The following is a 56,981-nucleotide window of genomic DNA, read 5'->3' on the forward strand; positions in this document are numbered from 1 at the left end:
CACCAGGCTGTACACGGCCAGCGGGATCATCACGGTCAGCTCGGACAGGCCCGTGTAGTCGATGAGGATCACGAAGAAGGCCAGCGACGGGATCGCGTACAGCACCGTCGTCACCCAGAGCACCGGCGCGTACAACCAGCGCAGCCGTATGCACAGTTGGGCGATGGGCAGGGCGATCAGCAGTCCGGCCAGCACCGGCAGCAGGGCCTCGCGGAGGTGGAGGACGACCAGGCCGAGGTAGCTGTTCTGCAGGTCGCTCGGCATGTCGAAGAACTCGCTCATCGCGCGACCTTCTCCGTCGCCGTCGCGCTCTTGGCGTGGGCGCCCCGGATCGCCTCGCCGATGGTCTGCTGCGAGACCACTCCGGTCGCCCGGCCCTCCGCGTCCACGGCGACGGCCCAGCCGGTCGGCGAGAGCACCGCGCCGTCGAGGGCGGCCCGCAGGGAGTCGGTGCGGGGTACGAACGGGCGGCCGTACGGCAGGAGTCGGTCCCTGTCGATCCGTCCGGCGGTCACGTCCCGGGGTTCGGCCCAGCCGAGCGGCTTGCCGTTCAGGTCCGTGACGAGGAGATAGGGGGCGTCGGCAGTGTCGCGGGCGGCGATCTGCTCGGCGGTGGCGTCGATCGCGACGATCGGGTCCGTGCGCAGCTCCAGGCCCGCGGAGGGGAAGAAGGACAGCCGCCTGATGCCCCGGTCGGTGCCGAGGAAGTCCTCGACGAAGGAGTCGGCGGGGCTCGTCAGCAGGTCGGCGGGCGGGGCGAACTGGGCGAGCCGGCCGCCGGTGCGCATCACGGCGACCATCGTGCCGAGCTTGACGGCCTCGTCGATGTCGTGGGTGACGAAGACGATCGTCTTGCCCAACTCGGCCTGGATGCGCAGCAGTTCGTCCTGAAGGCCCTTGCGGACGACCGGGTCGACCGCGGAGAACGGCTCGTCCATCAGCAGCACCGGCGGATCGGCGGCGAGCGCCCGGGCCACGCCGACGCGCTGCTGCTGTCCGCCGGAGAGCTGGTAGGGGTAGCGCTTGGCGAGGGCGGTGTCGAGGCCGACCCGCTCCATCAGCTCGCGGGCCCTGGCCCGGGACTTCTCCTTGCCCCAGCCGAGCATGCGGGGCACGGTCGCGATGTTGTCCAGGATCGTGCGGTGCTGGAAGAGGCCGGCGTTCTGGATGACGTAACCCATCGAGCGGCGCAGGGTGTTGACCGGCTGCTGCTGGATGTCCTTGCCGTCGAGGAGGATGGTGCCCTCGGTCGGCTCGACCATCCGGTTGATCATGCGCAGGGTGGTCGTCTTCCCGCAGCCCGACGGGCCGACGAGGACGGTGACCGAGCGGTCGGGTATCTCCAGCGAGAGCCGGTCGACCGCCACCGTGCCGTCCGGGTATCGCTTGGTGACTGAATCTATCCGTATCAAAACGCCGAATACCCTTCGGGTCTGGCAGAAGTCGCCCGCTTCCGGCCGGGGTTGAGCATGCCGTTGCGCTGAGAGTCTAGACCGCTCACCAGATCAGGACGCCGCCTCCCATCTCCCGTGCGCGCAGGGCGGTCTCCTCGATGATTCCCAGCCGCGACCCGATGTGGTCGGCGTGTTGGGCGACCGTCCGGTCCGGTCGGCAGGTGAGCTCCGCGAGCCGCTCCAGATGCTCGCGCACGAGGGCGCATTCGGCCAGGAAGGCGGGTGTCTCGTCGGGCGCGACGAGGCCGCCCCCGGCCAAGTCGGGGAAGAACCGGGCGCCGAGGGAGCGGATGGCCCGGGAGCCCCACACCAGGGTGCGCCAGCTCTCGGGGCCCGCGAGGTCCGGCACCCCCTCGGGCGTTGCCTGGACCTCGACCTCCCCGTCCGCCCGGACCAGGAAGATCTCCACCGTCAGACTCATGGCCGCAGTTCACCATGGTGGGCGCCGCCGCAACGACCCGTTTTCCGCGGGGTGCCCCGGATGTCGGCCGAAGCCGTCCGCGTCCCTCAAGGTGGAGTCATGAGCGAGCAGCAGCGGTTCGACGTGTGGCAGGCCGGACCCGCCTACGAGCGGTTCATGGGCCGGTGGAGCCGGAAGGTCGCCGAGCGCTTCACCGCCCTGGCCGGCCACCCGGACGGGCTGCGCTGGCTGGACGTGGGGTGCGGGACCGGGGCGTTGTCGGCGGTGCTGGCGGCGCGGTGCCGGCCGGCGCTGGTGCTGGGCTGCGACCGGTCCGCGGAGCTGGTGGCGACGGCCCGGGACGCGGCGTACGGTCCGGTGCGGTTCGTGGTGGCCGACGCGGGGGCGCTGCCCGTGCGGGACGGTGCGTGCGACGCCGCGGTCAGCGGGCTGGCGCTGAACTTCCTGCCCGAACCCGCCGAGGGCGTCGCCGAGATGGCCCGGGCGGTCCGGGCCGGGGGCCGGGTCGCCGCGTACGTCTGGGACTACGCGGAGGGCATGGTCCTGCTGCGCCGGTTCTGGGACGCGGCCACGGCGCTGGATCCGGCGGCGGCCGAGCTGGACGAGGGGCGCCGGTTCCCGGTGTGCGGCCCCGATCCCCTGCACGCGCTGTGGACGGGCGCCGGGCTGGCGGACGTGTGGGTCACCCCGATCGTCATCCGGACCGTCTTCACCGACCTCGCCGATCTGTGGTCCCCGTTCCTCGCGGGCCAGGGCCCGGCCGGCGCCTACGTGGCCGACCTCTCTCCGGACGACCGGGACCGCCTCCGTGACACCCTCGCCGAATCCCTCCCGCGCGATCCGGACGGCTCCATCGAACTGTCGGCCCGGGCGTGGTCGGTGAGCGGTATCAAGCGGTAACTGCATGGTCGGTGTCAGGCTCGTCCCGGGCATCGGCAGCGCGGGGAACTGCTCACCGGTTGGGCCGGGAGGGTGTGGCCGGTGTCGTCACTGTCCGGCGCTGCCGACCGGGGCTGCCCAGAGCCGGAGTCGCCGCTGATCGACCACCACCAGCGACCCTCCAGCCGAACGGACGACCGGCATCAAACCCCCGTCCTCACCACCACCGGCGCCCCCTCCGTCCGCACCGCCCGGCGCTCCGCGTCCACCGCGAACACCTCGCAGCCAGGTCGGGAGGACGCCCACGCGATGCCCTCCGGGCCCATCGCGAAGGCCGCCGTGGCTGTGCTGTCCGCTTCCGTGAGGGTGTCCGCGATGACCGTGACGGAGAGCAGGCCCGTCGCCGGACGGCCGGTACGGCCGTCGAGGATGTGTGCCCCCCGCTCGTACAACGCCGAGGTCGCGACCGCCCGGTCGGTGATCTCCAGCACCGTGCAGAGCCGGTCGGCCCGTTCCGGATGCCGTACGCCCACCCGCCAGGGCCCGCCCGCGGCGACCACGTCACCCCCGGCGTTCAGACAGAACCGCCGCACGCCGGCCGCCCGCAACAGCTCCGCGCCCCGCTGCACCGACCAGCCCTTGACCACCGCGCACGGGTCGAGGCCACGGCCGGGCAGCCGGGCGTCGAAGGCACCGCCGGTGGCGGTCCGGTACGCCTCGCACAGGCCGAGGACCTCGGCGAGGTCGGCGCTGACCTCACCGGGGCCGATCTCGCCCCGGTCGAGCCGGGACACCTCGCTGCCGTCCCGGAACGGGCTGAACCGCTCGTCGACCTCCCGCAGCCAGGCGAAGACGGCGTCCACGGCCGCACCGGGCACGTGCGCGTCGTCCACCCGGAGCGAGACCGGAAACCCCATCACATGCTCGACGCGCCGCACCTCAGGCACCCTTCGCGTCGAGGGCGGCCTGCAAGGACTCCCGGTAGCCCTCGCTCGTGATCGTCGCCCCCGACACCGTGTCCACGTCCGCGCTCTGCGCCTCCAGCGTCCCCTCGATCAGCTTCGGCACCGCCGCCGTCGTCTGCGGATGATCCGGCTGCTGCAGCATCCGCACCGACGCGATCGTGTCCCCGTCGAAGGTCACCTCCACCTGCACGGGACCCTTCTCGGTGGTCACGGTGGAACCGGCCACCACCTCGGAGGTGGGGGAAGGCGAGGCCGAGGCCGCCGCCTCCTGCTCGTCGAGGGCGGCCTGCAAGGACTCCCGGTAGCCCTCGCTCGTGATCGTCGCCCCCGACACCGTGTCCACGTCCGCGCTCTGCGCCTCCAGCGTCCCCTCGATCAGCTTCGGCACCGCCGCCGTCGTCTGCGGATGATCCGGCTGCTGCAGCATCCGCACCGACGCGATCGTGTCCCCGTCGAAGGTCACCTCCACCTGCACGGGACCCTTCTCGGTGGTGACCACCGAGCCCTCGATGACCAGGGCGGAGCTGCCCGACGAGGCGGACGCGGAGGGGGCCGGTGCGACCGCCCGCGTCGTGGGCGCCGGGTCCGTCGACGGTTCGTAGCGCCACAGCGGGACCAGACCGACGGCGGTCAGGACCAGGACGGGTATGGCTCGCTTCACGGTGTCCCTCTCATCCCGCCAGGCTGAAACGCTCGAAGTGGATCTGCGGCTTGGGCACGCCCAGCTCGCGCAGGCTGCCCAGGACCGCGTTCATCATCGGCGGCGGCCCGCACAGGAAGACGTCCCGGTCGGCGATGTCCGGGACCATCCGGGTCAGTTCGGCGGGCGCCAGCCGGTCGGGGCTGGCCGGGCCGGTCACCAGGTGCAGGTCGGCGCCCTTGGCGAGGGCCAGCTCGCGCAGCTCGTCGTAGAGGACCGCGTCCCGGTCCGTGGCGACGCGGTACACGACCACGGCATGCCCCTGGATCTCCTCCAGCAGCGCCCGGATGGGCGTGACGCCGACGCCGCCGGCGATCAGCACAGCCTCGGGGCGGGTGCGGTGCAGGGCGGTGAAGGCGCCGTAGGGGCCCTCGGCGAAGACGCGGGTGCCGGGCCGGAGGTGGCGCAGCCCCGCGCTGCCGGCGCCGGCCGCCTTGACGGTGAGCCGGAGCCCGCGGCCGTCGGGGGCGGCGGACAGGGAGAAGGGGTTCGCCTGCCACCAGCGGTCCTTCGTCAGGAACCGCCACAGGAAGAACTGTCCCGCGCGGGCGGGCAGCCGGTCGAGGTCGCGGCCGGTGATGTGGACGGAGACCACGGTGTCGGACTCCGGGACGACCGCGGAGACGCGCAGCCGGTGGCGCGCGTTCCGCCACAGCGGCAGGACCACGCGGCCCGTGAACACCGAGCCGATCGCGACGCCCCACAAGGCGTACCAGTACGCCGTGGCGGCCGGCGAGGCGGTGAAGGTCGGACCGACCGCGACCTGGTGGGTGAAGGCCAGCACCACGGCGAGGTAGGTGTACAGGTGGATGAAGTGCCAGGTCTCGTAGGCGAGCCGACGGCGGGCGAACCGGGCGGAGACCGCGCCGACCACGAGGACGATCACCAGCGCGGCGACGGCCCGCAGCACGCCCTCGACGGTCTCGGCGAGGTCGACCAGCCGGCCGACCGGGTCGAGGCCGGAGGAGTCGGCGTAGCCGAAGGTGATGAAGACGGCGTGCGCCAGCAGCGTCCACAGGATGCCGAAGCCGGTCCAGCGGTGCCAGGACGTCAGCCGGTCCATGCCGATCCGGCGGTCCAGCCACGGCAGGCGGGCCACCAGCAGCAGCTGGAACGCCATGAACAGGGCGCCGTAGAGCCCGGCGAGGCGGCCGAGGACGAGCAGCGCGTTGGAGGCGCCGACGCCCGCGTCGACGAAGAACCAGGTCACCACGGCCGCGTTCGCGGCCAGCACGGCGTACAGGCCGGTGCGGGCCACCACCCTGGGGCGTATCGCCGTGGCGGGCGCAGGGGGCGATTGGACGGTCGTCACGGGTGGCAGCTCCTCATGGTCCGGGGCCGGGGTACCGAGCTTGGCCTCCCGAAGCTGTCGATCAGCTGTCGTAGATCTTTCAAGTGGTTATCGATGTACCGGGGGCGGCCCGCCGGGCTGTGGCGCGGGGCACCGGGTGACGCAGTATGAACAAGTGGAAAAAGTACGACTCCTCGTCGTGGACGACGACCCGCCGATCGCCGACCTCGTGGCGACGGTCGCCCGGTACGAGGGCTGGGAGGCGGTCACCGCGAACTCCGGCGAGGAGGCGCTGCGGCGCGCCGCCGAGTTCCGTCCCGACATCGTCGTGCTCGATCTGATGCTGCCGGACGTGGACGGCTTCGGTGTGCTGGACCGGCTGCGCCGCTCGGGGACGATGGTGCCGGTGGTGTTCCTCACCGCCCGCGACGGCGTCGCCGACCGGGTGGCGGGGCTGACCCGGGGCGGTGACGACTACCTGGTCAAGCCGTTCGCGGTGGAGGAGCTGATGGCCCGGCTGCGGACCGTGCTGCGGCGCAGCGCCGGGCCCGGCTTCCAGCGCTCGGTGCTGCGGGTGGGCGATCTGACGATGGACGAGGACACCCGCGAGGTGCGCCGCGGCGAACGGCTGCTCACGCTCACGCCGACCGAGTACGAGGTGCTGCGCTACCTGATGCGCAAGTCGCCGACCGTGCAGACCAAGGCGCAGATCCTGGACCATGTGTGGGAGTACGGCTTCGGCGGCCGTTCCAACGTGGTCGAGCTGGTCGTCAGCAGGCTGCGCCGCAAGCTGGACGACACCGGCGAGCCGATGATCCACACCGTGCGGGGCTTCGGGTACGTCATCCGGCAGGCCGCCCGGTGATCGGGCGGCCTGCCGGATGACGTACGGCAGGACGCGCCTCGGCACCCGGCTGGCGCTGGGGGTGGGGGCGCTGGCCCTGGTGGTGTTCGCGGTCGTCGGCACCGCGCTGACGACGTACATGCGCGACTATCTGTCGGCGCAGCTCGACACCCAGCTCGCGCAGGCCCAGGGCGCCCAGTCCAAGAGCATCGCGCACTACGGCACGCTGTCGGGCAAGAAGTACTGGCGCTGGTACTACGCCGTGTACGACGTGACGGACGGCACCCCGCGGTTGCGCACGCCCGAGACGGCCGGCGATCTGCCCGCGGACGTCGAGGAGTTCACCGTGGTGGCCCGGGCGCAGTCCGTCTCCGACACGGAGGTGCTGCGCACCGGGCATCTCAAGGGCGAGGGGCGGTACCGGCTGCGGGCCTGCGAGGTGGAGCCGGGCGTGGTGCTGGTCAGCGCCGCGCCCATGGACGAGATCGACGACACCATGGGCCAGCTGATCACCATCCAGGCGGTCACCTTCGGTCTCGCCCTGCTGGCCCTGGTGGTGGCCGGGCGGTCGCTGCTGCGGCGCGGGCTGCGGCCGCTGAGCGACATGGCGCACACCGCGCGGGGCATCACCTCGCACGATCTGACGGACTCGGCCCGGCTGCCGGTGCGGCACGACGGGCGCAGCGGCGGACCCGAGGTGGAGGAGCTGCGGACGGCGTTCAACACGATGCTGGAGCACATCGACGAGTCCCTCGCGGTGCGCACGGAGGCCGAGCAGCGGCTGCGCCGCTTCGTCGCGGACGCCTCGCACGAGCTGCGTACGCCGTTGATGTCGGTACGGGGGTACGCGGACCTCTTCCAGTACGCGGCGGCCAACGCCCCCGAGGAGCGCGACAAGCACCTGGCGCGGCTGCGCGCGGAGGCGGCCCGGATGGGTTTCCTGCTGGACGACCTGCTGCTGCTCGCGCGGCTGGACGCGGCGGAGGCGGAGACCCCGCTGCGTGTCCGCGAGACGGATCTGGTGGAGCTGGTCCAGGAGGCCGCGGACGCCTTCCGCGCCAGCCACCCGGGCCATCCCCTGACCGTCGCGCCCGGCCCCGCGGCCCTGCCCGCCCGGGTGGACGCGCAGCGGATCCGGCAGGTCCTGGACAACCTCCTCACCAACGCGGCGGTGCACACCCCGCCCGGCACGCGGGTGCGGGTGGGCCTGTCGGTCTCCGCCGGCACCGCCCGGATCCGGGTCGCCGACGCGGGCCCCGGCATCCCGCCCGCCGATCGCGACCGGGTCTTCGACCGGTTCTACCGGGTCGACAAGGCCCGCAGCCGCGACCGCGGCGGCAGCGGCCTGGGCCTGGCCGTGGCCGGCTCCCTGATCCGGGCGCACGGCGGCACGATCGAGCTGAGCAGCGAGCCCGGGGAGACGGTGTTCACGGTCACCCTGAATCCGGTCCGCTGAGTCTCAGCCCCGGGCTGCCGGAAGGGTCACCTCGAAGCGGCAGCCGCCGGGGATGTTCCGTACGGTGGCCCGGCCGCGGTGGGCTTCGACGATGCCGCGCACGATCGCGAGGCCGAGGCCCGCGCCGGCCGGCGGGGTACGGGCGTCGGTGCCGCGCCAGCCGGTGTCGAAGACGCGCGGCAGATCCTCCTCGGGGATGCCTCCGCAGCCGTCGGTCACGGACAGCAGCACCCCGTCGGGGACGCGTTCGGCGGCGATCGCGACCGTGCCGTCGGACGGGGTCCGGCGGATCGCGTTGACCAGGAGGTTGCCGAGGACGCGGCTCATCTCCTTGCCGTCGACCTCGACCGGCAGCGGCTCCACGCCGTCGCCGACGAGCCGGACGCCGTGCTCGCGGGCGAGGGGGTCCGCGCCCGCGAGGGCGTCGCCGACGAGGTCGTACAGGGAGACCCGGGTGGGGCTGAGGGCGAGGGCGCCGGCGTGGATGCGGGAGAGCTCGAAGAGGTCGCCGACCATGGCGTTGAGGCGTTCGACCTCGGTGCGGATCTGCCGGAGGTAGCGGTCGGGGTCGGCGGCGACGCCGTCCTCCAGGGCCTCGGACATCGCGCGCAGTCCGGCCAGCGGGGTGCGCAGGTCGTGGGAGATCCAGGCGACGAGTTCCCGGCGGGAGGACTCCAGGGCGCGTTCCCGTTCCCGGGACTCGGCGAGGCGGGCGCTGGTGGTCTCCAACTCGCGGCTCAGTGCGGCGAGTTCGGCGCTCGCCGGGCGGTCGGGGGAGGTGAAGGCGCCGCCGTCGCCGAAGGAGCGGGCGGCGAGGGCGAGGGCGCGGCTGCCGGCGACGACCCAGCGGCCCAGCAGCAGGGCGGTGGCCAGGGAGACCACGGCGGCCATGGCGACGACCAGGGTGACGACCTTCAGGTCGTGCTCGGACAGGAACATCGCCTGGGCGACGGCGAGGGTGCCCGCGAGCATCGCGGTGACGGCGACGGCGGCCACCACCGTGAGGTGCACGGCGAGCGAACGGCGCCGGATCAGCCGCAGGACGCCGGCGCCGAGCACGCCGGCCGCGGCGGCGCCGAGGAAGGCGAACAGGGCGATGAGGAGCGTGTCCCGCACGGTCAGACCCCCTCGAACCGGTAGCCGACGCCCCACACCGTCTGTATCAGCCGGGGTCGGGCCGGGTCGTCCTCGACCTTGCCGCGCAGGCGCCGCACATGGACGGTGACCGTCGACAGGTCGCCGAAGTCCCAGCCCCACACCTCCCGCATCAGGTCTTCGCGGCTGAACACCCGTCCCGGGTGCCGCAGGAGGAAGGTGAGGAGGTCGAACTCGCGGATGGTGAGGGAGAGTTCGGCGCCCTCCTTGGCCGCGCGGCGGGCCTCCGGGTCGATCGAGAGGCCCCCGGCGCGCAGCAGCCCCGCCGGCTGCGCGGGGCGGACCCGGCGCAGTACGGACTCGACGCGCAGGACGAGTTCACGGGGGCTGAACGGCTTGGTGACGTAGTCGTCGGCGCCGACCTCAAGGCCGAGGATCCGGTCGTCCTCGTCGCCGCGCGCGGTGAGCATGATGACCGGCACCGGGCCCTGCCCGCGCATCCGGCGGCACACCTCCAGGCCGTCCATGCCGGGCAGCATCAGGTCCAGGACGACGAGGTCCGGCCAGTGCTCGGCGGCGCGGGCGAGGGCGTCCGGGCCGTCGCCGGCGCGGTCGACGAGGTATCCGGCGCGGTCGAGGTAGCCGGAGACGACCTCGGCGACGGTCGGGTCGTCGTCGACGACGAGCACCCGGGGTTGCTGCTGTTCCATGCCGCCAGCCTCGCATCAGGCGTGCCCGGGTGCGCCACCCGCCTGCCGACGTCCTTGTTTCGTAAGAAACCGACGATGAGCAAGGCGGAGACGGAACGGATCCGGCCCTCGTGAACCACCTGCTGTGGACGGGCCGGTGACCGGTTCGCTCCCGGTCAGGGCAGGGGCTGCTCGGTCCAGATGACCTTTCCGTGCGGGGTGTAGCGCGTGCCCCAGCGCTCGGTGAGCTGGGCCACCAGGAAGAGCCCGCGTCCGCCCTCGTCCTCGCTCCGCGCCCGGCGCAACCGCGGTGAGGTGCCGCTGCCGTCGGACACCTCGCAGATCAGCGCACGGTCGCGGAGCAGACGGAGCTGGACGGGGCCGGTGGCGTGACGGATGGCGTTGGTGACCAGTTCGCTGGCGACGAGTTCGGTCGTGAAGGCGAGGTCGTCCAGGCCACAGGCGGCGAGCTGTCCGGTGACCGCGGCGCGGGACCGGGAGACGACCGCCGGGTCGCTCGGCAGGTCCCACTGGGCGACCCGGTCGGGCCCGAGGACGTGGGTGCGGGCGACCAGCAGGGCCACGTCGTCGCTCGGCCGGGCCGGGAGCATGGCGTCGAGGACGGCCTCGCAGGTGTCCTCGGGAGGCCGCCCGGCACACCGGAGGACGGAGCGCAGCCGGTCCAGGCCGGCGTCGATGTCGCGGTGGCGGTCCTCGACCAGACCGTCGGTGTAGAGCACCAGCTGGCTGCCCTCGGCGAGTTCCAGCTCGGCGGTCTCGAAGGGCATCCCGCCCAGACCGAGCGGCGGCCCGGACGGCAGGTCGACGAAGTCCACCGAGCCGTCGGGGGAGACCACCGCGGGCAGGGGGTGCCCGGCGCGGGTGAGGGCGCAGCGCCGGGACACCGGATCGTAGACCGCGACCAGGCAGGTGGCGCCGATGCCGCAGTTCTCCTGGGGGGCGCCCTCCACCGCCCAGCCCTCGCCCCGGTCGAGCCGGCCGACCAGGTCGTCGAGGTGGGTGAGGAGATCGTCCGGGGGCAGGTCGAGGGAGCAGAAGTTGTGCACGGCGGTACGCAGCCGGCCCATCGTCGCGGCGGCGTGCAGCCCGTGCCCCACGACGTCGCCGACCACCAGTGCCACCCGGGCGCCGGAGAGCGGGATGACGTCGAACCAGTCGCCGCCCACGTCGGCCTGCGCGGGCAGATACCGGTAGGCGACCTCGACGGCGCTCTGCTCGGGCCGCCCCCGGGGCAGCAGGCTGCGCTGGAGCGCGAGCGCGGTGTTGTGCTCTCGGGTGAAGCGGCGGGCGTTGTCTATGCACATGGCGGCCCGCCCGGCCAGCTCCTGGGCGAGGGAGAGGTCGTCGTCCTCGAAGGGGGCGGGATTGGCGCAGCGGTAGAAGCTGACCACGCCGAGGGTGGCGCCGCGGGCCCGCAGCGGCACGGTGATCAGGGAGTGCGTCCCGGCCGCGAGCACCCGGTCCAGCCGTACCGGATCCTGTGCGTACCAGCCGCCCGCCTCGGACAGCACCGGTTCCAGCACGGCCCGCCCGCTCTCCAGGCTGCGGGCCTGCGGGGTGGAGGCGACGTAGGCGAAGCCGTCGCCGACGTGGTAGAGCCGCGGCTCGTCGTGGCGGCTGCGCAGGGCGACCCGGCGCAGCGGGACGTCCGCGCCGACCGCGGCGGGCTCCTCCCCGTTCAGCACGGCGTCCGGCAGGTCGACGGCGGTGAAGTCGGCGAACCGGGGCACGGCCACCTCGGCCAGCTCCTCCGCGGTGCGGGTGACGTCGAGGGTGGCGCCGATCCGCGCCCCGGCCTCGTGCAGCAGTTCCAGCCGTCTGCGCGCGAGGAGGGCCAGCCGCCCGACCCCGGGCTCCCCGACCAGCACCAGCCGTCCGCCGGACCCGTCACCGGTGTCGGCCGGGGTGGCGAGACCGGCGGTGGCCGCCGTGGGAGGGGGTGTCGGCGGGGTGAGCGGGACCGGGCGCGGGTGCCCCAGGATGCGGGCCTCGACGACCACGCCGGTCTCCCCGGCCGCGCCCACGACCTTGCGGCGCATCAGGGTGGCGGTCCGGCCGCCGGTCAGGTTCACCTCGTCGAGGATGCGATGCGGCGAGGCCAGCAGCGCCTCGGCCTTCTCGCGCAGGACGGCCAGGTCGATCCGGCCGAGTCCGGAGCCGTCCGACTCCGGGCCGGACTCGCGGCCGGCCTGCCGATAGGCCGCAAGCAGCGCCCGCTCCCGCTGGGTGGACTGCTCCAGCAGCCGCCCCTCGATGGCCTGGGCGGCCTCGGACACCAGCCGGAGCATGATCGGGTCGCCGTCGTCGCGCAGACAGGTCAGATCCAGCACGGCCTCGATCCGCCCGCTGAGCGGGTCGCGGACGGGGGCGCCGACGCAGGCGAACGGCTGCAGACAGTCGGCGAAGTGCTCCCGGCCGACGACCTGGACGGGCCCGCGCTCGACCAGCGCGGTGCCGACGCCGTTGGTGCCCGCCGCCTGTTCGGAGGCGTCGAAGCCGGGGGCGAAGCGCACCGCGTCGAGCCGGGCGAGCAGCGCCCGCCCGCCGCCGAGCCGCTGGACGATCCGCCCCCGCCCGTCGCACAGGGCGATGGTCGTGCCGAGCTCGGCGAGGGAGTCGGCGAGCTGTCCGAGGACGGGTTCGGCGGCGCGCAGGAACCGCTCGCCGAGGACCACGTCGGGGTCGTACGGGATGTCCAGCCGGTCCGGTTCGAGCCCCGCCGACCTGCACCGCTTCCAGGACGCCAGCACGGAGTCCCGGACCTCCGAGTCGACACGGGCTCCGGCGAGGAAGCGTTCATGGGCATCGACGAGTCCGCCGATGTCGTCCCAGGCGACGGACAAATGACTCACTTCCCTCAGGCGATTTCACCCTAGACCCTATGTGACCCACCTCACAACAATCCGTGAAGGGAGCGGAAAGGGCCCCGGGGGTGTGACCGAGGACACCCCTTGTCTCCGGGATTTTTTGCCTGCGGCGCTGATTGTTCCGGGCCGCCCGTCCGTATCTCCGGGTGTCCGAGCCGTTCGCCTCAGGAGGTCCGATGCGCATCTCGCGCAGCACGGCGGGAACCGTCTTCGTCGGCGGCGCCCTGGTGCTCACTCTCTCCGCCCTCGCGTACCCCGCGATGCTCGGGGTGGAGAACACCTCGTCCGACACGTCCCGCATCATCGCCAATACCCAATGGGGGCCGCTCACGGAGGCGGACCGGGACTTCGTGGTGAAGGTACGGGCGGCCGGACTGTGGGAGTACCCGCTGGGGGAGATGGCGCTGGAGCGCGGCACCACCGCGGAGATGAAGGAAGTGGGCAAGCATCTGCTCGTCGGGCACTCGGGGCTCGACGCGCTGTGCCGCAAGATCGCGCCCGATCTCGGCATCACGCTGCCGAACCAGCCGAGCCCGCAGCAGCAGCAGTTCGTGGCGACCGCGGACTCCAAGGCCGGCAAGGAGTTCGACTCCACCGCGGTCACCATCATGCGGGTGGCCCACGGCCGGATCTTCCCGACCGTCGCCAGCATCCGGGCCAACACGCAGAACACGCTGGTGCGGCAGCTGGCGGACCTGACCAACGACACGGTGCTGGACCACATCACGGTGCTGGAGAAGACCGGCCTGGTCAACTACGAACAGGTCAACTTCCAGCAGACCTCCCCCCCGAAACTCCCCGACGAACAGCTCACCCCGCCCCCGCCCCAGCCCGGCTCCCCGGTCCTGGTCCTCAAGCCCCGCCCGGACCTGAACGTCAACACGGCCTCCCCCACCCCGAACCCGAACCCGAGCCCCAGCGGGACGGTGGGCTGACGGTCGGGCGGAGGCGGGCAGGGCGGGTTCAGGGTCACAGCGGCTTGGCCGGCCAGTCCAGCAGGCGGGCTCCGATCACCGCGGTCTGGAGGGTGTACCGCTGGACCGGGTCGGCCGGGTTCGCGCCCGTCAGCTGGTGGACGCGGTCCAGGCGATAGGTCAGCGCGCGCACGCTGAGCGACAGCCGGCGGGCCGCCTCCGCGGCCACGCAGCCGGAGTCGAAGTAGGCGGTCAGCGTGTCCAGCAGGGGCCGGGCGCCGCCGCGGGCCTGGCGCAGCGGGCCGAGAGCACTGATCACGAGGTCGGCCATGGCCTGCCGGTCCCGGGTGAGGACCGGGTAGACGAGCAGGTCTGCAGCGTGCAGCACCGGCTCGCCGAGATCCAGGCGCTCGGCGAGATCGAGGGCGTTCAGGGCCTCCTCGTACGACTGGACGACGCCCGCCGGCCCCGGGTGCGCGCGGCCGATCGCCACCTGGCCGCCGTCCGTGGCGGCATGGGCGTGCTTGGCGAAGTGGACGAGGACGTCGTCGTGGTTGCCGGGGGCGATGCAGACCATCCGGCCGTCCTTGGTGGTGAGCAGGATGCTGCGGTCCCCGAACCGGCCGATGAGCCCGCGCTCCACCTCCCGGGGCACGGGGTCACCGTCGTCGTAACCGGTCCGGCCCCGGGCCACGGCGACGGCGTGCGCGTGCGACAGCCGCAGCCCGTAGCGCTCCGCCCGCTGCGCCAGCAGGCCGAGGTCGCTGCGGCCGTAGAGCAGATCGTCCACGAACTCCCGGCGCGCGGCCTCCTCCTGGCGTACCGCGTCCCGCTGCGCGCGTTCGTAGCCCTCCGCGAAGGCGTCCAGGGCCTGCGCGGCGGCGGCCAGGACGGCGTCCACGGAGCCGCCGGCGGGCCGGGCGGCGCGGGTCTCGGCCATGTGGGCGGCGACCATGGCACGCAGCCCGAGCCCGGCCTCGGCGGCCCGTTCCCCCAGGTCACGACGGGACTCGAGCTCCGCGCGGGTGAGCCGTCGGCCGGTGGCCGAGGCGTCGGCGAGGATGTCGCGGTAGCCGGTCAGATATTCCGCGTACGCGTCCGGCCCCGCCATCGGCGCTCCCCCGCTCTCCGCTGTGTCGTGAGTCGTCGTAGTCGTACGTCGTCGTACGTCGTCGTGAGTCGTCGTGAGTCGTCTGTAGTCGAACGTCGTCGCGTTTCGTCGTGCGTACGTCGTCGTGTGCCGTCCGCCGTTCCGACATCGCTTTCTACGTCGTTTTCCCGCGACTTTCCAGCGCGAGGAGCCGCCCGGAACGGCAGGGGGTTCCCGGGCCCCCGGGCTCAGCCCGTCTTCCAGCCGTTGCGGGTGTCGATCCGCTCCCACTCGACGGCCCACTGTTCGAGGCGCCGGCGCTCCATCAGCTGCCGGACGACCCACACCGTGCCGAGGACCGTGCCCGCCGTGCACAGCGCGGCCAGCGTCCCGCCGGAGGCGGCGTGCAGTCCGATCTCACCGCTGCTCAACGGCGGGGCGGTGACCCGGCCCTGGCCGTCGGTCCAGACGGGGACCTGCGCCCCGGCCTTGGTCCTGGGCGCCACCCGTGCGTCATCGGTCCGGGTGGTGCCGTCGGGGTCGGTCCAGCTCACCTCGGCCCACACCCGGTAGTCGGCCGGCATCCGGGCGGGCACCTTGTCGTCCGCGTTCTCCACGAGCACCGCCGACACCTGCCTGCTCCGCTGCCGCTGCTCCTCGGCGGCCCGCTCCACCGCGCCGACCGCCATCAGACCCGCCACCGCCCCGCCCACCAGGGCCAGCACCCAGCCGCCGAGCACCACCCAGGCCTCGACGAGGTCGCAGCGCCGCCTCAGCGGACTGCGCCGCCACCGCCACATCCGTATGCGTTCGCACCGTGGCTCAGCCATCGGCCGACACCCCCTGGAGAGCACCGACAGCACACTCCCAGTGTGCGCCTGTCCGGCGGGTACCGCGCCCGGCCGGTCTCCCGCCCGTCTTCATCAACTGTTCAATCAACCTGGCCGAAAATCGACTGTTCCCTGGGCTCTCCCGTTCCAAGCCGCATCCGGCGAAAGTCAGTTCGCCTAAGTTGGGCACCACCTGATCAACGAAGCCACCGCAGGAGGCCGCACCGTGTCGGACGTCGATCCCCAGATCCGCGCGTCGATGGACATACGCGCCCGCATCGACACGACGAAGCCGCACTCCGCGCGCTTCTGGAACTACTTCGTCGGCGGCAAGGACAACTACGAGGTCGACCGGGAGATCGGCGACGAGATCAAGCAGATCTTCCCCGGTCTGGTCGACGTCGCGGTCTCCAGCCGCCATTTCCTGGGCCGCGCGGTCCGCCATCTGGCCGGGGAGCAGGGCATCCGCCAGTTCCTGGACATCGGCACCGGCCTGCCCACCGCCGACAACACCCATGAGGTCGCCCAGCGCGTGGCCCCGGACGCCCGGATCGTCTACGTCGACAACGACCCCATCGTCCTGGCCCACGCCAACGCCCTGCTCACCAGCACCCCCGAGGGCAAGACGGCCTATCTGGACGCCAACCTGTACGAGCCGAAGTCCGTCCTCGAAGCCGCCGGGGAGACCCTCGACCTCTCACAGCCGGTCGCGCTGATGATCCTCAACACCCTGGGCCATGTCGCCGACCACGCCCAGGCCGTGGACCTGGTGCAGCGGCTGATGGCGGGCCTGGCCTCGGGCAGCTACCTGGTGGTCAGCGACAGCACGGCCACCAGCGAGGGCATGATCGCCGCGTCCGAGGCCTACAACGCGAGCGGCGCGGTGCCGTACTACGTCCGCAGTGTCGAGGACATCGCCGCCTTCTTCGACGGCCTGGACCTGGTGGAGCCGGGCGTCGTCCCGGTCACCGACTGGCGCCGCGACGAGACCGGCCCGCAGGCTCCGGCCAACGCCGTGGACGCCTACTGCGGGGTCGGCCGCAAGGCGTAGGCACGCTCACTGCTGCGGGGGCCGTTCCACAGGCGCGGAACGGCCCGCTGCGCACGCCGTGACCCGTTTCTTCGGTGGGCCGTCGGTTTCCGGACTCCGCGGCGTCACATCCAGCGGGCACCTTTCGCTCGTCCCCCCTGCTTCGCCTTGTGATCCGTCCGCCCTGCGCCGCGTGGGCGTGACGCGGAAGGACGACGTGCGCCATGTCCCTTCTCCCGCTCCCCGCCCCGGCCCGCTGGTACTCCCCCTCGCCCAACGCCCTCGCCCGCCATGTGCTGACCGCCCTCCCTCTCGTGCTGATCGGCGTCTGGCTGGCCGCCGACTGGCGCGGCGTGTACGCCGGTGTCTCCCGGCTGAGTTCCGCCGACCCGTGGTGGCTGCTGGCCGGCGTGGGCTTCACTTGCCTGACCTGGGTGGCCGCCGCCTGCGTCCGGCAGGGCGCGATCCCCGAGCGGCTGCCGCCCCTGCCGCTGCTCGCCTCGCAGTTCGCCGCGGGCGCCGCGAACCATGTACTCCCGGCGAGTATCGGCGCCCACGCCGTGACCCTGCGCTTCCTCCAGGGCCAGGGCATACCCCTGCCCCGGGCCGCGGCCTCGCTCGCCCTGTACTCCCTGGTCAAACCGGTCGCGAAGACGTTCGTACTGCTCACCTTGCTGCTGGCGGCCCCTGAGCTGATCCGTCTCGAAGGGCTCGTCCCGGACCGCGGGATCCTGGTGACGGCCGGCGTGGGCGCGACGACGGTACTCGCCGCACTGGCCCTGCTCCTGGCGACCGTACGGCCGCTGCGGCGCGGGATCCTGCGGTTCCTGCGCACCGCGCTGACCGACGCGCGGCTGCTGCACACCATGCCCTGCCGGGTGCTGGCCCTGTGGGGCGGGGCGGCCGCGATCCCGCTGCTCCAGGCCGGTGTGGTCGCCTCGGTGGGGGCCTCGCTCGGGCTGCCGCTGTCGTGGGCGCAGCTGGTGTTCGCGTTCCTGGCCGCCAGTACGGCCGTCGGGGCGGTGCCCGCGCCGGGCGGGATCGGTCCGGTGGACGCGGCGCTGGTGTTCACCATGGTCACCCTCGGCACCGCCCTGGCCCCCGCCACGGCGACCGTACTCGGCTACCGCGTGCTGACGGTATGGCTACCACTGCTACCCGGCCTCCTCACGCTCTCAGCCCTGACCCACCGAAAACTGCTCTGACGGGCACACAGGGACCCTGTCGCTCGGGTCGCGCAGCGGCGACCGACCGAGAGACACCCCGCTGCAGGGCCCAGCGTCACCGAGATCAGGAACGGCGCCGAGCCCTGCCACTCGGGCCACCCCGACACCGCGGCCCCCGGCCACCCGCACGCAACACCACGCCGCACAGCCCTGCGTCACCGAGATCAGGAAAGGCGCCGGGCCCTGCCGTTCCGGTCCCCCCGGCACCCCCCGGCCCCCCGGCCACCCGCAGGCCGGTCGAGAGGCACCGCGCCGCACGGCCCCCGCTTCGCCGGGCCTCAGGAGCGGTGGTGGAGGCGGGCGGCGAGGACTGCCACGTCGTCCTCGGCGTGCCGGGCGTCGAGGCGGGCGAGGACGGTGTCGAGGACGTCCTGGACGCCGGTGGCGGCCGAGAAGCTGACCCCCGTCAGGCGGTCCAGGGACTGGTCGATGTCCTCGCCGCGGCGCTCGACGAGGCCGTCGGTGAAGAGCAGGAGCGCCTGGGAGGGGTCGAGGCGGTACGTGGCCGGTTCGTAGCCGCCGAGCCCGGTGCCCAGGGGCGGGCCGACCGGCACGGGGAGCAGGGAGACCCGCCCGGATCCGTCGATCACGGCGGGCGGGAGATGCCCGGCGCCGGCCAGGGTGACCAGGCCGCGTACGGGGTCCACGCGCGCGATGAGGCAGGTGGCGGGGCGGCGTTCCGGCTCCGCGGAGGCGATGTCGTCGAGCTGGCGGAGTATCCGGTGGGGCGGCAGATCGGCGGAGGCTATGTAGCGCAGGGCCGAGCGGTAGGCCGTCATGTCGACGGCGGCGTCCAGACCGTGCCCCATGACGTCGCCGACCACCAGCAGCGTACGGCCGAAATGCAGCCGTACGGTCTCGCACCAGTCGCCGCCGACCAGCGCGCGATGCCCGACGGGCAGGTAGCGGATGGCGACGTCGAGGTTGGGATGCGGGCGGCCCGGTTCGGCGAGCAGGGCCCGCTGGAGTCTGCCGACGATGCCGCTCACCGCGTCGTGCTCGCGGGCGTGCCGGATGGTCGAGGCGGCGCGCTCGGCCAGGAACGCGGCCACTTCCTCCTCCGCGGGGCCGAAGGGCGCCCCTTCCCGGGCGCAGACCAGCGTGCCGTAACGGTGGCCATGGGCGGCGAGGGGGATGCGCAGGGCGGGCCGGGAGCCGCCGGACGCCAGGCGTACGGCGCCGTTCCCGCCCGTCCCGCGGGACACCTCGGCGGCCCGGCGGGCGTCGGGCAGCACCGCCGGGTTCCCGATGACGAACTCGTACCGCGCGCCGGCCTCGCCCCGCTCGCGCAGGACCGCCACCGCGCCTCCCACCTGGCCGGCGACTTCCCGGGTCAGCTCGGCCCAGGTGGTGTCCTCGTCCAGGGTCGTGCCGACGCGGGCGGCCGCCGAGCGCAGCGCGCTCAGCCGGGAGCCGCCGGCGCCCCACGGGGGCGGGTCGGCGGAATCGGCCGGCTCAGCCGTCGCCGGGCTATGAAACGACTCGAACGATCGCGCCACACCTACCACCCTACGAGCACGGCGAACCGGAGCAGGTAACGCGCAGGTGGCGACGTTTCGAACGCCCGTACGTCGGCGGGAGGTGCCGGACGCCCTCGGGTCCCGTGCCCCACGAGGGCTGAGGACTCCTCGGGGCCCCTAGGGATCTAGACCGCTCGCTCCGGTTCCGCCGGCGGATCGACGGGCGTCGGTCCGGGCGGCCCGAAGAGGACGGCCCGGGCCACGGGCGGGGCGAACAGGGCGGTGACGGGCGCGGCGAGGCTCAGGACCTGGCGGAAGGCGCGCCCCACCACGGGGTCGCCGGGGGCCCGCTCCTGGACCCGCCGCAGGTACCAGCCGGCGACCCGGTCCGCGGGCCCGCCCTCGGTCGCGGTGCCGACCGCTCCGGGCATCGAGCGGTCCGCGCCGGCGGAGATGTCCCACGCCTGCCGGGACGCCGCGAGGAGCGCCCGCTGCACGCGCCGCGTCGTGGGCGTCCGGCGCCGGTCGGCCAGCGCGTCCCCGAGGGCGACCGCGCCCATCGCGGCGATGGCCATGCCCTGACCGTAGATCGGGTTGAAGGTGCACAGGGCGTCGCCGGTGGCGAGGAATCCGGCCGGGCGGCGGCCGGGCAGGTCGTAGCGGCGGCGGATGTTCGCGGTCCGCCGGTAGCCGAACGGCGGTGACAGCGGTTCGGCGTCCTCCAGCCAGCGGTCCAGGAGCGGATGCGCCAGCCGCTTGGTGTAGGCGACGAACTCCTCGTCGTCCGTGGGCGGTTCGTCGCCGCGCAGCCCCGAGACGATGACCAGGTGGCTGCCGTCCTCCAGCGGCAGCGCGCCGCCGCCGTGGGGTTGCAGGGGGCCGGGATAGACGTAGTAGCCGAGCGTCTCGCCGCCGAGGGCGCCGTTGTGGCCGCGGTAGACGCGGGAGGCGTAGGCGAGCCCGGTGTCGATGGTCTCCTCCGGCGCGCGCTCGGCGCCGATCGCCTCCAGCCACTGCGGCGCCTTCGTGCCGCTGCCGGTGGCGTCGACGACCAGGTCGGCCTCCAGCGGCCGTTGCTCCCCGCGGGCGTCGCCGGAGCGCTCCCGCAGCAGGACGCCCCGCACCCGGGAGGCGTCCCCGAGGAGCCCGACGACGTCGGCCCCCTCCACCGCGCTGATCACCGGATCGGCGAGGACCCGCGCCCGCACCAGCGCCTCCAACTGGGCGCGGGAACCGGTGTAGATGTGCGTCGTCGCAGGCACCCGTCGCAGCCAGCGGCCGCTCTGCCACAGCACCATGTCCGTCGGCATGCCCACCCGCGGCGCCCCCGCCTCCCGCAACTGCGCGAGGAAGCCCGGCAGCAGCGACTCCAGGGCGGTCTGCCCGCCTTGGAGCAGGACGTGCGGATGGCGGCCCTGCGGCACACCGGGCCGGGAGTCACCGCCGTCCGGGAAGCGGTCGCGCTCGACGACGGTCACCCGGTCGGCGTGCCGGGCCAGGACGTGCGCCGCGAGGAGCCCCGCGAGGCTGCCGCCCACCACCACCGCATGCCGCCCGCCCGGGCGGCCCTTGTCTCCGGCCGAGTTCAACGATCCGCTCCCCTGGTCGCCACGTCACGCGAGGACCCGAGTATCCCGCGCCGCGAAAGGGGGTTGACCGACTTTCGGCCTTCCGCGGGCCGCTGTCGCCCTGACGCGGTCAGCCCGCGCCGGGCGTCAGCCGCAGGGAGATGCTGTTGATGCAGTACCGCTGGTCGGTCGGCGTGGGATAGCCCTCGCCCTCGAAGACATGGCCGAGGTGGGACCCGCACCGCGCGCACCGCACCTCGGTGCGCACCATGCCGTGCGAGGTGTCCGACAGCAGTTCCACCGCGTCGGAGTCCTTAGGGTCGAAGAAGGACGGCCAGCCGCAGTGGGACTCGAACTTGGTGTCCGAGGTGAACAGTTCGGCACCGCAGGCGCGACAGGAGTACACGCCCTCGGTCTTGGTGTCGGTGTACTCACCGGTGAACGCGGGCTCGGTACCGGCCTGCCGCAGCACGGCGTACTCGGCCGGGGTCAATTCCGCGCGCCACTGCTCGTCCGGCTTCTCGACGTCGTACGACATGGGTCTCAGCCCTTCACTTCGACAGGCGGTCCAGGATCTGCGGGCCGAGGTCCGTCACGTCGCCCGCGCCCATGGTGAGAACGAGATCACCCGGCTTCGCCATTCCCGCCACGACGGAGGCGACCTCGCCCTTGTCGCGCACGGGCGTCACGTCGGCGCCGGCGACCCGGGCCGCCTCGATGATCAGCTCGCTGGTGACTCCGGGGATCGGGTCCTCGCGGGCCGGGTAGATGTCCAGCACCAGCGAGGCGTCCGCGAGGGCCAGCGACTGCCCCATCTCCTTGCCCAGCTCCTGAGTCCGCGAGAACAGATGCGGCTGGAAGACGACGAGGATCCGGGCGTCCCCCGCGGCGGCGCGCATGGCCTCCAGGTCCGCGGTCATCTCGGTCGGGTGGTGCGCGTAGGAGTCGATGACCTGCACCCCGGCGGCCTCGCCCTTGAGCTGCAGGCGCCGCTTGACGCCGGTGTAGGCGGCGAGTGCCCCGGCGAGTTCCGCGGCCGGGATCCCGAGCGCCACGCCCGCCGCCAGCGCGGCCACGGCGTTGTGGGCGTAGTGCCGGCCCGGCACGGAGACGGCGAAGGTGAGCCGCTGACCGTCCAGGTCCACGGTCACCTCGCTCTTCAGGCCCTGCGCGACCACGGACAGCACCCGCACGTCGGCGTCCTCGGACTCGCCGTACGTCACCACGCGGACGCCGTCCAGGCGCCGGGTGAGTTCGCGCGCGCCCTCGTGGTCGGCGGAGATCACCAGCGTGCCGCCGGGCACGATCCGGCCCGCGAAGGTCTCGAAGGACTCGTAGATCTCGTCCATCGAGGCGTAGTTCGCGTGGTGGTCCAGCTCCACGTTGAGCACGATCGCCACCTCGGGCGCGTACTTGTGGAAGCTGCGGTCCGACTCGTCGGCCTCGGCGACGAAGATCTCCCCGTCGCCGTGCAGGGCGTTGGAGCCCGGCGCGTCCAGGTCCCCGCCGATCGCGTACGAGGGGTCGAGACCAAGCGCGCTCAGCGACACGGCCAGCATCGAGGTGGTGGTCGTCTTGCCGTGCGTACCGGCGACCGCGATCGGCCGCAGTCCGTCCATGAGCGCGGCCAGCGCGTCGGACCGGTGCACCACCGGGATCCCCAGCTCGGCCGCGCGCGCCAGCTCGGGGTTGTCGTGCCGGATCGCCGACGACACGACGACACAGCTCGCGTCGTCGGCGAGATGCGCGGCGGCATGCCCGATGTGCACGGTCACGCCCAGCGCGCGCAGCGCCTCGGCGGTGGCGGACTCCTTGGCATCGCTTCCGGCCACCACGGCCCCGCGCTGCGCCAGGATCTTCGCGATGCCGGACATCCCGGCACCGCCGATGCCGATGAAGTGCGGTCGGTCCATGGCGGAGGGAAGGCCGGGTGCCATGTACATATCTCCCAAGATCCGGTACGACGGTGAAGGTGCCCCCAGCCTATGGGGTGCGGCGGCCCGCCGAGGACCTACGCCTTGCTGTGCGAGAACAGCTTCAGCACCGGCACTCCCACTTTGTGCCGGGCCCGCGAAGCCCAGTCGCGGTGGAAGAACTCCTCCACGTAGTGCGGATCGGTGAGGACGATCACCTCGTCCGCCCGCACCTCGTCCACCAGGGACTTCAGCGCGTCCAGCGGATGATCCTCGATCAGCCGCCCGTCCGCCTCGCTCCCGGACGCCCGCAGCGCCTGGAGGGAGACGGCGAGGGCCCGCTCCCCGAATCCCCTGGCCTCCTCGCCCTCCGGCGTCTCGTGCTCCCGCGCCGCCTCGTCCAGCTCGCCGAGCGCCACGTCGTCGATGGCCCGCAGCAGGCGATCGGCCTGGTCGCCGCGCGGCTGGAGCAGCACATGGAAGGAGACCGGCTCGTCCCCGTGCAGCGTGGTGACGAACTCCACGTCCGCGGACGTCAGGGCCTTCTCGATCATCAATACGCTTCTGAACACCAGGCGCTCCTTCTGCGACAGGACCCGGCAAGGCCCTGCGGAAACCATCCTGCCCCGTGATCGCACGGGGACTGCGAGTTGTAGTGTGCCCGCCGGGGGCTAAACGGAACGGGTGATTCCGGTGTTTTCGGGACCCCGGTGCCCGAGTCGGCACCTCCCCGTCCCCGCCGCCCCCGTCAGACCCGGCCGTACCGGGTGAAGAGGAAGCCCTCCTCCTCCAGCAAGGACATCAGTGCGAACTTGCGGGGCAGCTCGACCGGGGGCCCGTCCGCGATCCGCTGCGCGTTCCCCGCGGTGAGCATCGGGGCCACGGTCAGGCAGATCTCGTCGAGCACCCCGGCCGCGATCAGCTGGCCGAGCAGGCGCGGCCCGCCCTCGGTCAGCAGCCGCCGGTACCCGAGTCCGGTGAGGGCCTGGACGGCACGGCCGGGCTCCACCCCGGCGCCGTCACCGGCGAAGAGCACCCGCGCCCCCGCCTTCTCCGCGGCGGCGACCCGGTCCGGGGCCGCCCCGGCGCCGGTCAGCACGACCGTCGGCACCAGCGGCGAGGCGAAAAGCGGAAGGGAGAAATCCAGGTCGAGGCCGGCGGTGACGACCGCGATGGCCGGTGCGGGCGCCTGCCCGGCCGCCTCGCGCCGCGCCGCGAACTCCGCACGCGCGCGTGCGGGCCGGTACCCCTCCTGGCGTACCGTTTCCGCACCGACGACCACGACATCCGCCAGCGCCCGCAGGGTGCCGAAGATCCGCATGTCGGTCGCGCTGGAGATCGGCTGCGACTTGCCGTCGTACTGGGCGGCCCCGTCGAGCGTGGAGACCATGTTGGCGCGCAGCCATGGTGCGGTGGGGTCGGGATAGGCGTAGACGTAGGCCAGCTCGTCGAGCGTCCACTCACGGTCGTCCGTCTGATCGGTCATTGGGAACAGGCGTCGCATGCGGGCAGTGTTCCACGCAGGGGCGAGGACATACCGGCGCGAGCACCCCCGGTCGGCCCGCACCGGAGAGGCCGCCCGCCGGCCACCCCCTAAAATCGGTGAACGTGTCCTCCTCCAGCTCCGCCGGCGAGTCCCCGATAGCCGAAGCGACCCCCCTGTCCCTCTGCTCCCGCGAGCCGCGCGTCCCCGCGGACCGGCTGGTGGCCGAGATGGTCCCCCCGCCCCGCTTCGACTCGGTCCGCTTCGGCACCTACCTCCCGGACCCGAACCAGCCGAGCCAGACGGAGGCGGTCCAGGTCCTGGAGTCCTTCGCGGCGGGGCTCGGCGGCACGCAGGCGGCGGGCGGCTCCGGCAGGCGCGGCTTCTTCGGCCTCGGCAGGCCCAAGGCACCCAAGGCCCCCGCCGGCCCCCGGGGTGTCTACCTGGACGGCGGTTACGGCGTGGGCAAGACCCACCTGCTCGCCTCGCTCTGGCACGCCACCCCCGCCGAGCCGTCCCGCAAGGCGTTCGGCACCTTCGTGGAGCTGACGAACCTCGTCGGCGCCCTGGGCTTCCAGCAGACGGTGCAGACCCTGTCCGGGCACCGCCTGCTGTGCATCGACGAGTTCGAGCTGGACGACCCCGGCGACACGGTCCTCGTCTCCACCCTGCTCGGCAAGCTGGTCGACGCCGGGGTCGCGCTGGCCGCCACGTCCAACACGCTGCCCGGCAAGCTCGGCGAGGGCCGCTTCGCCGCGGCCGACTTCCTGCGGGAGATCCAGGGCCTGTCGGCGCACTTCCGCCCGCTGCGCATCGACGGCGAGGACTACCGCCACCGCGGCCTGCCCGAGGCCCCGGCACCGTTCGGCGACGAGCAGGTGACCGAGGCGGCCCACGCGACCGCGGGCGCGTCGCTCGACGACTTCCCGCGGCTGCTGGAGCACCTGGCGAAGGTGCACCCCAGCCGGTACGGCGCGCTGACCGACGGCGTGACGGCGGTGTGCCTGACCGATGTGCGGCCGGTTCCGGACCAGTCGACGGCACTGCGGCTGGTGGTGCTCGCGGACCGGCTCTACGACCGTGAAGTACCGGTGCTGGCCTCGGGGCTGCCGTTCGATCAGCTGTTCAGCGAGGAGATGCTGAAGGGCGGGTACCGCAAGAAGTACTTCCGCGCGATCTCGCGCCTCACCGCGCTCGCCCGGGATGCGAAGGGCCTCGTCCGAACCGCCTAGTTCACGCCAGGCCACCCCACTTTTCACGCTCTCTTCCGCGCGAAGCGCCAAGTTGACCCTGCAAACAACTTTGCAGGGTTACCGTGTTTCTTGACCAGCGGTTGACCAACTGTTGGGGCGTACTAGAGGTGCGGGGCGATCGGAGGAGGGCGCGTGTTCCGAGGTACGACGGACGTGATCGCGATATCGGCCCTCGCCGCCGCCCTGTTCGCCCGCAGATTCTTCGCTCCGGCCGCGCCCTTCGCACCCGCGCACACGGTCCGTCATGCAAAGGCCAGAGCCTGGGCGCTCCGGGTCTTCCGGGTCCACGGCCGCTGATCAGCAGAGCAGCTCCCCCACTCTGCTTTGTCCTGCCCGTCCGACGCGCCCCTGTGCGGCGCGCCAGGAGGAGTGACCACATATGCAGCCCCTCATCGACAACGCCCGTACCTTCGGACAGCGCCCTGAGGAGTTCGCCAAGCTCGCCGAAGGCCAGTCCCCGCAGGTGCTCTTCATCACCTGCTCGGACTCCCGAGTCGTGCCGGCCCTGATCACGGGCGCCCGCCCCGGCGAGCTCTTCGAGCTGCGCACCGCGGGCAACATCGTCCCGCCGTACGCCTTCGAGCACCCCACCAGCGAGGCGGCCACCATCGAGTACGCCGTGGAGGTCCTCGGCGTCGGCGACATCGTGGTCTGCGGCCACTCCCACTGCGGTGCCGTCGGCGCGCTGGTGCGCGGCGACGACCTGAGCGCCGTACCCGCCGTGCGCGACTGGCTGACGCACGCGACCCCGCGACCCACCGGAGCGGCCGAGGACCCGGCCGTCACCGAGGGCGTCCAGAGCCACGTCCGCACCCAGCTGCTGCGGCTGCGCTCGTACCCGTTCATCGAGAAGAAGCTGACGGATCATCAACTGACCTTGCACGGCTGGTACTACGAGGTGCACACCGGCACCGTGCGGGAACACCGCGCCGACACCGACACCTTCGAGGCGCTGTGAGCACGCCGATGACCGCCTTCCCGCATCTGCGGCGGGACTTCGCCGCCTCCCTGGTCGTCTTCCTGGTCGCGCTGCCGCTGTGTGTGGGCGTGGCCGTCGCCTCCGGTGTCCCGGCCGAACTGGGCCTGGTCACCGGCATCGTGGGCGGCATCGTCACCGGCATGATGCGGGGCAGCAGCCTCCAGGTGTCGGGCCCCGCGGCGGGCATGACCGTGCTGGTCTTCGAGGCCGTCCAGGAGTTCGGACTGCCCGCGCTCGGGGTGATCGTGCTGGCCACGGGGCTGCTCCAGCTCCTGATGGGCACCTTCGGACTCGGGCGCTGGTTCCGGGCCATCTCGGTCTCGGTCGTCGAGGGCATGCTGGCCGGCATCGGCCTCGTGATCATCGCCGGACAGCTCTACGCCATGGCCGGCGCCGAGGCGCCGGCCTCGGGCCCAGCGAAAATAGCCGGGCTGCCCGGCGCGCTCGCCGACGCCCTCGGTGACACCGGGGCGTTGGCCTCGCTGGGACTCGGCGCGGGCACCGTCGCCGTCCTGGTGCTGTGGCGGCGGATGCCGGGCGCGCTGCGCACGGTGCCCGCTCCGCTCGCGGCGGTGGGGCTGGCGACGCTGGTCGCGGGGGTATGCGCGCTGCCGGTGGCCACCGTCGAGGTGAAGGGGCTGCTGGGCTCGATCCAGCCGCCGTCACTGAGCTCCTTCGGCGAGCTGGCCGACGTGGGACTGCTGGTCACGATCATCGCCTTCACGCTGATCGCGTCCGCGGAAACGCTGTTCAGCGCGGCGGCCGTGGACCGGATGCACGACGGTCCGCGCACCGACTACGACAAGGAGCTGATCGCCCAGGGCGCGGGCAACACCGTGTGCGGGGCGCTGGGCGCGCTGCCGATGACCGCGGTGATCGTGCGCAGCTCGGCCAATGTCCAGGCGGGCGCCCGGACCAAGGCGTCCCGGGTGATGCACGGCGTCTGGCTGCTGCTGTTCGCGGCGCTGCTGCCGTCCGTGCTGGCCTGGATCCCGCTCCCGGCCCTGGCGGGCGTCCTGGTGCACGCCGGAGCCAAGCTGATCCCCGTGCGCGCCATCCGCTCGCTGTGGCGCGAGCACCGCGGGGAGGTGCTGATCCTCGTGGTCACGGCCGTGTCGATCGTCGCGGTCAGCATGTTCGAGGGGGTGCTCATCGGTCTCGCGCTGGCCGTCGCCAAGGCGGCCTGGGAGGCCTCGCACCTGAAGCTGGAGGTCGTGGACAAGGGCGCCGGACCGGTCCAGGCGTACCTGTCGGGCAACGCCACCTTCCTGCGGCTGCCGAAAATATTGGACAGCCTGGAGGCGCTGCCCCAGGACCGGCCGGTGGAGCTGGACCTGTCCGGGCTGCACCACCTGGACCACGCTTGCCGTACGGCGCTGGAGAGCTGGGTCGAGCGGCACAGCGCGGCGGGTACCGAACCGGTGCGGGTCACCTCGCCCTGACGGCATGTCCCGGGCCGGGGCGAACCGGCCCCGGCCCGGGGCATACCGCCGACGAGGCGGGGAGAACGTCATGGTCGAGGAGCTGCCGGCGGCGGGCGCTGCAGCCGGGGCCGCCGGACCGGTCCGTGTCGCCTCCGCGGCTCGGATCGTCAAGCGCAAGCCGGTCGAAGCGGCCCCAGATGGAGGACACCCCCCTCCGCGCTCCAACTGCGGCTGCCCCAGACGGTGGTGGCGGTCGCGGCCGAGAAGAACTCCACGCCGGTGCTGCCGTTCCCGGTGGAGCTGCCTGCGCTTCCTGGCGCGGGCCCGGCAACCGGTGCCGGAGCGCCCGCAAGGAAAGTGAACTCGCTCTACGCGCGTGGTTCACCTGGCCGGACCCAAATGGTAGACACGGCGTCGACACAGTCCTGTCCGCCAGCAGGAAGGTTCCACCATGTCCGACCACGGCTTGCAGAGCCGCCGTCAGATGCTCGCCCGCACCGGCGCCCTGGGCGTCTCGATCGCCTTCGCCGGGAACCTCAGCGAACTCTTCGCGGGCACGGCCGCCGCGCAGAACCTGGGCCACACCGGTTACGGCCCCCTCATCCCGGACCCGAACGGCCTCCTCGACCTGCCGAAAGGTTTCCGCTACCGGGTCCTGTCCCGCGAGGGCGACCCCCTGCGCTCGGGAGAGGGCCAGGTCCCCTCGAACCACGACGGCATGACCGCCCTGGCCGGCCGGCACGGCCGGGTCCACCTGGTCCGCAACCACGAGAACCGCCACACCGCGAGACTGCCCGTCCCGGCGGTCGAGGGCCTGACGTACGACCCGCAGGCCAAGGGCGGCTGTACGACGCTGACCCTGGACGCCCGCGGCAAGGTCGTCGCCGAGCGCGTCGGCATCGCCGGTACGGCCGTCAACTGCGCGGGCGGGCCCACGCCTTGGGGTACCTGGCTGACCTGCGAGGAAAACGAGGACAAGGCGGGCACCAACGGCTACACCAAGGACCACGGCTTCATCTTCGAGGTGGACCCCGCCGACCCGCACCGCAGCGGCGCGGTACCGCTGACCGCGATGGGCCGCTTCCAGCACGAGGCGGTGGCGGTGGACCCGAAACGGGGCATCGTCTACGAGACCGAGGACGCCTTCCAGCGGCCCTTCGGCCTGTTCTACCGCTTCCTCCCCCACCAGCCCCTCGGCGGCGGAGGTTCCCTGCGGGCGGGCGGCCGCCTCCAGGCGATGCGGGTGCCGGACGTACCGGACCTGTCGTCGGTCCAGGAACCGGGAACGTCCTTCGACCGGGTCGAGTGGGTCGACGTACCGGATCCCCTGGCCGCCGCGACCCCGATCCGCCTCCAGGACTTCGGCCCCCGGGGCATCACCCACGCCCAGAAGCTGGAGGGCTGCTACTGGGGCGGCCGCTCGGTCTACTTCGTGTCGTCCTTCGCCCGCAGCGCCGAGGGCTCGGCGGCGGACCACTACGGCCAGATCTGGCGCTACGACCCGGAGCGCCGCCGGCTGACCCTGGTGATCGTCTTCGGCCCCGACACGGACATCCAGCTCCCCGGCGAATCCCCCGACAACATCTGCCTGGCCCCCTCCGGCGGCCTCATGGTCTGCGAGGACGGCAACGGCGCCCAGCACGTCTACGGCGTCACCCGGCACGGCGAGGTCTACGCGATGGCCCGCAACGCCCAGAACATCGGCACGCCCGAGGAACCGGAGTGGGGCGAGTTCGCCGGAGTCGCCTTCTCCCCGGACGGCCGGACGATGTACGTCAACTGCTACACGCCGGGGACGACGTTCGCGGTGACGGGACCCTGGCGCGGGTGACCGGCCTCTGACCGGGTGACACGGCCCCGTGTCGGCGGCGCCCGCGATCGGATGAACGGCATATCACCGTAATTCTCATACGGTGATCACTCGTGTACGCAGCATCACCGCCGTCTGTGTCCTGGGCGCCGCACTCGCCGCCTGCGGCGCCCCCCAGACCCCCCGGGCCGCTCGTCCAGCGCCCGCCGCGACCTCCGTCGCCCCCTCCCAGCCGCCGACGCTCGCGCCGGGGCCCGCCGGACTCACCCCCGTGTTCACCAACGGGCCCCGGACCCCGGACAAGACCGTCGCGCTCACCTTCGACGCCGACATGACCGCCGACCAGGGGCCGCGGGCCCTGGCCGGGGAGCGGTTCGACAATCCGGGGCTGATCGGGGCGCTGCGGGAGCTGAAGGTGCCCGCGACCGTGTTCATGACCGGGCGGTGGGCCGAGGAGTACCCCGGCCAGGCGCGGGCCATCGGGCGGGACCCGCTCTTCGAGGTCGCCAATCACTCCTACAGCCATTACGCCTTCACCGGCGACTGCTACGGGCTGCCGACCGTGCCCGAGGACCGGATGCGGGCGGACGTGGAGCGGGCGTACGCCGCCTTCCGCAAGGCCGGGGTGCCGGACGCGCGGCCGTACTTCCGGTTTCCCGGGGGGTGTTACGACCGGCGGGCGCTCAAGGCGCTGACCCCGGCCGGGGTGACCGCCGTGCAGTGGGACGTGGTGAGCGGGGACGCCTTCGCCACCGACGCCGACGCCGTGGCCCGCCAGGTGCTGGACGGGGTGCGGCCGGGCTCGGTCGTCGTCCTGCACTGCACCCGCAGCGCCGCCCCCACCACCGAGCGCGCCGTCCGCACGATCGTGCCCGAGCTGCGGCGCCAGGGGTTCCGCTTCGTCCGGGTCTCCGAGCTGATCGGGGCCGCCCACGACCGCCGGTGACCGTTCTACGCTGGAGGCATGAGCGACGCCGACTACTGCACGATCGCCGACGCGACCAAGCCGCCGAAGGCCGAGGGGCCGCCGTACGCGGAGTGCGTGCTGTGCCGGGAGCCGACGGAGTACCCGGAGTCGTACAAGGGCCTCACCCTGTGCCCGGTGTGCGAGTGGCGCGAGGCCGAGCGGACCGCCTGCTCGGGGTGAATCCGCGGGAGCAGGCACCGGTCCTCGGGCTGGCAGACTGGGCGGGGTGAGCCACGAAACCACGTCCGCCGCCGAAAGCCCCTCCCGCACCGAGCCCGCCTCCCGCGACCTCGCCCCGCAGTACGTGCTGCCGCTCGTCGTCCGGATCGAGCGGGCCGCTCCCCCGGCCCGTACCGACGCCCTGGAGACCGCCGCCCGAGCCGTCCTGGTGCTGCTCGCGGACGAGCGGGCCGCCGGGGACGGCGAGTGGGCCGAGGCCGTGCGGGACTGGCAGGACGCGCGGATCCGCAAGGTCGTACGACGGGCCCGGGGCGCCGAGTGGCGGCGGGCGGAGGCCCTGCCGGGCATCACCGTGACCGGCGGGACCGCCGAGGTACGGGTGTTCCCGCCCGTCCCCCTCGACGGCTGGCCCAAGGATCTCGCCAGGCTCCAGGTCTCCGGCACCGACCTCGACGACCCCGAAGCCCCGGCCGCTCCGGACCCGGCGGCCCCGGTGCTGTGGCTCAACCCCGACCTCGGCATGTCGGCCGGCAAGGCGATGGCCCAGGCCGGTCACGGCGCCCAGCTCGCCTGGTGGGACCTGACGGAGCAGGAGCGCACCGCCTGGCGCGACGCCGGCTTCCCGCTCGCCGTACGGACGGCGCCCCGCGACCGCTGGCCCGCGCTCACCACGAGCGGCCTGCCGGTCGTACGGGACGCCGGCTTCACGGAGATCGCCCCCGGCTCCTGCACGGTGGTCGCCGATCACCCGGCGCTGCGCCAGCAACCTCAAATGTTGCTCTGAAGCCACGGCAGAAGCGATTCACCGCCGCGCGCCGGGGCCATACCCCCTCCACGCACGTGCTGGGCGTGACGGAGGGGGACCACGATGGAGCGACTGGGTACGGGGATCGGATGGCGGCCGGAGATCGCGGACGCCGTGGCACGCATGCCGGGCATCGACTGGGTCGAGGTCGTCGCGGAGAACGTGTGCCCCGGCCATCTCCCCGCGGCGCTGCTGCGGCTGCGCGAGCGCGGGGTCACCGTGATCCCGCACGGTGTCTCGCTCGGCCTCGGCGGCGCCGACCGGCCCGACGCCGCCCGGCTGACCGCATTGGCCGAGCGGGCCGAGGCGCTGGGCTCGCCGCTGGTCACCGAGCACATCGCGTTCGTCCGGGCGGGCGGCCCGCTCACCGCGTCACCTCACCTGGAGGCGGGCCATCTGCTGCCCGTGCCGCGCATCCGGGACGCCCTCGCCGTGCTGTGCGAGAACATCCGGATCGCCCAGGACGCCCTCCCCGTCCCGCTCGCCGTGGAGAACATCGCCGCGCTGATCTCCTGGCCCGGCGAGGAGCTGACCGAGGGACAGTTCCTGTACGAACTGGCCGACCGCACCGGCGTGCGGCTCCTCGTCGACGTGGCCAACCTGCACACCAACCACGTCAACCGGGGCGAGGACCCGGCCGAGGCGCTCGCCGAACTCCCCCTGGAGGCCCTCGCGTACGTCCATGTCGCGGGCGGCTTCGAGCGGGACGGCGTCTGGCACGACAGCCACGCCCACCCGGTCCCGCGGCCGGTGCTCGACATCCTCACCGACCTGGCCTCCCGGGTCGCCCCGCCCGGTGTCCTGCTGGAGCGCGACGAGAACTTCCCCGGACCGGCCGAGCTGGAGCGGGAGTTGGCGGAGATCCGGGCGGCCGTCGAGAAGGGCGGCCAGGAGCCGAAGGCCCCGGCCGGCCCGGTGGGCCGCCCCCTTGCGGGACCGCCCTCCCCGGCCGCCCGCGAGCGCGTCGCCCTCGCCCAGGCCGCGCTGCTGTCCGCGCTCGTCGCCGGGACACCCGTACCCGAGGGATTCGACCGGACGCGTATGGGTGTCCAGGCCCGGGCGCTCGCCGGGAAGCGGGCGGACGTGGTGGCGAAGGTCGCGCCCGAACTGCCCGTCATCCTCGGCCCGCGCTACCGTCCCGCCTTCCTCGCCTACGCCCAGCGCAACCCCATGACCGGCGGTTATCGACGCGACGCGCTCGACTTCGCCGGGCACCTGCTGGACACCGAGGGGACGCTGGACGGCCGCGCCCGCAGGGAGCTGGGCCGGTGGCGGCGCGAGCGCTCGGGCCCGGCCCCGCGCCCGCCCGCGCGGCTGGCGCGGATACGCCGGACCCTGACCCGCCGGTGACCGAGGGGCCCGCCGAGCCGTGACCTTTCCCACGGAACGTTGCATATCGGCAACGCTCCGTCCGGATGGTGAATAAGGCATGGCGTTCGCACGGGCGTTTGGCATAGAAACGCGGCATGTTCTGGGTCCTCCTCCTGCTGCTGGCCTGGGCCGTCGCCGGCCTCGCGTGCACCCGGCTGTGCCTGGCCGCGGTCCACGCGGCGGCCGTGGACGTGAACGCGGGCCGAGCGCACGATCTGACGCTCTACGAAGCCGCGTTCCTGTCGGGCGGCCCGCGCCGGGTCGCCGATCTGACGCTCGTCTCCATGGCCCGCCAGCGTCGGCTGCTGCTCGCCCGCACGGGCTGGGCGACGGTCGTCGACCCGCGCGGCCGGGACGACATCGAACGGTCCGTCATAGGGGCGATCGGGCCCGAGGGCCAGTCCCGGATCGCGCCGGTGCGGGACGCCGCGGCCGACGCGGAGGCGGTGGGCAGCCTCGCCGAGCGGCTGGTCCGGGCCGGTCTCGCCGTTCCCGACGGAGCCCGCACCGGCATAGCGGCCGCGGTCCAGCGGGTGCGGCTCGCCGCGGCGGCCGTCCTGGCGCTGGGCGCGACCGCGCTGCTCATGCCCGGCGCGACCGAGCTGCCCCGCCACTTGGTCGCCCTCTGGTTCGGGCTGCCGCTCGCGCTCACCCTGAGCTGTCTGGCCATCGCGCGCGTCGAGGTCCACCCGTACTCGCGCTGGGCGTCCCCGGCCGGACAGCGGCTGCTGGGCGCGCTGACCCCACACACGGGCGGCGGGGACGACCGTACGTACCTCACCACCGTCGCGGTGCGGGGCGTCCGCGCGATCGGCGAGCCGGACCTGCGGGCGGCCTTCGAGCAGCGCGCGCCCCACTGGCGCGACTGACACCCCGGCCCAGGGGGCGCACAGGGAGCATTGGCGCCGACACCGGCCGGACGGTGCTTGCCTTCGCCCACAACCGACCGAAGCATCCCTTTTGTTGCGTCCGTGCACCGAAGGGATACCCGATGAGAGCCCTCGTCCTCCACACGGCCGCCGGGTCGTTGCTCCTGAGCTCCCTCGCCGCCACCCCGGCCGGTGCCGCGGAGGCCGTCCCGGGTCTGGCCGAGCTGCGCGGCACCGTGGTGGCCGCCGCGCGGGCGAGGGTGACCGGCATCGACTTCGGCTCCTGCTCCGAGGAGCAGGACATGCCGGGATCCCTGCAGTGTGGCACGGTCAAGGTCCCGCTGGACTACGCGCGTCCGGACGGCCGGCAGATCGAGCTGACGGTCAGCCGGGTGCGGGCCACCCACAAGGACCCGCACAACAGCAAGCGCCGGGTGCCCCGGCAGGGTGCCCTGGTCTTCAACCCCGGCGGGCCGGGCGCCTCCGGCATGTACTTCCCGCTGATCGGCCTGATGCCCGAGTGGAAGCGCCTGGCGGCCGCCTACGACCTCGTCGGCTACGCCCCGCGCGGGGTGGGCCGCAGCGCTCCGCTGTCCTGCCAGGACCCCGAGCACTTCTTCAAGGGGCCCGCACCGGCGCCCACCCATCCCTCGGAGTCGTACAAGCGGGAACGCATCGCCCGGGCCAAGGCGTACGCGCGCGGCTGCGCCCAGCGCTCCGGCGGCGCGCTGCGGCACTACCACTCCCTCAACAACGCCCGCGACCTGGACGTCCTGCGGTCCGCGCTGGGCGAGGAGCGGCTGACGTTCATGGGCGCGTCCTACGGCACGTACTTCGGCGCCCTGTACGCGACGCTCTTCCCCTCGCGGGTGCGCCGGATGGTGTTCGACGCGGCGGTGAATCCGGACCCGGAGCAGATCTGGTACCGCAACAACCTCGACCAGTCGGCCGCGTTCGAGGGCCGCTGGGCGGACTTCCGGGAGTGGATCGCCAAGCACCACAAGGTGTACCGGCTGGGCGACACCCCGGCGAAGGTGCTGCGCAGCTACGAGCGGGCGCGGGCGCGGCTCGCCGCCGAACCGGCGGGCGGGAAGGTGGGGCCGCGACAGCTGCACGGGGCGTTTCTCCAGACCGGGTACTACGACGACTACTGGCCGTACCGGGCGCAGGCGCTGTCGGCGTATCTGAAGGGCGATCCGAAGCCGCTGATCGACATCGCCTCGCCGGTGAAGGAGGCCGCCGTCGAGGCGGAGAACAGCAAGGCGGTGTACACGGCCGTCGAGTGCAACGACGCGGCCTGGCCCACCGACTGGCGGGTGTGGGACCGGGACAACACCCGGCTCGCCCGGGTGGCGCCGTTCGAGACGTGGGACAACGTGTGGGCGAACCTGCCCTGCGCCTTCTGGCCCGCGCCGCGTCAGCGGCCGCTCGATGTGCGGACGGCGCCCGGTGAGCTGCCGCCGACGTTGATCCTCGCCGCCGAGCGGGATGCCGCGGCGCCCTATCAGGGGGCGCTGGAGCTGCACCGGCGGCTGGCGGACTCGGTGCTGGTGACCGAGCGGGACGCGGGGACGCACGGGGTCGCGGGCGGGCCCAACGCGTGCGTCAACGCGCATGTGGAGATGTATCTGCTGGAGGGGCGGCTTCCGGTGCGTCGCACCGCGTGTGCGCCGCGTCCGGAGCCGCGTCCCGCCACGTGAGGGGCGGCCGAGGGCCTCAGGCCAGCCCGGCGATCAGGTCCGCCACCGACTTGCGGCGGCCCGTGTAGAACGGGACCTCCTCGCGTACGTGCATGCGCGCCTCGGACGCGCGCAGGTGGCGCATCAGGTCGACGATGCGGTACAGCTCGTCCGCCTCGAAGGCGAGGATCCACTCGTAGTCGCCCAGCGAGAAGGAGGCGACCGTGTTGGCGCGGACGTCCGGGTAGCCGCGGGCCATCTTGCCGTGGTCGGCGAGCATGCGGCGGCGGTCCTCGTCGGGCAGCAGGTACCAGTCGTAGCTGCGCACGAAGGGGTAGACGCTGACGTAGTCGCGGGGCGTCTCGTCGGCGAGGAACGCCGGGATGTGCGAGCGGTTGAACTCGGCGGGGCGGTGCAGCGCCATGTTCGACCAGACCGGCTCCAGCGCGCGGCCGAGCCGGGTGCGGCGGAAGAGGTTGTACGCCTCCTGGAGCTGGTCGCTGGTCTCGGCGTGCCACCAGATCATGACGTCGGCGTCGGCGCGCAGCCCCGACACGTCGTAGGTGCCGCGGATCGTCACGTCCTTGGCGGCGAGCTGGTCGAACAGCTCCTGGACCTCGTCGGCGTAGCCCGCGCGGTCCTCGGGGAGCACGTCCTTCAGCCTGAAGACGGACCAGAGGGTGTAGCGGATGACATCGTTGAGGTCCTTGGCCAGCTTGCCCTTGTTCGGGATCCTGCCGGGCTCGGTGGTGGGGGCGTCGTCACTCATGGTCCTTATTCTCCTGCTCCTCCGTGCAGACTCTGCACCGGGTGGGCGGTGAGCTGCTGCACAGCGCGCAGATCACCGTGGATCTGGTCGACGGCCGCGTAAGCGCTCGCGATGCACGCCGGGATGCCCACGCCGTCGTAGGCCGCGCCGCACACCGCCAGGCCCGGCACCTTGCCCAGGTGGTCGCGGATGCGGGCCACGCGCGCGTGGTGGCCGACCGGGTACTGGGGCAGGCCGTCGGTCCAGCGGGTGACGCGGGTGGCGAGCGGAGTGGCGGTCAGGCCGGTCGCCGCCTCCAGGTCGTGCCGGGAGACCTCGACGAGGTCGGTGTCCTCCCGCTGCAGGATCTCCGTCTCGCCGTACCGCCCGACCGAGGTGCGCAGCACCAGCACGTCCGGGTCCTGGTCGGCGATCCAGGCCCACTTGTGGGAGGCGAAGGTCGACGCCTTGATGGTGCGGCCGTCGACGGGCGGCACCAGGAAGCCGCTGCCGGCGGGCAGTGCGGTGCCGGCGCGCCGGTAAGCCAGGGTGACCAGGGCCATGGAGGCGTACTCGACGGCGGCCAGTTCGCTCGCGGCGGCCGGGGCTTCGGCGCGCAGCAGGTCGGCGGCGGCCCGCGCGGGTACGGCGACGACGACGGCGTCCGCGCGCAGCGTCCGCTCGCCGGTGACGACCCGCCAGCCGTCCGGTTCGCGGCGCAGCCCGGTCACCGGCGCGCCGGTGACGATCTCGCCGCCCCTGGCCCGCACCGCCTGAGCGACGGCGAGCGGAAGCGTGCCGATGCCGCCCTCGATGCCCATGAACACCGGGCCGCTGTGCTGAGCCGCCGCCGCACCGGCCTGGATCGCGCGGACCGCCTCGGTCAGGGAGTCATGGGCCTGCGCGGCCCGGAAGAGCTGCGGGACGGCCGAGCGCATCGAGATGCGGTAGGCGTCGCCCGCGTACACCCCGCCCAGCAGGGGCTCGACCAGCCGGTCGACGACCTCGCGGCCCAGCCGCTCCGCCACGTACGCGCCGACCGCCACATCGTCACCGACCTCGGTGCGGGGCAGTGCGGCGTCGCGCTCGATACGGGCCAGGCCCTCGTCGGACAGAACGCCGGCCAGGGCGGCGGCGGTGCCGGGCACGCCCATGACATGGCCCTTGGGCATGGGGCGCAGGGCGCCGCGGGTCCACAGCGAGGCGGTGGCGGTGGCCGGGGGCTGCAGGCGCTCGGCGAGACCGGCCTCGCGGGCGAGTCCCACGGCCTCAGGGCGGCGGGCCAGCATCGACTCGGCGCCAAGATCCACCCGGACGCCCGCGATCTCGCCGGGCAGCAGCTTGCCGCCGATCCGGTCCGATGCCTCCAGCACGGTCACCCGGCTGCCCTCGGCCAGCAGCCGGTGGGCTGCCGCGAGGCCGGCGATCCCGGCGCCGATGACGACGACCTGTCCGTGTTCCGCTGGAGTGTCCGCTGCGTGCATGAGCCCACTCTCTCAAACGCCACTGACACTCCCGCCGACGCCGTCCGGCCCTTCGCGTGCCCGGCCCGAGTCCCGACCGTGACCGCATCGGAACCACCGGAGGCCAACGTCCGGGCCTCCTGCGGCGTCGAAGAAGCATCAGCCGTCACGACCCTCGGGGGGTAACACACCATGCGCGCACCACGTTCCGTACGACCTGCCCATGCCGTCGCCGGCGTTCTGCTGGCGGCAGCCCTGGCGCTGACCGGATGCACCGGCGGCGCCGACTCCGGCGACTCCGCCGGCAGCAACGAGGGCGCCAAGTCCCAGGCGGACAGCGCCGCGGGCGCGGCGGCCTCCGGCCAGTCAGGCGCCGAGAGGGCGGATGCCCCGCCCAGGATCACCGCGAGCCACATCATCCGTACGGCGTCGCTGACCGTGCAGGTCAAGGACGTACCGAAGGCCCTCGACGAGGCCCGCGCCACCGCCGAGAACGCGGGCGGCTACGTCGGCAACGAGACGACCACCCGCGACCAGGACGGCAGGGAGCGCACCCGCGTCGTGCTGCGCGTCCCCGTCGGCTCCTACGCGGACGTCCTCGCCGACCTGGAGGGCACCGGCAAGCTGCTCGACCGCACCGCCAAGGCGCAGGACGTCACCGAGCAGGTCGTCGACGTGGAGAGCCGCATCAAGTCGCAGCGGGCCAGCGTGACCCGGATCCGCGCGCTGATGGACCAGGCCACCAAGCTGACCGACGTGGTGACGCTGGAGGGCGAACTGAGCACCCGCCAGGCGGACCTGGAGTCGCTGCTGGCCCAGCAGGCCTCCCTGAAGGACCGCACGAGCCTGGCCACCATCACCCTGTCGCTGTCCGAGACACCGGTGAAGAAGGCGGTGGCCGAGGACGACGACCCCGGGGTGATGGACGCGCTCACGGGCGGCTGGGACGCCTTCGTGACGATGCTGCGCTGGATCGTCATGGCCGTGGCGGCGGTCCTGCCGTTCGCCGTGGGTGCGGCCCTGCTGATCGTGCTCTGGCTGCGGCTGGTGCAGCCCCGGCTGACCCCGCGCCCGGCACCCGCGCGCGAGGAGGACTGACCGCGAGCCCGAAATGATCTGCGCCCGTAGCGTGTTCGCATGAACATGAAGCGTGGGCGGGGTCCGAGGGAACGGCTGGTCGTGATCGGCGGCGACGCCGCGGGGATGTCCGCGGCGTCGCAGGCACGGCGCATGAAGGGCGCCGCCGAACTGGAGATCGTGGCCTTCGAACGCGGCGATTTCTCCTCGTACTCGGCGTGCGGCATCCCGTACTGGGTCGGCGGCGACGTCGCCGGGCGCGACGAGCTGATCGCCCGGACGCCCGAGGAGCACCGCGCGCGGGACATCGATCTGCGCATGCGCACCGAGGTCGTGGAGGTCGACCCGGCCGGGCAGCGGGTACGCGCGCGTGACGTCGATTCCGGGGCCGAGTCCTGGACGTCGTACGACAAGCTCGTGATCGCCACCGGTGCGCGGCCGGTCCGCCCCGACCTGCCGGGCGTGGAGGCGCCGGGGGTGCACGGGGTGCAGAGCCTGGGCGACGGGCAGGCGCTGCTGGACACGCTGGCACGCACGCGTGGGCGGCGCGCGGTCGTGGTCGGCGCCGGTTACATCGGGGTGGAGATGGCCGAGGCGCTGATCAAGCGCGGGTACGAGGTGACGGTCGTCAACCGCGGCGAGGAGCCGATGTCCACGCTCGACCCGGACATGGGCCGCCTGGTGCACGAGGCCATGACGGGCCTCGGCATCACCATGGTCGGCGGCGCCGAGGTCACCGGAATCCGCACCGGCGACGACGGCCGGGTCCGCGCGGTCGTGACGCAGGACGCCGAGTACCCGGCGGACGTCGTCGTGCTCGGCATCGGGGTCCGCCCGGAGACGACACTGGCGCGCCGGGCGGGGCTGCCCCTGGGGCGGCACCAGGGGCTGCTGACGGACCTCGCGATGCGGGTGCGCGGACACGAGAACATCTGGGCGGGCGGCGACTGCGTGGAGGTCCTGGACCTGGTCTCCGGTCAGGAGCGCCACATCGCGCTGGGCACCCACGCCAACAAGCACGGGCAGGTCATCGGCACCAATGCGGGCGGCGGCTACGCCACCTTCCCCGGTGTGGTCGGCACCGCGGTCAGCAAGGTCTGCGACCTGGAGATCGCCCGCACGGGCCTGCGCGAGAAAGACGCGCGCCGGGCCGGCCTGCAGTACGTCACGGCCACCATCGAGTCGACCAGCCGGGCGGGGTACTACCCCGGTTCCTCCCCGATGACGGTCAAGATCCTCGCCGAGCGTCGCACCGGCCGACTGCTGGGCGTGCAGATCGTCGGCCGGGAGGGCGCCGCCAAGCGCGTGGACATCGCGGCGGTGGCCCTGACCGCGGGGATGACGGTGGACCGCATGACGGCCCTGGACCTCGGCTACGCCCCGCCGTTCAGCCCGGTGTGGGACCCCGTCCTGGTGGCGGCCCGCAAGGCGGCGAGGGCCGTGTCCGAGGACTCCTAGGCCGAGCCGCTGATCCTCGGCAGCGACGCCACCGACGCGCCGGCGGGGGCGGCCGCCGGCTGCTCCCCCGTGCCCGTGCCCGGCCTGGCATGCGCGGCCGGCGGCCGCACGGACCGCAGCCGATGGCTCACCGCCTCGTCGAGCGTCACCGGACGCCCCGTCTGCGCGGCCAGCCGGCCGGCCTCCTGGCCCAGCCGCGCCACGTCCTCCCAGGGGAGCCGCACCACCACGGAGAGCTCGGCCTCACCGTCCGGCAGCGCGTGCATCGACGGAGCAACTCTTTCGTTCATCGCCTGTCCTCCCGTAGTCCGGTCGACAAGCCATACGCGCGCAACGGCCCCGGCGTTCACCGATTCCGGGACCGCATCCAGGGAAGAAGTCACTCGTGGTCATCCCCGTCCATGACGTGAACCCCGTACGCGGCACCCCGTACGTGACGTACGGCCTGATCGCCGCGAACGTCTTCGTCTTCCTGGCCCTGCCCGGCACGGTGGGCATGCCCTGGGAAAGCCGCCTGGCCCAGACCTGCGAGCTGCACGCGCTGCTGGACCAGTACGCCGCGGTGCCACGGGAGTTGATCCACGGTCAGCTGCCCCGCCTGGTCCCCACCGGCGACGTCTCGGTCGGCCCGCACGGCCCCGGCTGCGTGGTCGGCGAGCCGGGCTACGACAAGTCACCGCTGCTGTCGGTCTTCACGGCGATGTTCCTGCACGGCGGCTGGCTGCACCTGCTCGGCAACATGCTCTTCCTGCTGATCTTCGGCAACAACATCGAGGACCGCATGGGCCATGTGCGGTACGTGCTGTTCTACGTCGTGTGCGGCTACGCGGCCGGTTACGGCTTCGCGCTGCTCAACGCCGACTCCGGCGACCCGCTGATCGGCGCCTCGGGCGCGATCGCCGGGGTGCTGGGCGCCTATCTGGTGCTGTATCCGAAGGCCAGGGTGTGGGTGCTGGTGCCGTTCCTGGTCTTCCTGCCGCTGAGACTGCCGGCCTGGATGGTGCTCGGCTTCTGGTTCGGCCTCCAGGCGGTGTACTCGTCCGGCGAGGGCATCTCGGAGGCCGGGACGATCGCGTACACCGCGCATGTCGTCGGCTTCCTCGCGGGCATGCTGCTCGCCTGGCCGCTCAAGCCCGGCACACCGCCGCCGCCGGAGCCGCGCGGCCTGCTGTTCGGCAGACGCGCCCGGCCCCGCCAGACGTGGTGAGTCAGCGCGCGGTGCGGGTGTGGACGTACTCCACGAGCCGGGTCAGGGAGTCCGGGTCGGTGTGCGGCATGACGCCGTGGCCGAGGTTGAAGACATGGCCCTCCAGGCCCGCCGCGGCGTCGAGGACCTCCTGCGTCTTCGCCTCGACGGCCTCGGTGGTGGAGAACAGCACGGTCGGGTCGAGGTTGCCCTGGAGCGCCTTGCCGGGGCCGACCCGGCGGACGGCCTCGTCCAGCGGGACGCGCCAGTCGACGCCGACGACGTCCGCGCCGGCCTCGCCCATCAGGCCGAGCAGTTCACCGGTGCCGACACCGAAGTGGATGCGCGGGACGCCGTATCCGGCGACGGCCTCGAAGACCTTGGCCGAGGCGGGCATCACCGAGCGGCGGTAGTCGGCGGGGGCGAGCGCGCCGACCCAGGAGTCGAAGAGCTGGACCGCGGAGGCGCCGGCCTCGATCTGGACCTTCAGGAAGCCGGCCGTGATGTCGGCGAGGCGGTCGAGCAGCTCCGCCCAGAGCTCCGGGTCGCCGTACATCATCGCCTTGGCGTTCTCGTACGTCCGGGACGGGCCCCCCTCGACGAGGTAGCTCGCGAGGGTGAAAGGCGCGCCGGCGAAACCGATGAGCGGGGTGGAGCCGAGCTCGCGGGTGAGCAGGCCGATGGCCTCGGTGACGTAGGAGACGTCCTCGGGGGTGAGGTCGCGCAGCCGGGCCAGGTCGGCGCGGGTGCGGATCGGGTTCTCGACGACCGGGCCGACGCCGGGCTTGATGTCGAGGTCGATGCCGATGGCCTTGAGGGGGACGACGATGTCGCTGAAGTAGATCGCCGCGTCCACGTGGTGCCGGCGCACGGGCTGCAGGGTGATCTCGGTGACCAGCTCCGGGCGCATGCAGGACTCGAGCATCGGGATGCCCTCGCGGACCTTGCGGTACTCCGGCAGGGAGCGCCCGGCCTGGCGCATGAACCACACGGGCGTGTGCGGCACGGGTTCGCGGCGGCAGGCCCTCAGGAAGGCGGAGTCGTGCGTGGCGGTCGGCGTCGTCTCGTGTGCACTCACGTCGGAAAGTCTCGCACGGGGGCAAGGGTGCGCTGTCCCCCGCTCCCGGGGCCCCTGTCCCGTCGCCGCCCCGGAAGATCACGGGTGTCTAGGCCAGCGCCGGGGCCCGGTTCCCCTTAATCTTCCGGCATGGCTGCGGCTCAGGAACGACTCTCGGACGGCACTGGTGGGATGGACGAGGCGAAGGACGGTAACCGGGAGGGGAGCGGGACGGCGGTTCCGTCGGCGTTCCAGGCCGCGGTCCAGGCCCTGCGCGGCAGTCGGCTGAGGCCGCAGATCGAGGTGGAGCCGACGCGCGCCCCGCAGCGGCTCGCCCCGCACGCGTACGCGCTGGAGGCGACCGTCCTCGACGGCGACCAGGATCTCGCCGACGGACGTCTGGTGCTGCTGCACGACCCGGCCGGGCACGACGCCTGGCGGGGCACGTTCCGGCTGGTGACGCTGGTGCGGGCGGAACTGGAGCCGGAGATGGCGGCGGACCCGCTGCTGCCGGAGGTGTGCTGGTCGTGGCTGACCGGCGCGCTCCAGGCGCGCGGACTGACGTACGGCGAACCCAGCGGCACCGTCACGCGCGCGAGTTCGCACTACTTCGGCGGCCTGTCCGAACGCCCCTCCGCCTCACAGATCGAGATCCGCGCCTCCTGGACCCCGCGCGAGGGGCTGGGCGGGGTGCCGGACACCGCGGCGCATCTGGCGTCCTGGGCGGATCTGCTCGCGCAGGTCGCGGGGCTGCCGCCGGCCGGTCCCGGGGACGCGGCGGTGGTGACGCTGCCGCAGCGGAGGGGACCGCAGTCGCGGTAGCGGTGCCGGGACGGGTGCATGAGGGCGATGGCGTGGGCATCACTTTGTCGATACGGCCACTTTCAGTCATCACAGACACTCGAACGAACCGATTCGTTCACCGAACGATCGACCGTACGTCCGAATTGCACTAATTGTTACTCACTAGATCGTGATCATTGTCTAAAGGACTCCGCGTTCGGTGCCGAAGACGTCTTTGACCTTCAAAGCCGTCCGCACCCCAGGAGGCCTGGTGTCCGTTCTCCTCGAGCAGCCCGCAAGCCTGGTCGCCTACCGCCCGAACAAGCCGACCGCCATGGTGGTCGTGGCCGACCCCCGCGTCCGCTCCACCGTCACCCGCCACCTGTGGGCGCTCGGTGTGAGAGACGTCATCGAGGCCTCGTCCGTCGCGGAGGCTCGTCCCCGCATCGGCAACCCCCGCGACATCTGTGTCGCCGACGTCCACCTGCCCGACGGCTCGGGCCTGACCCTGCTGTCCGAGACCCGCGCCGCGGGCTGGCCCAACGGCCTCGCCCTCTCCGCGGCCGACGACATCGGCGCCGTACGCAACGCGCTGGCCGGAGGCGTGAAGGGTTACGTCGTCACCGGCACCCGCACCAACGTCGGGCTCCCCACCCGGCCCGGTGCCGCCCCCATCGGCGCCGCCGCCGCCCGTATGCACCGCCGCCCCCCGGGTGCCCCGAGCCACCCGGGCGGCTACCGCGAACTGTCCGGCCGTGAGGTCGAGGTGCTGCGGCTGGTGGCGGAGGGCCAGTCGAACAAGGCCATCGGAGTCTCGATGGGCCTGTCCGCGCTGACCGTCAAGAGCCACCTCGCCCGAATCGCCCGCAAGCTCGGCACGGGCGACCGTGCCGGCATGGTCGCCGTCGCCCTGCGCACCGGCATCATCCACTGACTCCCCGACCGCCCTTCACGGACGTGAACGGACCGGCCGCCGGCCCGCCCCGCCCGTGCTCCACCCGTCGTGAACCGGACGATGCACCGACCTGACTGGTTTACGACCCCCAAGCGCCCGTCGACGGAACGTTCCGTCGACGGGCGCTGTCCATACACGGATACCCTTGACAGGTGACCGACGCCCAAGACACCGCAGCAGACAGCTCACTGCGAACCACCGGAGGCGCCCCTCCGGACGACGGCGGATCTTCTGTTACGGGGGCGCCGGGCGGGGCGGCCGACCCCGAACCCACCCCTTTGCTGGAACCGCGCGAAGGCATTCCGCCGGTGATCGCCGACGAGGAGTCCCTCGCCCGCGTCATCGAAGCGTTCGCCGCCGGATCGGGACCCGTCGCCGTGGACGCCGAGCGCGCCTCCGGCTACCGCTACGGACAGCGCGCCTATCTGGTGCAGCTGCGCCGCGAGGGCGCGGGCACAGCGCTGATCGACCCCGTCGCCTGCACCGACCTCTCCGGTCTCGGTGTGGCGCTGTCCGGCACCGAGTGGGTGCTGCACGCCGCGACCCAGGATCTGCCCTGTCTCAGGGAAATAGGCATGGTCCCCACCCGGCTGTTCGACACCGAGCTGGCGGGCCGGCTCGCCGGGTTCCCCCGGGTCGGGCTCGGCGCGATGGTCGAGAGCGTGCTCGGCTTCGTGCTGGAGAAGGGGCACTCCGCCGTCGACTGGTCCACCCGCCCGCTGCCCGAGCCGTGGCTGCGGTACGCCGCGCTGGACGTGGAGCTCCTCGTCGACCTGCGCGACGCGCTGGAGAAGGACCTCGACCGGCAGGGCAAGCTGGAGTGGGCCCGCCAGGAGTTCGACGCGATCGCCTCCGCGCCGCCGGCCGAGCCGCGCAAGGACCCCTGGCGCCGCACCTCCGGGATGCACAAGGTGCGCCGCCGCCGGCAGCTCGGCGTGGTGCGCGAGCTGTGGGAGACCCGGGACAAGATCGCCCAGCGCAGGGACGTGTCGCCCGGCAAGGTGCTGTCGGACGCCGCGATCGTGGAGGCCGCGCTGGCGCTGCCCGCCAATGTGCACGCGCTGGCCGCGCTCAACGGCTTCGGGCACCGGACGGGCCGGCGGCAGCTGGAGCAGTGGCAGGCGGCCGTCGACCGGGCCAGGCTGCTCAGCGAGTCGCAGCTGCCGCAACCCGGGCAGCCGGTGACCGGTCCGCCGCCGCCGCGCGCGTGGGCCGACAAGGACCCCGCCGCCGCGGCCCGGCTGTCGGCGGCCCGCGCCGGGGTCTCCGCCCTCGCCGAACGGCTCAACATGCCCCAGGAGAACCTGATCACCCCGGACACCGTGCGCCGGGTGTGCTGGGAGCCGCCGAAGGACGTGGACACCGAGACGGTGGGGGCCGCCCTCGCCGGGTACGGGGCCCGGCCGTGGCAGGTGGAGCAGGTCACGCCGGTGCTGGTGGCCGCGCTGTCGGCCCAGGCGTAGGGCCGGGAGGCACCGCGCGGGAGGGCCGACGACGTCGAGATCGCGCCAAGGTCCGCCGACGACACCCCGCGGTGTGACCTTCGCCGCTTGGTTCCGCGGGACTGGGCAGCTACGTTACTCATAAGTAGCATGGTTGTAAGCGCGCGCTCAGTGCATGCGTGCCGCAGCAGTGCAGTCCCGCATTCTGGAGGAGAGCCATCGTGCCTCGTACCATCAGGGACGTCGTCTTCGTCGACGGCGTCCGCACCCCGTTCGGCAAGGCGGGCCCGAAGGGCATCTACCACGAGACCCGCGCCGACGACCTCGTCGTGAAGGCGATCCGGGAGCTGCTGCGCCGCAACCCCGGTCTCGACCCCAAGAAGATCGACGAGGTCGCCATCGCCGCGACCACGCAGATCGGGGACCAGGGCCTGACCCTCGGCCGCACGGCCGGCATCCTCGCCGGTCTGCCGCAGTCGGTTCCCGGCTACTCGATCGACCGGATGTGCGCCGGCGCCCTGACCGCGGTGACGTCCGTCGCCGGTTCCATCGCCTTCGGTGCCTACGACGCCGTCATCGCCGGTGGTGTCGAGCACATGGGCCGCCACCCGATGGGCGAGGGCGTGGACCCCAACCCGCGGTTCGTCAGCGAGAAGCTGGTGGACGAGTCGGCGCTGTTCATGGGCATGACCGCCGAGAACCTGCACGACCGTTACCCGCACATCACCAAGCAGCGCGCCGACGAGTACGCCGTGCGCTCGCAGGAGAAGGCCGCCAAGGCGTACGCCAACGGCAAGATCCAGGCCGACCTGGTGCCGGTCTCGGTGCGCCGCACCAACCCGGAGGCCGGTGAGACCGGCTGGGGCCTGGTCACCGCCGACGAGCCGATGCGCCCGGGCACCACGCTGGAGAACCTGGCCGGTCTGAAGACCCCGTTCCGCGTCCACGGCCGGGTCACCGCCGGCAACGCGGCCGGTCTGAACGACGGCGCCACCGCCTCGATCATCGCCTCCGAGGAGTTCGCCCGGGAGCACGACCTCCCGGTGAAGATGCGCCTGGTCTCCTACGCCTTCGCGGGCGTCGAGCCGGAGGTCATGGGCTACGGCCCGATCCCGGCCACCGAGAAGGCCCTCGCCAAGGCGGGCCTGTCGATCGAGGACATCAACCTCTTCGAGATCAACGAGGCCTTCGCCGTCCAGGTCCTGGCCTTCCTCGACCACTACGGCATCGCGGACGACGACGCGCGCGTCAACCAGTACGGCGGCGCCATCGCCTTCGGGCACCCGCTGGCCTCCTCCGGTGTGCGTCTGATGACGCAGCTGGCCCGCCAGTTCGAGGAGCAGCCGCACGTCCGCTACGGCCTGACCACCATGTGCGTCGGCTTCGGCATGGGCGCGACGGTCATCTGGGAGAACCCGCACTTCGACGGAGGCAACAAGTGAGCACCACCGCTGAGCTCCTGAAGGGCGCGGCCGAGCTGTTCCCCGACGAGGTCGTCACGTCCGCGCACGTACGCCACCTCGACCTGCCGTCCGGCGCCGGGCGCTTCGCCCTGATCACGCTGGACAACGGCTTCGACCACACCAAGCCGACCACCTTCGGCCCGCAGTCGCTGGCCAACCTGGACACCGCCATCGACCAGGTCGAGGCGGAGGCCGCGGCCGGCGAGATCGTCGGCGTCGGCATCACCGGCAAGCCGTTCATCTTCGCGGTCGGCGCCGACCTCAAGGGCGTCGAGCTGCTGAAGGAGCACCAGGACGCGCTGGCCATCGGCAAGGGCGGCCACGAGGTCTTCAAGCGCCTCGCGGGTCTCGCGGTGCCGACCTTCGCGTACTACAACGGCGCCGCGATGGGCGGTGGCGTCGAGGTCGGTCTGCACTGCCGGTACCGGACCGTCTCCAAGGCGCTCCCCGCGTTCTCGCTCCCCGAGGTCTTCCTCGGCCTGGTGCCCGGCTGGGGCGGCTGCACGATCCTGCCGAACCTGATCGGCGCCGAGAAGGCCGTCTCGGTGATCATCGAGAACAGCCTCAACCAGAACAAGCAGCTCAAGGGCGAGCAGGTCTTCGACCTCGGGATCGCCGACGCCCTCTTCGAGGGCGCGGACTTCCTGGAGCAGTCGCTGATCTGGACCGCGAGCGTCCTCAAGGGCGAAATCGTCATCGAGCGCCCGGCGATCGACCGCGGCGAGGCGTGGGACCAGGCCGTCGCCAAGGGCCGCTTCATCGCCGACTCCAAGGTGCACGGCGCCGCCCCGGCCGCCTACCGCGCCCTGGACATCATCGCCGCCGCCAAGAACGGCGACCTGCAGCAGGGCTTCGACGCCGAGGACCAGGCGCTCGCCGACCTGATCATGGGTGGCGAACTGCGCGCCGGCATCTACGCGTTCAACCTGGTGCAGAAGCGCGGCAAGCGCCCGGCCGGTGCCCCGGACAAGAACCTGGCCCGCCCGGTCACCAAGGTCGGTGTCGTCGGCGCCGGTCTGATGGCCTCCCAGCTCGCGCTGCTCTTCCTGCGCCGCCTGGAGGTGCCGGTCGTGCTGACCGACATCGACCAGGAGCGCGTCGACAAGGGTGTGGGCTACGTCCACGCCGAGATCGAGAAGCTGCTCGGCAAGGGCCGTATCAACCAGGACAAGGCCAACCGCCTCAAGGCCCTGGTCACCGGTGTGCTGGACAAGGCCGAGGGCTTCTCCGACGCGGACTTCGTCATCGAGGCCGTGTTCGAGGAGATCGGCGTCAAGCAGCAGGTGTTCGCGGAGGTCGAGGCGGTCGCCCCGGCGCACGCGATCCTCGCCACCAACACCTCCTCGCTCTCGGTCTCCGAGATGGCGTCGAAGCTGAAGCACCCCGAGCGGGTCGTGGGCTTCCACTTCTTCAACCCGGTCGCGATCCTGCCGCTGCTGGAGATCGTCCGCGGCGAGCAGACCGACGACGCCTCGCTGGCCACGGCGTTCGCCGTCGCCAAGAAGCTGAAGAAGACCGCGGTGCTGACGAAGGACGCCCCGGCGTTCGTCGTGAACCGCATCCTCACCCGCTTCATGGGCGAGATCCAGAACGTCATCGACGAGGGCACCCCGGTCGAGACCGCCGAGAAGGCCATCGAGCCGCTCGGTCTGCCGATGTCCCCGCTGGTGCTGCTGGAGCTGGTCGGTCCCGCGATCGGCCTGCACGTCTCGGAGACCCTCAACCGGGCCTTCCCGGACCGCTTCACGGTCTCCCCGAACCTCGCCGCCGTCGTCAAGGCGGGCAAGCGCGGCTTCTACGTCTACGACTCCGGCAAGCCGGAGCTGGACCCGGAGGTCGCCGCGCTGCTGAAGCAGGGCGATGTCGTCCTGACCGAGGAGCAGGTCCGCGAGCGGGTGCTCGACGCCGTCGCCCAGGAGATCGGGCTCATGCTCGACGAGGGTGTCGTCGCCGAGGCCCAGGACATCGACCTGTGCCTGATCACGGGCGCCGGCTGGCCCTTCCACCTGGGCGGCATCACGCCGTACCTGGACCGTGAGGGTGTCTCGGAGCGCGTGAACGGCAAGAAGTTCCTCGCGCCGGGCGTGGCTTCGGTCCCCGCGTAACAGCGCTGAACGCAGAGGGCCCCCGCCGGTCGGCGGGGGCCCTCTGCGCGTTCCTCAGACCTCCTGCCAGGCGGCCAGCACGAGACCCGGTTCGTCCTTCTGGCGGGCCAGGCGCAGGACGCCGTCCGGCGTCAGGCTGGCGGCCACCACCCGGCCCGCCGCGTCCTCCGCCACGGCGACCCGGGTGCCCGCCGGCAGGGCAGGACCCGACTCCGTCCACCACAGACCCGCCGACTCCCGCTCCGTCGGATACGCGGCGAACGCGACCCGGCCGGAGGAGGAGCGCTGGGCGAGCAGGGTGCAGTCGTGGCCGTCCAGCACACAGCGGACGGCGGACACCCGGCCGGGGCCCGCGGCGGCGAGCAGGGGCATCGGGTCGCCGTCCGGCCGCCAGGCGTACAGCATGCCCTCGGGGTCGGTGTAGAAGAGCGTGGTGTGCTCCTTCGAGGTCGGCAGGGCGCTCAGGGTGCCCGGGGCGAGGGACACCGCCAAGGGGTCGGCCGCGACCGGGCGGCCGCCCGGCTCCTGCTGGAGCCAGCGCAGCACGCCGACGGGACCGGTCGCGTACACCTGGACCAGGCCCGACTCCGCGGTGACGGCGACGAGTTGCTCCGCCACCTTGGAGCCCTTCAGGTCGTGCCAGCCGTTCCAGCCGCCGCGTTCCTTCTGGTTGACGGTGTGCACGCCCTGGCCGCGGTTGCGGACGAAGAGGTAGGCGCGGCCCTCCGTGTCGACGGCGACGGCCGGGGTGCCGGTGCGCTCGCCCTGCTTGTTCGGGTGGCCGACGGGCAGCCAGTCCAGGGCGGCCAGCAGCGGGCGGAAGTGCGTGGAGTGCACCAGGCCCGATTCACCCGCACGAGTGGACCGCCAGCCCACCAGGTGGGCGTACCCGTCCGCGCCCTGCCCCAGCGCGAATCCGGGCTGCACCTTCTGCTCGCCGCCCACCCGGCGCGGGGCGTCCCAGGTGCCCCCGGGGACGTGCTCCGCACGGCACAGGACGGCGTCCTGGGTGTACCAGTAGACGCTGAGGCGGCCATCTCGACCGCGTATGAGCCAGTCGCCGTTCACCGGATCACTCTAAACGGGGGCGTCCCGGGCACCGCGTGCGACCCTGGGGCCATGGAGTGTGCCTTGTTGGTGATCGTCGACGCGGCGAACGTCGTCGGGTCGGTGCCGGACGGCTGGTGGCGGGACCGCAAGGGGGCCGCCGAGCGGCTGCGGGACCGGCTGGCGGCGGACGGAGTGCCGGGGCGGCCGGGGCCCGCCGAGATCGTGCTGGTGGTGGAGGGGGCGGCCCGGGGGGTGTCGTCGGTGGCGGGGGTGCGGGTGGAGTCCGCCGCGGGCAGCGGGGACGACCACATGGTGGACCTGGTCGCCGGGCGGGCGGACGGGCGCCCGTGCCTGGTGGTGACGGCGGACCGGGAGCTGCGGCGGCGGGTGGCGGAGCTGGGGGCTGAGGTGGCGGGACCGCGGACGGTACGGCCGTGACTACCGCGCCGGGGCGTGCAGTACGGCACCGTCCACCACCGCCACTTCCTCGTACCCGGCCAGCACCCGGCGCAGGGACCTGATCCGGTCCGGGGCGTAGGGCTTGCCCCGGGAGTCGTCGACGATCAACCGGGGCGGGCGGGTGGCCAGTTCGCGGTGGAGCGTGGCCCAGGCGCCCCGCATCGCGTACTTCTCGCCCACTGACGGGCCGTCCCGGCCGCCGCTGTAGTTCGTCAGGAGACCCGCCGTCAGATAGCGGGTGGCCGGGGCGCGGTGGGCCAACCAGTACGTCTCCGGGTGTATCCCCCACAGCAGGATCCGGTCGTCCGGTGCGGTGCGGCGGCTGATCGCGTCCGCCAGGCGCTGGGCGTGGGTCAGCTCCGGGCGGGGGGCGAGCAGGCCCCAGGTCAGGAACAGGGCGCAGCAGCAGGCCGAGGTCGCGAGGGCGCGGGTCCGGCGGGCCGGGGGCAGGGTGCGCAGTGCCGCTGTCGCCAGCAGGGCGAGCGGTGGGGTCAGTTGCAGGTAGTAGTGGCCGAATAAGTGGAAGCCCAGGGCGACCGCCCCGGCCGCGGACGCCAGCCACAGCCACAGGTCCGCCGCCGCGGTACGGGCCCGCGCCGCCAGCGGGAGCAGTCCCGCGCAGGCCACCGCCAGGATCGCGGTGTTCGCCACCGCCCGGGTCAGGACGTGGAGTTCGGAGCCGGTGAAGGAGGCGTACGCGCCCGATCCGGTGACCGTCCAGAACACGAAGCCCGCCGGGTCGGTGAGCACCGCCGCCGACAGCACCGGCGCCAGCGCCCCCGCCCCGAGCCGCAGCAGCCCGCCCCAGGACGCCCCGCACAGCCACAGCACCGGCAGCAGCACCGCCCCGCCGGTCTGCTTGGCGAGGAACGCGCAGCCGACGGCAGCCCCCGCCGCCGCCCAGCGCCCCCGGCCCGCGCACCACATGGCGGCTGCCGTGCACGGCAGCATGAACACCTCGAACCCGGCCGCCTGCGCGTCCTCGGGGTTCAGGCCGACGGAGATCAGCAGAAACAGCACGCCCGCCGTGCGGCCAGCGGTGTCGCCCCAGCGACGGCGGGCCAGTGCGGCGAGGAGGGCCGCGGTCAGCAGCTGGGCCAGGACGGCCAGCAGCCGCACCGACACCAGCGAGTCCGAGCCCGCCAGCGCGAACGCCCCCTGGTAGAGCCAGGGTACGAGCGGCGGCTTGCGGTCCACGACCGTCTCGTACAGCTCTCCGCCGTGGGCCAGCATGCGTGCCTGTACGGCCAGGTACCCCTCGTCCGGGTTCCAGAGGGGATGGGCGAAGGACGGGACGCGGGTGAGACAGGCGAGCGCCGTCAGCAGGGGCAGCAGCCGGCGCCAGTAGCCCCGGCCGGCTTGCGGCGGCGTCACGGAGCGTTGCTGGGCGAGGGGCTCGGCGTACATGGAAGTGCACGCTATCCGGCCCCGCAGTCCCTGCCTGAGCGGGACATACGGGGCCGGGGCGGCGAACCGGGGACGCTACTCGGCGTCACCCCGGGGCGGCTGCACGACCTGGCCGACCGAGGTCTCCTCGGCGCGGCCCAGCCGGCTGTGGCCGCGGCCGTACAGGAAGTAGACGATGAAGCCGGCCGCCATCCAGAGCGCGAACCGGAGCCAGGTCTCGGCGGGCAGGTTCAGCATCAGCCACAGCGAGGCGCACACCGACAGGATCGGGATGAGCGGCACCCAGGGGGTGCGGAAGGCCCGGTGCAGGTCGGGGCGGGTGCGGCGGAGGATGATCACGCCGATGGCGACGACCACGAAGGCGAACAGGGTGCCGATGTTGACCAGTTCGGCCAGTTCGCTCAGCGGGGTGAAGCCGGCGAGGATCGCGATGAGCACACCGAGCAGGATGGTGGGCCGGTGCGGGGTCTTGAACTTCGGGTGGACCTGGGAGAAGAAGCGCGGCAGCAGTCCGTCGCGGCTCATCGCGAAGAACACCCGGGTCTGGCCGAGGAGCAGGATCATGCAGACCGTCGTCAGGCCGACCGCGGCGCCGAAGCTGATGAAGCCCGCGAACCAGGGATGCCCGGTGGCCTTGAAGGCGTCGGCGAGCGGAGCGGTGATGGACAGGTCGCTGTAGTGCTGCATGCCGGTCACCACGATGGACACCGCGACGTACAGGACGGTGCAGATGATGAGCGATCCGAGGATGCCCCGGGGCATGTCGCGCTGCGGGTTCTTGGTCTCCTCCGCGGCCGTGGCGACGACGTCGAAGCCGATGAAGGCGAAGAAGACGACGGAGGCCGCGGTGAAGATGCCCATCACGCCGAAGTTGGAGGGCGCCCAGCCGAACATCAGCTGGATCAGCGGCGCGTCCAGGCTGTCGCCCGCGTCCACCGGCTGGGCCTTGGGGACGAACGGGTCGTAGTTGGCGCCCTTGATGAAGAAGGCGCCCGCGATGATCACGGTCAGCACGACCGTCACCTTGATGGCCACGACCACCGAGGTGACCCGCGCGGAGAGCTTGGTGCCGAGCACCAGGATCGCGGTGAGCACCAGCACGAGCGCGGCGGCGAGGATGTCGAAGCCGAACCCGTCGGCCCCGTCCCGGGAGGCGAGCGCGGCGGGCAGCTGCCACCCCGCGTTGTCCATCAGCGAGGCGATGTAGCCGGACCAGCCGACCGCCACCACCGCCGTACCGAGCGCGAACTCCAGCACGAGGTCCCAGCCGATGATCCAGGCGGGCAGTTCGCCGAGGGAGGCGTAGGAGAAGGTGTACGCCGATCCCGCCACCGGCAGGGTGGAGGCGAACTCGGCGTAGCAGAGCGCGGCGAGCGCGCAGGCGACGCCGGCCGCGACGAAGGCCAGCGCGACGGCGGGTCCGGCGTTGTTCTTGGCGACGGTGCCGGTCAGGACGAAGATTCCGGTGCCGATGATGACACCGACGCCGAAGACCGTCAGATCGAGCGCGGACAGGGATTTCTTGAGTGCGTGCTCGGGTTCCTCGGTATCGAGGATGGACTGCTCGACCTTCTTCGTCCGGAAGAGGGTGCTGCTCATGGGCGTACCTCCGACGCTTGTCGTCCTCGACATGATCGAGAGGGGGCGTCGTCGGTATGCCCGGACACCAGCGAGGTCACACGGATGGGCCGGTTCCACCACCTCGTAGGGGGGCGGAACCGGCCCATTCGGCGGTACTCAGTCGCGGGCGGCTTCCACTTCGGCCGCGGCCCGGTCGAACCGGCCGTCCAGCTTGGAGACGAGTCCGGTGACCTGGCGGGCGATGTCGGGGGCGGTCAGGCCGATCTCCGCCAGCACCTCGGCGCGCGAGGCGTGGTCGAGGAAGCGCGGCGGGATGCCGAAGTCCCGCAGCGGGACGTCGACACCGGCGTCGCGCAGCGCCTGGGCGACGGCCGAGCCGACGCCGCCGACGCGGGAGTTGTCCTCGACGGTGACGACCACGCGGTGCCGCTCGGCGAGCGGGGCCATGGACTCGTCGACGGGCTTGACCCAGCGCGGGTCGACGACGGTGGTGGTGATGCCCTGCCGGTCGAGCAGACCGGCGATCTCCAGGCACATCGGGGCGAGGGCGCCCACCGAGACGAGCAGCACGTCGGGCCGGTCGGTGCCCGGCTCGCGCAGCACGTCCATGCCGCCGACGCGGCCCACGGCGGGTACGGCGGGGCCGACGGCGCCCTTGGAGAAGCGGACCACGGTCGGCGCGTCCTTGACCTCGACGGCCTCGCGGAGCTGGGCGCGGACCTGCTCGGCGTCGCGCGGGGCGGCGAGTCTGAGGCCGGGCACGACCTGGAGGATCGACATGTCCCACATGCCGTTGTGGGAGGCGCCGTCGGTGCCGGTGACGCCGGCCCGGTCCAGCACGAAGGTCACCCCGCACTTGTGCAGGGCCACGTCCATCAGGACCTGGTCGAAGGCGCGGTTGAGGAAGGTGGCGTACACCGCGAAGACCGGGTGCACCCCGCCGGTGGCCAGGCCCGCCGCGGAGACGGCGCCGTGCTGCTCGGCGATGCCGACGTCGTAGACCCGGTCGGGGAACGCCTTGGCGAACTTGTCGAGGCCGACCGGCTGGAGCATGGCGGCGGTGATGGCGACGATGTCCTCGCGCTCCTTGCCGAGCGCGACCATCTCCTCGCCGAAGACGGAGGTCCAGTCGGCGCCGGCGGTCGCGATCGGCAGGCCCGTGTCGGGGTGGATCTTGCCGACGGCGTGGAAGCGGTCCGCCTCGTCCTGGAGGGCGGGCTGGTAGCCGCGGCCCTTCTCGGTGAGGCAGTGCACGATGACGGGGCCGCCGAAGCGCTTGGCGCGGGCCAGGGCCGACTCCAGGGCCTCGATGTCGTGGCCGTCGATGGGGCCGACGTACTTCAGGCCGAGGTCCTCGAACATGCCCTGCGGGGCGATGAAGTCCTTCAGGCCCTTCTTGGCGCCGTGCAGGGTCTCGTAGAGCGGCTTGCCGACGACCGGGGTGCGCTCCAGGACCTCCCTGGTGCGGGCCAGGAAGCGCTCGTAGCCGTCGGTGGTGCGCAGGGTCGCCAGGTGGTTGGCGAGGCCGCCGATGGTCGGCGCGTAGGAGCGCTCGTTGTCGTTGACGACGATGACCAGCGGGCGGTCGCCGTCGGCGATGTTGTTCAGCGCTTCCCAGGCCATGCCGCCGGTGAGGGCGCCGTCACCGATCACGGCGACGACGCGGTCGTCGCGTTTACGGATCTGGTTGGCCTTGGCCAGGCCGTCGGCCCAGCCGAGGACCGTCGAGGCGTGGCTGTTCTCGATGACGTCGTGCTCGGACTCGGCCTGCGAGGGGTAGCCGGACAGGCCGCCCTTCATCTTCAGCCGGGAGAAGTCCTGGCGGCCGGTGAGCAGCTTGTGGACGTAGGACTGGTGGCCGGTGTCCCAGAGCACCTTGTCCTTGGGCGACTCGAAGACCCGGTGCAGGGCGATGGTCAGCTCGACCACACCGAGGTTGGGGCCGAGGTGGCCGCCGGTCTTGGAGACGGCGTCGACGAGGAAGGTCCGGATCTCCTCTGCCAGCTGGTCCAGCTGCTCCAGGCTGAGCCGGTCCAGATCGCGCGGTCCCCTGATGCGGGTCAGCAGCGGCACCCGTGCCTCCTTGCAGTAGAGCTGTTCGAGCTGTTGCCGGGCTTGTCGAGTCTAATGTTCCGCCCTTGCGGCCTGCGCCCGGGCGGTGCGTCGTGGGTCACGCGTCGGCTGTACCCATAATGCGGCGTTCCTACGACATGGCTGTTGCCCGGTACCCCTGGGGGCACCGGGCAACAGGACCGACCGAGGCGCTACGCGCGACCGGCGGTCTTCTGGGTCTTGCGGGTCACCGCGTCGATGACGACGGTCGCCAGCAGCACACCACCGGTGATCATGTACTGGACCGGGGAGGCGATGCCCTCCAGGGCCAGGCCGTACTGGATGGAGACGATCACGAGGACACCGAGCAGGGCGTTCCAGGTGCGGCCCCGGCCGCCGAAGAGCGAGGTGCCGCCGATGACGGCCGCCGCGATGGCGTTCATCAGCAGGTCACCGGCGCCGGCGCCCTGGTTCGCGGAGGCGATCTTGGAGGCGATGAACAGACCGCCGATGGCCGCGAAGGTGCCGGAGATCGCGAAGACCGAGATGCGGACCATCTCGACGTTGATACCGGCACGGCGGGACGCCTCGACGCTGCCGCCGAGCGCGAACACCTTGCGGCCGTAGGCGGTGCGGCGCAGGACGAAGTCCGTGAGCAGCAGGACCGCGATGAAGAGGACCACGGCGAGCGGCAGGCCCTTGTGCGAGTTGTAGACCATGGCCACGGCCAAGGAAACGATCCCCAGCAGCGCGGTGCGCAGGATGGTGTCGCTCAGGGGCCTCGACGGCACGCCCGCGGCCTCGCGGCGGCGGTTGTCGTAGAAGGAGCTGAGGAAGAACAGCACCGTCGCGGCGATGGCGAGACCGTAGGCGGCGGCCACGTCGGAGAAGTAGTAACCGGTCAGCTTGCCCACGAGGCCGTCGCTGTCCAGGTTGATGGTGCCGCTGTCGCCCAGGATCCTGAGCATGAAGCCGTTCCAGAACAGCAGACCGGCCAGGGTCACGGCGAAGGCGGGGACGCCGATCTTCGCGAAGAAGAAGCCGTGGATGGCGCCGGCGGCCGTACCGGTGAGGATGGCCAGCACGAAGGCGAGCCACTCGCTCATGCCGTTGGTGACGTTCAGCACCGCGAAGGAGGCGCCCGCGACACCGGAGACCGAGC

Annotated in this window: 52 protein-coding genes (2 of these 52 only partly in view); 26 read left to right on the top strand and 26 right to left on the bottom strand. The window is 72.8% G+C overall.

Annotation, left to right across the window (positions count from 1 at the left end; translation table 11 throughout):
- The 3 genes from ACFYW5_RS28110 to ACFYW5_RS28120 all read right to left on the bottom strand — a co-directional run.
- On the bottom strand, positions 1-282 hold the beginning of the coding sequence (locus tag ACFYW5_RS28110) for an ABC transporter permease (RefSeq protein ID WP_389419888.1). It extends 369 nt beyond the left edge of the window; only the first 282 of its 651 coding nucleotides appear in the window; it begins with the start codon at positions 280-282; the stop codon falls past the left edge of the window.
- Positions 279-1,412: an ABC transporter ATP-binding protein gene (locus ACFYW5_RS28115; RefSeq protein ID WP_389419889.1), complete on the bottom strand. Its 1,134-nt coding sequence runs from the start codon at positions 1,410-1,412 to the stop codon at positions 279-281. The genes ACFYW5_RS28110 and ACFYW5_RS28115 overlap by 4 nt, the downstream gene beginning before the upstream one ends.
- Positions 1,413-1,497: 85 nt before the next feature.
- Positions 1,498-1,875 (bottom strand): hypothetical protein, encoded by a 378-nt coding sequence (locus tag ACFYW5_RS28120; protein WP_389419890.1) that lies wholly within the window; start codon positions 1,873-1,875, stop codon positions 1,498-1,500.
- 99 nt (positions 1,876-1,974) lie between these two features.
- Between ACFYW5_RS28120 and ACFYW5_RS28125 the strand changes: the two genes are divergently transcribed.
- Positions 1,975-2,775, top strand: coding sequence for a class I SAM-dependent methyltransferase (locus ACFYW5_RS28125; protein ID WP_389419891.1), 801 nt, complete (start codon positions 1,975-1,977; stop codon positions 2,773-2,775).
- Between the two features lie 182 nt (positions 2,776-2,957).
- Here ACFYW5_RS28125 and ACFYW5_RS28130 read toward each other — a convergent pair whose 3' ends face one another.
- The 3 genes from ACFYW5_RS28130 to ACFYW5_RS28140 are packed head-to-tail and all read right to left on the bottom strand — an operon-like array spanning position 2,958 to position 5,731.
- On the bottom strand, positions 2,958-3,692 hold the full coding sequence (locus tag ACFYW5_RS28130; RefSeq protein WP_389419892.1) for an FAD:protein FMN transferase: 735 nt from the start codon (positions 3,690-3,692) through the stop codon (positions 2,958-2,960).
- A 1-nt stretch (position 3,693) separates the two neighbouring features.
- On the bottom strand, positions 3,694-4,380 hold the full coding sequence (locus ACFYW5_RS28135) for an FMN-binding protein (RefSeq protein ID WP_389419893.1): 687 nt from the start codon (positions 4,378-4,380) through the stop codon (positions 3,694-3,696).
- Between the two features lie 10 nt (positions 4,381-4,390).
- Positions 4,391-5,731 (bottom strand): ferric reductase-like transmembrane domain-containing protein, encoded by a 1,341-nt coding sequence (locus tag ACFYW5_RS28140; protein WP_389419894.1) that lies wholly within the window; start codon positions 5,729-5,731, stop codon positions 4,391-4,393.
- A gap of 154 nt (positions 5,732-5,885) precedes the next feature.
- Between ACFYW5_RS28140 and ACFYW5_RS28145 the strand changes: the two genes are divergently transcribed.
- Together ACFYW5_RS28145 and ACFYW5_RS28150 are read left to right on the top strand one after the other, a co-directional pair.
- On the top strand, positions 5,886-6,575 hold the full coding sequence (locus tag ACFYW5_RS28145) for a response regulator transcription factor (RefSeq protein WP_250071321.1): 690 nt from the start codon (positions 5,886-5,888) through the stop codon (positions 6,573-6,575).
- Positions 6,576-6,591: 16 nt separating this feature from the next.
- Entirely contained in the window at positions 6,592-8,010 is a 1,419-nt protein-coding gene (locus ACFYW5_RS28150) for an ATP-binding protein (RefSeq protein ID WP_389419895.1), read from the top strand.
- Between the two features lie 3 nt (positions 8,011-8,013).
- Here the strand turns inward: ACFYW5_RS28150 and ACFYW5_RS28155 are convergent, their stop codons facing one another.
- The 3 genes from ACFYW5_RS28155 to ACFYW5_RS28165 form a co-directional block, all read right to left on the bottom strand.
- On the bottom strand, positions 8,014-9,126 hold the full coding sequence (locus ACFYW5_RS28155; RefSeq protein WP_389419896.1) for a sensor histidine kinase: 1,113 nt from the start codon (positions 9,124-9,126) through the stop codon (positions 8,014-8,016).
- Between the two features lie 2 nt (positions 9,127-9,128).
- On the bottom strand, positions 9,129-9,815 hold the full coding sequence (locus ACFYW5_RS28160) for a response regulator (RefSeq protein WP_389419897.1): 687 nt from the start codon (positions 9,813-9,815) through the stop codon (positions 9,129-9,131).
- 155 nt (positions 9,816-9,970) lie between these two features.
- The gene (locus tag ACFYW5_RS28165) at positions 9,971-12,658 is read right to left on the bottom strand and encodes a SpoIIE family protein phosphatase (protein ID WP_389420077.1); all 2,688 of its coding nucleotides are present in this window, start codon (positions 12,656-12,658) and stop codon (positions 9,971-9,973) included.
- A gap of 200 nt (positions 12,659-12,858) precedes the next feature.
- Between ACFYW5_RS28165 and ACFYW5_RS28170 the strand changes: the two genes are divergently transcribed.
- The gene (locus ACFYW5_RS28170) at positions 12,859-13,617 is read left to right on the top strand and encodes a DUF4142 domain-containing protein (RefSeq protein WP_389419898.1); all 759 of its coding nucleotides are present in this window, start codon (positions 12,859-12,861) and stop codon (positions 13,615-13,617) included.
- A gap of 34 nt (positions 13,618-13,651) precedes the next feature.
- Here the strand turns inward: ACFYW5_RS28170 and ACFYW5_RS28175 are convergent, their stop codons facing one another.
- Together ACFYW5_RS28175 and ACFYW5_RS28180 are read right to left on the bottom strand one after the other, a co-directional pair.
- Entirely contained in the window at positions 13,652-14,707 is a 1,056-nt protein-coding gene (locus ACFYW5_RS28175; protein ID WP_389419899.1) for a PucR family transcriptional regulator, read from the bottom strand.
- Between the two features lie 227 nt (positions 14,708-14,934).
- Positions 14,935-15,516, bottom strand: coding sequence for a hypothetical protein (locus tag ACFYW5_RS28180; RefSeq protein WP_389419900.1), 582 nt, complete (start codon positions 15,514-15,516; stop codon positions 14,935-14,937).
- Between the two features lie 259 nt (positions 15,517-15,775).
- On the opposite strand from ACFYW5_RS28180, the gene ACFYW5_RS28185 reads away from it, so the two are divergent.
- Positions 15,776-16,567, top strand: coding sequence for an SAM-dependent methyltransferase (locus ACFYW5_RS28185; RefSeq protein WP_389420078.1), 792 nt, complete (start codon positions 15,776-15,778; stop codon positions 16,565-16,567).
- A 203-nt stretch (positions 16,568-16,770) separates the two neighbouring features.
- A complete protein-coding gene (locus tag ACFYW5_RS28190) occupies positions 16,771-17,751 on the top strand; it encodes a YbhN family protein (RefSeq protein ID WP_389419901.1) in 981 nt (326 codons plus the stop codon).
- A 299-nt stretch (positions 17,752-18,050) separates the two neighbouring features.
- Here the strand turns inward: ACFYW5_RS28190 and ACFYW5_RS28195 are convergent, their stop codons facing one another.
- From ACFYW5_RS28195 to ACFYW5_RS28220, 6 genes are all read right to left on the bottom strand, one after another.
- On the bottom strand, positions 18,051-19,271 hold the full coding sequence (locus ACFYW5_RS28195; protein ID WP_389419902.1) for a PP2C family protein-serine/threonine phosphatase: 1,221 nt from the start codon (positions 19,269-19,271) through the stop codon (positions 18,051-18,053).
- Positions 19,272-19,417: 146 nt separating this feature from the next.
- Positions 19,418-20,770 (bottom strand): FAD-dependent oxidoreductase, encoded by a 1,353-nt coding sequence (locus tag ACFYW5_RS28200; RefSeq protein ID WP_389420079.1) that lies wholly within the window; start codon positions 20,768-20,770, stop codon positions 19,418-19,420.
- Positions 20,771-20,930: 160 nt separating this feature from the next.
- Positions 20,931-21,338, bottom strand: a complete 408-nt coding sequence (gene msrB / locus ACFYW5_RS28205) for a peptide-methionine (R)-S-oxide reductase MsrB (RefSeq protein ID WP_389419903.1) — start codon at positions 21,336-21,338, stop codon at positions 20,931-20,933.
- Positions 21,339-21,351: 13 nt separating this feature from the next.
- Entirely contained in the window at positions 21,352-22,737 is a 1,386-nt protein-coding gene (murC, locus tag ACFYW5_RS28210) for a UDP-N-acetylmuramate--L-alanine ligase (RefSeq protein ID WP_389419904.1), read from the bottom strand.
- Between the two features lie 74 nt (positions 22,738-22,811).
- Positions 22,812-23,267, bottom strand: coding sequence for an indole-3-glycerol phosphate synthase (locus ACFYW5_RS28215; RefSeq protein WP_389420080.1), 456 nt, complete (start codon positions 23,265-23,267; stop codon positions 22,812-22,814).
- A 194-nt stretch (positions 23,268-23,461) separates the two neighbouring features.
- Positions 23,462-24,217, bottom strand: coding sequence for a pyrimidine reductase family protein (locus tag ACFYW5_RS28220; protein WP_389419905.1), 756 nt, complete (start codon positions 24,215-24,217; stop codon positions 23,462-23,464).
- Between the two features lie 104 nt (positions 24,218-24,321).
- On the opposite strand from ACFYW5_RS28220, the gene zapE reads away from it, so the two are divergent.
- From zapE to ACFYW5_RS28275, 11 genes are all read left to right on the top strand, one after another.
- Entirely contained in the window at positions 24,322-25,428 is a 1,107-nt protein-coding gene (zapE, locus tag ACFYW5_RS28225; RefSeq protein WP_389419906.1) for a cell division protein ZapE, read from the top strand.
- A 153-nt stretch (positions 25,429-25,581) separates the two neighbouring features.
- Positions 25,582-25,746, top strand: a complete 165-nt coding sequence (locus tag ACFYW5_RS28230) for a hypothetical protein (protein WP_389419907.1) — start codon at positions 25,582-25,584, stop codon at positions 25,744-25,746.
- Between the two features lie 82 nt (positions 25,747-25,828).
- Positions 25,829-26,407: a carbonic anhydrase gene (locus ACFYW5_RS28235; protein ID WP_389419908.1), complete on the top strand. Its 579-nt coding sequence runs from the start codon at positions 25,829-25,831 to the stop codon at positions 26,405-26,407.
- A gap of 8 nt (positions 26,408-26,415) precedes the next feature.
- Positions 26,416-27,870, top strand: coding sequence for a SulP family inorganic anion transporter (locus tag ACFYW5_RS28240; protein WP_389420081.1), 1,455 nt, complete (start codon positions 26,416-26,418; stop codon positions 27,868-27,870).
- Positions 27,871-28,303: 433 nt separating this feature from the next.
- The gene (locus tag ACFYW5_RS28245) at positions 28,304-29,683 is read left to right on the top strand and encodes a PhoX family protein (protein ID WP_389419909.1); all 1,380 of its coding nucleotides are present in this window, start codon (positions 28,304-28,306) and stop codon (positions 29,681-29,683) included.
- Positions 29,684-29,765: 82 nt separating this feature from the next.
- Positions 29,766-30,608 (top strand): polysaccharide deacetylase family protein, encoded by an 843-nt coding sequence (locus ACFYW5_RS28250; protein WP_389419910.1) that lies wholly within the window; start codon positions 29,766-29,768, stop codon positions 30,606-30,608.
- Between the two features lie 18 nt (positions 30,609-30,626).
- Positions 30,627-30,809, top strand: coding sequence for a hypothetical protein (locus ACFYW5_RS28255; protein WP_389419911.1), 183 nt, complete (start codon positions 30,627-30,629; stop codon positions 30,807-30,809).
- Positions 30,810-30,855: 46 nt separating this feature from the next.
- The gene (locus ACFYW5_RS28260; protein ID WP_389419912.1) at positions 30,856-31,593 is read left to right on the top strand and encodes a peptidyl-tRNA hydrolase; all 738 of its coding nucleotides are present in this window, start codon (positions 30,856-30,858) and stop codon (positions 31,591-31,593) included.
- A gap of 84 nt (positions 31,594-31,677) precedes the next feature.
- Positions 31,678-32,964: a DUF692 domain-containing protein gene (locus ACFYW5_RS28265; RefSeq protein WP_389419913.1), complete on the top strand. Its 1,287-nt coding sequence runs from the start codon at positions 31,678-31,680 to the stop codon at positions 32,962-32,964.
- A 116-nt stretch (positions 32,965-33,080) separates the two neighbouring features.
- Positions 33,081-33,854 (top strand): TIGR04222 domain-containing membrane protein, encoded by a 774-nt coding sequence (locus ACFYW5_RS28270; protein ID WP_389419914.1) that lies wholly within the window; start codon positions 33,081-33,083, stop codon positions 33,852-33,854.
- Positions 33,855-33,976: 122 nt separating this feature from the next.
- On the top strand, positions 33,977-35,554 hold the full coding sequence (locus tag ACFYW5_RS28275) for an alpha/beta hydrolase (RefSeq protein ID WP_389419915.1): 1,578 nt from the start codon (positions 33,977-33,979) through the stop codon (positions 35,552-35,554).
- Positions 35,555-35,570: 16 nt separating this feature from the next.
- Here the strand turns inward: ACFYW5_RS28275 and hemQ are convergent, their stop codons facing one another.
- Positions 35,571-36,302 (bottom strand): hydrogen peroxide-dependent heme synthase, encoded by a 732-nt coding sequence (gene hemQ / locus ACFYW5_RS28280; protein WP_389419916.1) that lies wholly within the window; start codon positions 36,300-36,302, stop codon positions 35,571-35,573.
- Between the two features lie 5 nt (positions 36,303-36,307).
- Entirely contained in the window at positions 36,308-37,765 is a 1,458-nt protein-coding gene (gene hemG / locus ACFYW5_RS28285; protein WP_389419917.1) for a protoporphyrinogen oxidase, read from the bottom strand.
- 171 nt (positions 37,766-37,936) lie between these two features.
- On the opposite strand from hemG, the gene ACFYW5_RS28290 reads away from it, so the two are divergent.
- Both ACFYW5_RS28290 and ACFYW5_RS28295 read left to right on the top strand, forming a co-directional pair.
- Positions 37,937-38,842: a DUF4349 domain-containing protein gene (locus ACFYW5_RS28290; RefSeq protein ID WP_389419918.1), complete on the top strand. Its 906-nt coding sequence runs from the start codon at positions 37,937-37,939 to the stop codon at positions 38,840-38,842.
- A gap of 39 nt (positions 38,843-38,881) precedes the next feature.
- A complete protein-coding gene (locus tag ACFYW5_RS28295) occupies positions 38,882-40,279 on the top strand; it encodes an FAD-dependent oxidoreductase (RefSeq protein WP_389419919.1) in 1,398 nt (465 codons plus the stop codon).
- On the opposite strand, the gene ACFYW5_RS28300 is transcribed toward ACFYW5_RS28295, so the two are convergent.
- Positions 40,276-40,569, bottom strand: coding sequence for a hypothetical protein (locus tag ACFYW5_RS28300; RefSeq protein WP_389419920.1), 294 nt, complete (start codon positions 40,567-40,569; stop codon positions 40,276-40,278). The genes ACFYW5_RS28295 and ACFYW5_RS28300 overlap by 4 nt on opposite strands.
- A gap of 95 nt (positions 40,570-40,664) precedes the next feature.
- Between ACFYW5_RS28300 and ACFYW5_RS28305 the strand changes: the two genes are divergently transcribed.
- Positions 40,665-41,486 (top strand): rhomboid family intramembrane serine protease, encoded by an 822-nt coding sequence (locus ACFYW5_RS28305; RefSeq protein WP_389419921.1) that lies wholly within the window; start codon positions 40,665-40,667, stop codon positions 41,484-41,486.
- A gap of 1 nt (position 41,487) precedes the next feature.
- Here the strand turns inward: ACFYW5_RS28305 and hemE are convergent, their stop codons facing one another.
- Positions 41,488-42,543: a uroporphyrinogen decarboxylase gene (gene hemE, locus ACFYW5_RS28310; protein ID WP_389419922.1), complete on the bottom strand. Its 1,056-nt coding sequence runs from the start codon at positions 42,541-42,543 to the stop codon at positions 41,488-41,490.
- Positions 42,544-42,672: 129 nt separating this feature from the next.
- Here hemE and ACFYW5_RS28315 point away from each other — a divergent pair, with 129 nt between their 5' ends.
- The 5 genes from ACFYW5_RS28315 (at position 42,673) to ACFYW5_RS28335 (ending at position 49,270) form a co-directional block, all read left to right on the top strand.
- Entirely contained in the window at positions 42,673-43,344 is a 672-nt protein-coding gene (locus tag ACFYW5_RS28315; protein ID WP_389419923.1) for a DUF3000 domain-containing protein, read from the top strand.
- Between the two features lie 232 nt (positions 43,345-43,576).
- Positions 43,577-44,239, top strand: a complete 663-nt coding sequence (locus tag ACFYW5_RS28320) for a response regulator transcription factor (protein ID WP_053751649.1) — start codon at positions 43,577-43,579, stop codon at positions 44,237-44,239.
- Positions 44,240-44,412: 173 nt separating this feature from the next.
- The gene (locus tag ACFYW5_RS28325) at positions 44,413-45,723 is read left to right on the top strand and encodes a ribonuclease D (protein ID WP_389419924.1); all 1,311 of its coding nucleotides are present in this window, start codon (positions 44,413-44,415) and stop codon (positions 45,721-45,723) included.
- A 200-nt stretch (positions 45,724-45,923) separates the two neighbouring features.
- Positions 45,924-47,144: a thiolase family protein gene (locus ACFYW5_RS28330; protein WP_389419925.1), complete on the top strand. Its 1,221-nt coding sequence runs from the start codon at positions 45,924-45,926 to the stop codon at positions 47,142-47,144.
- Positions 47,141-49,270: a 3-hydroxyacyl-CoA dehydrogenase NAD-binding domain-containing protein gene (locus ACFYW5_RS28335; protein WP_389419926.1), complete on the top strand. Its 2,130-nt coding sequence runs from the start codon at positions 47,141-47,143 to the stop codon at positions 49,268-49,270. Before ACFYW5_RS28330 ends, ACFYW5_RS28335 begins: the two co-directional genes overlap by 4 nt.
- Before the next feature lie 54 nt (positions 49,271-49,324).
- Here the strand turns inward: ACFYW5_RS28335 and ACFYW5_RS28340 are convergent, their stop codons facing one another.
- Complete coding sequence (locus ACFYW5_RS28340) at positions 49,325-50,338, bottom strand: hypothetical protein (protein WP_389419927.1); 1,014 nt, start codon at positions 50,336-50,338, stop codon at positions 49,325-49,327.
- 51 nt (positions 50,339-50,389) lie between these two features.
- Here ACFYW5_RS28340 and ACFYW5_RS28345 point away from each other — a divergent pair, with 51 nt between their 5' ends.
- The gene (locus ACFYW5_RS28345; protein WP_389419928.1) at positions 50,390-50,758 is read left to right on the top strand and encodes an NTP pyrophosphohydrolase; all 369 of its coding nucleotides are present in this window, start codon (positions 50,390-50,392) and stop codon (positions 50,756-50,758) included.
- Here the strand turns inward: ACFYW5_RS28345 and ACFYW5_RS28350 are convergent, their stop codons facing one another.
- From ACFYW5_RS28350 to ACFYW5_RS28365, 4 genes are all read right to left on the bottom strand, one after another.
- Positions 50,759-52,186 carry a glycosyltransferase family 39 protein gene (locus ACFYW5_RS28350; RefSeq protein ID WP_389419929.1) on the bottom strand — a complete coding sequence of 476 codons (1,428 nt, stop codon included), beginning with the start codon at positions 52,184-52,186 and terminating at the stop codon, positions 50,759-50,761.
- A 75-nt stretch (positions 52,187-52,261) separates the two neighbouring features.
- Complete coding sequence (locus ACFYW5_RS28355; protein WP_389419930.1) at positions 52,262-53,785, bottom strand: amino acid permease; 1,524 nt, start codon at positions 53,783-53,785, stop codon at positions 52,262-52,264.
- Positions 53,786-53,923: 138 nt separating this feature from the next.
- Entirely contained in the window at positions 53,924-55,840 is a 1,917-nt protein-coding gene (gene dxs / locus ACFYW5_RS28360; protein WP_389419931.1) for a 1-deoxy-D-xylulose-5-phosphate synthase, read from the bottom strand.
- A 191-nt stretch (positions 55,841-56,031) separates the two neighbouring features.
- Positions 56,032-56,981 carry the 3' portion of a sugar ABC transporter permease gene (locus ACFYW5_RS28365; protein ID WP_389419932.1) on the bottom strand. The gene runs 343 nt beyond the window's last position, so 950 of the gene's 1,293 nt are visible here — the last part of the coding sequence; its start codon lies off the right edge, out of view; its stop codon occupies positions 56,032-56,034.

The sequence above is a fragment of the Streptomyces sp. NPDC002779 genome, from assembly GCF_042888685.1.
Classification (GTDB): Bacteria; Actinomycetota; Actinomycetes; order Streptomycetales; family Streptomycetaceae; genus Streptomyces.

What these genes read in the sequence shown, in the direction of transcription:
- ACFYW5_RS28120 (WP_389419890.1), bottom strand. Translation starts at nt 1,875, where the DNA reads ATGAGTCTGACGGTGGAGATCTTCCTGGTCCGGGCGGACGGGGAGGTC.
- ACFYW5_RS28125 (WP_389419891.1), top strand. Translation starts at nt 1,975, where the DNA reads ATGAGCGAGCAGCAGCGGTTCGACGTGTGGCAGGCCGGACCCGCCTAC.
- ACFYW5_RS28150 (WP_389419895.1), top strand. Translation starts at nt 6,592, where the DNA reads ATGACGTACGGCAGGACGCGCCTCGGCACCCGGCTGGCGCTGGGGGTG.
- ACFYW5_RS28160 (WP_389419897.1), bottom strand. Translation starts at nt 9,815, where the DNA reads ATGGAACAGCAGCAACCCCGGGTGCTCGTCGTCGACGACGACCCGACC.
- ACFYW5_RS28170 (WP_389419898.1), top strand. Translation starts at nt 12,859, where the DNA reads ATGCGCATCTCGCGCAGCACGGCGGGAACCGTCTTCGTCGGCGGCGCC.
- ACFYW5_RS28175 (WP_389419899.1), bottom strand. Translation starts at nt 14,707, where the DNA reads ATGGCGGGGCCGGACGCGTACGCGGAATATCTGACCGGCTACCGCGAC.
- ACFYW5_RS28180 (WP_389419900.1), bottom strand. Translation starts at nt 15,516, where the DNA reads ATGGCTGAGCCACGGTGCGAACGCATACGGATGTGGCGGTGGCGGCGC.
- ACFYW5_RS28185 (WP_389420078.1), top strand. Translation starts at nt 15,776, where the DNA reads ATGGACATACGCGCCCGCATCGACACGACGAAGCCGCACTCCGCGCGC.
- ACFYW5_RS28190 (WP_389419901.1), top strand. Translation starts at nt 16,771, where the DNA reads ATGTCCCTTCTCCCGCTCCCCGCCCCGGCCCGCTGGTACTCCCCCTCG.
- msrB (WP_389419903.1), bottom strand. Translation starts at nt 21,338, where the DNA reads ATGTCGTACGACGTCGAGAAGCCGGACGAGCAGTGGCGCGCGGAATTG.
- murC (WP_389419904.1), bottom strand. Translation starts at nt 22,737, where the DNA reads ATGGCACCCGGCCTTCCCTCCGCCATGGACCGACCGCACTTCATCGGC.
- ACFYW5_RS28215 (WP_389420080.1), bottom strand. Translation starts at nt 23,267, where the DNA reads ATGATCGAGAAGGCCCTGACGTCCGCGGACGTGGAGTTCGTCACCACG.
- ACFYW5_RS28220 (WP_389419905.1), bottom strand. Translation starts at nt 24,217, where the DNA reads ATGCGACGCCTGTTCCCAATGACCGATCAGACGGACGACCGTGAGTGG.
- ACFYW5_RS28235 (WP_389419908.1), top strand. Translation starts at nt 25,829, where the DNA reads ATGCAGCCCCTCATCGACAACGCCCGTACCTTCGGACAGCGCCCTGAG.
- ACFYW5_RS28240 (WP_389420081.1), top strand. Translation starts at nt 26,416, where the DNA reads ATGACCGCCTTCCCGCATCTGCGGCGGGACTTCGCCGCCTCCCTGGTC.
- ACFYW5_RS28245 (WP_389419909.1), top strand. Translation starts at nt 28,304, where the DNA reads ATGTCCGACCACGGCTTGCAGAGCCGCCGTCAGATGCTCGCCCGCACC.
- ACFYW5_RS28255 (WP_389419911.1), top strand. Translation starts at nt 30,627, where the DNA reads ATGAGCGACGCCGACTACTGCACGATCGCCGACGCGACCAAGCCGCCG.
- ACFYW5_RS28265 (WP_389419913.1), top strand. Translation starts at nt 31,678, where the DNA reads ATGGAGCGACTGGGTACGGGGATCGGATGGCGGCCGGAGATCGCGGAC.
- ACFYW5_RS28270 (WP_389419914.1), top strand. Translation starts at nt 33,081, where the DNA reads ATGTTCTGGGTCCTCCTCCTGCTGCTGGCCTGGGCCGTCGCCGGCCTC.
- ACFYW5_RS28275 (WP_389419915.1), top strand. Translation starts at nt 33,977, where the DNA reads ATGAGAGCCCTCGTCCTCCACACGGCCGCCGGGTCGTTGCTCCTGAGC.
- hemQ (WP_389419916.1), bottom strand. Translation starts at nt 36,302, where the DNA reads ATGAGTGACGACGCCCCCACCACCGAGCCCGGCAGGATCCCGAACAAG.
- hemG (WP_389419917.1), bottom strand. Translation starts at nt 37,765, where the DNA reads ATGCACGCAGCGGACACTCCAGCGGAACACGGACAGGTCGTCGTCATC.
- ACFYW5_RS28290 (WP_389419918.1), top strand. Translation starts at nt 37,937, where the DNA reads ATGCGCGCACCACGTTCCGTACGACCTGCCCATGCCGTCGCCGGCGTT.
- ACFYW5_RS28295 (WP_389419919.1), top strand. Translation starts at nt 38,882, where the DNA reads ATGAACATGAAGCGTGGGCGGGGTCCGAGGGAACGGCTGGTCGTGATC.
- ACFYW5_RS28300 (WP_389419920.1), bottom strand. Translation starts at nt 40,569, where the DNA reads ATGAACGAAAGAGTTGCTCCGTCGATGCACGCGCTGCCGGACGGTGAG.
- ACFYW5_RS28315 (WP_389419923.1), top strand. Translation starts at nt 42,673, where the DNA reads ATGGCTGCGGCTCAGGAACGACTCTCGGACGGCACTGGTGGGATGGAC.
- ACFYW5_RS28345 (WP_389419928.1), top strand. Translation starts at nt 50,390, where the DNA reads ATGGAGTGTGCCTTGTTGGTGATCGTCGACGCGGCGAACGTCGTCGGG.
- ACFYW5_RS28350 (WP_389419929.1), bottom strand. Translation starts at nt 52,186, where the DNA reads ATGTACGCCGAGCCCCTCGCCCAGCAACGCTCCGTGACGCCGCCGCAA.
- ACFYW5_RS28355 (WP_389419930.1), bottom strand. Translation starts at nt 53,785, where the DNA reads ATGAGCAGCACCCTCTTCCGGACGAAGAAGGTCGAGCAGTCCATCCTC.